Raw genomic sequence first — 53,244 nt, 5'->3', positions numbered from 1 at the left:
ACCTCCACGTCCTTGCGGACACTAGCACCTGAAGCTAGCGCGTCTACCAATTCCGCCATCTGGGCACGGATATCGTGAGAGCGGCGTATAAGCAAAGTCGCGAGGAGCGTCAAACGGATTTTTGACATTTTTGCAAAACCTCCGCTCATTACGCGCAAATCGCAGGCCTGCAGGACCGCCAGCGGCGTTTTGCGCCTTGTTTGAAAGGGCTTGGGGCGGTAAATCGGATCAACAGCTACGCGAGAGGAGCCAAGTCATGTCGAAACTGGTCACCATCTATGGCGGATCGGGGTTTGTCGGTCGCTACATCGCGCGCCGCATGGCGAAAGACGGCTGGCGCGTTCGCGTCGCCGTGCGCCGCCCCAACGAGGCGATGCATGTCAAACCCTATGGCGTTCCGGGCCAGGTTGAACCTGTCTTCTGTAACATTCGCGACGATGCCTCTGTTGCGGCCGTCATGGCCGGAGCGGATGCAGTGGTGAACTGCGTCGGTGTCCTGAGCGAGACTGGCAAGAACACATTCAGCGCCGTTCAGGCAGAGGGCGCCGGTCGGATTGCGCGAATCGCTGCTCAGAATAATGTCGAACGCCTCGTCCAGATCTCCGCCATTGGCGCAGACGCCGCAGGGGCGAGCGACTACGCACGCACCAAAGGCGAAGGCGAGGCCGCCGTACTGGCAGCCTATCCCGACGCCATGATCCTGCGTCCTTCGATCATTTTTGGCCCCGAGGACCAGTTCTTCAACCGCTTCGCCAGCATGACCCGCCTGGGCCCCGTGCTACCGATCGCAGCCGGCAGCACCCGCTTCCAGCCGGTCTATGTCGACGATGTCGCCAAGGCGGCAGTTGCCGGACTTACCGGCGAGGCCAAGCCGGGCGTCTTTGAGTTGGGCGGCCCGGAGGTGAAGAGCTTTTCCGACCTGATGACACAGATGCTCGAAGTGATTCATCGCCGCCGGCTCGTGGCGTCCTTGCCAAACTTTGTCGCGCGCATGATGGCCTTCAGCTTTGATCTGGCCCAGTCCGCGTCCTTCGGGCTCTTTCAGAACGGGCTCTTGACCCGTGACCAGCTGAAAAACCTGCAGAACGACAATGTTGTCTCTCAGGACGCAAACGGATTTGCAGACCTCGGAATTGAGCCCATCACCCTTGGCGCTGTCCTGCCCGACTACCTGTGGAAGTTCCGCCCCTCCGGCCAGTACGATGAGCTGATGAAATCGGCGCGCAACCTGCACGGCGACGTCTGATCCTTACCTCATCGGATTTGTGAAAAAAGGCGTGGCGATTGCTGCGCCTTTTTTAGCTATAGGCAATCCCGAGCAGCACGATACCAAGGATCACGCGATAGATCACATAGGGCGTAAAACTCACCGACTTGAGCAGGCGCATCATCAGAGCCAAGGCCGCCAGGGCGGCCCCCATTGCAAGCAGTGCAGCAATCCCCATGTCCCGCATCAGGGCGATGTCGGCCTCGATCGCAACCTCGGCGCCCAACAAAACGCCGGAAGCGATGATCGTCGGAATTGACATCAACATGGCAATCCGCGCGCCGTCCTCCCGGTTATACCCCAATTGACGGGCGCCGGTGATGGTGATGCCAGAGCGCGATGTGCCCGGAATCAGTGCAATCATCTGCCATAGCCCCATGATCAACGCATCGCGCAGGCCCCAATCGTCCATCGACTTGTGGGTCCTCCCCCATTGATCGGCGATATAAAGCACCAGCCCGAAACCGAGCATGGTCCAGCCAATCACGGCCACTGACCGCAACGCGTCGCTGAAACCGCTGAAATGCAGGAATGCGCCAAAGAGCACGGTCGGAATCGTCGCCACGATCAACCCCATCGCAAGCCGTGAACCGTCAGTGTCCCAGCGCCCGGTCAAGGCCCGCGGCAGCCCCATGAGCCCCACCCGCACGTCACGCCAGAAATAGATGACAACGGCGGCAAGCGTGCCGACGTGGACAGCAACGTCGATGGCCTGTCCCTGATCCTGCATTCCAGTCAAGCTTGGCAATAGGATCAGATGACCTGACGAGGAAACCGGCAAAAATTCAGTGATGCCCTGAATCAGGGCCACGAGGATGAGCTGGAACAAAGGCATAAATCAGGGACCGAAGGCTATGCTGCGCGAAGGTCGCAGCTTTGGCATCCTGTATAGCTCCCTTGATTTTATGAGAAAGTCTATTTTTAGGACCGAATCGGATCTAAAAATACTGTACAAAGCCACCGGAACGGCTATTCACAGACAGCTAGTCAAGTAATAGGTCAACATTGCTGACGTACCACTTGAGCTTCAAGACTTTGTACTGTCGCCGCCAGCTAAAAGGAGAGTGTCACCGTGGCCAAGCAACCGATGCTTAAGTTCGTGAAGATTGATCGCGATATGCCCGTGAAACGGGCGGCGGAAACGCGCAAGGAAGATTTCGACGAGATCTATGCGGAATTCGCCGCGATCAAGGCAGAAGAACAGGCAAGCCGCTGCAGCCAATGTGGCGTGCCCTATTGCCAGTCGCACTGTCCGCTGCACAATAACATCCCCGACTGGCTGAACCTGACGGCCACCGGTCGCCTGAAGGAGGCCTATGAGACATCGCAGGCCACCAACACCTTTCCGGAAATCTGCGGCCGCATCTGCCCGCAGGACCGCCTGTGCGAAGGCAACTGCGTCATCGAGCAATCCGGCCATGGCACAGTCACCATCGGCGCGGTGGAGAAATACATCACCGACACCGCTTGGGACAAAGGCTGGGTAAAACCCAACGCCCCGCGCGCCGAGCGTGAGGAATCCGTAGGCATCATCGGTGCGGGTCCCGGTGGCCTGGCGGCGGCGGACATGCTGCGCAAGGCTGGCGTGCAGGTCACCGTCTATGACCGCTATGATCGCGCAGGCGGCTTGCTGACCTATGGCATTCCCGGCTTCAAACTGGAAAAAGACGTGGTCATGCGCCGCAACCAGCTGCTGGCCGACGGCGGCGTCACCTTCGTGATGAACTGCAACATCGGCGAGGATATCTCGTTTGACGAGATCCGCGGCAAACATGACGCGGTGATCATCGCCACCGGTGTCTACAAGTCCCGCGACCTCACCATGCCCGGCTCCGGCGCCACCGGCATCGTCAAGGCGATCGACTTTCTCACCGCCTCCAACCGGGTGGCGAACTTTGGCGACAGCGTGCCGGAGTATGAAGACGGCACCTTCAACGCCGACGGCAAGAACGTGGTGGTGATCGGTGGCGGCGATACGGCCATGGACTGCCTGCGCACCTCGATCCGCCAAGGCGCCAAATCGGTGAAATGCCTCTACCGTCGCGACCGCGCAAACATGCCCGGCTCGCAGCGCGAGACTCAGAACGCCGAGGAAGAAGGCGTGGTCTTCGAATGGCTGTCCGCCCCCAAGGGCTTCACCGACGAGAGCGGCAAGGTCACGGGCGTCATGGTGCAGAAGATGCGCCTGGGTCAGCCCGATGCCTCTGGCCGGCAATCCCCCGAGGTGATCGAGGGCGCCGACTACGTTGAGGACGCCGATCTGGTGATCAAGGCGCTTGGCTTTGAACCCGAAGACCTGCCGACGCTCTGGGACCAACCCAACCTTCCGGTGACCCGCTGGGGCACCATCAAGGCGGAGTTCCGCACCGGCGCGACCAACCTCGATGGTGTCTATGCGGTGGGGGACATCGTGCGCGGTGCCTCTCTCGTGGTCTGGGCGATCAAGGACGGTCGCGATTGTGCCGAGGCAATCCTGGAACGTTTCACCACCAAGGCGGCTGTCGCAGCCGAGTAATCAACAGGTTCCCGAGCGGTCCGGCGCCCCTGACACAGGCGCGGCGCCACCGCCAGGCAGAGGAGAATACACAGATGACCAAATATGATGAGAACTGGGTCCGCGCAGAAGAAGCCAAGCGCCAGTGGATGGCCGAAAACGGTCTTTACTCCGAGGAAGAAGAGCATTCTTCCTGTGGTGTGGGGCTTGTGGTCTCCGTTGACGGCAGTAAGAGCCGCAAGGTGGTTGAGGCCGGCATCGACGCACTAAAGGCGATCTGGCATCGTGGTGCGGTGGATGCCGATGGCATGACTGGCGATGGCGCGGGCATTCACGTACAGATCCCGGTGCCTTTCTTCCACGATCAGGTCAAGCGCACCGGCCACGAGCCGCGCAAGGATGAGCTGATGGCCGTGGGTCAGGTGTTCCTGCCACGCACCGATTTTGGCGCTCAGGAAACCTGCCGGACCATCGTCGAGACCGAAGTGCTGCGCATGGGGTACTATATCTACGGCTGGCGCCATGTGCCGGTGGATGTGACCTGCCTCGGCGACAAGGCCAACGCAACCCGCCCCGAGATCGAGCAGATCCTGATCTCCAACGCCAAGGGTGTGGACGAAGAAACCTTCGAACGCGAGCTTTACGTCATCCGTCGCCGCATCGAGAAGGCCGCTGCCGCCGCGCAGGTTGGCGCGCTCTATATCGCGTCGCTGTCCTGCCGGTCGATCATCTACAAGGGCATGATGCTGGCCGAACAGGTTGCAGTCTTCTACCCCGACCTGATGAACGAACGGTTCGAAAGCGCCTTTGCGATCTATCACCAGCGCTATTCCACCAACACCTTCCCGCAGTGGTGGCTGGCACAGCCGTTCCGCATGCTGGCCCACAACGGCGAGATCAACACGCTGAAGGGCAACGTCAACTGGATGAAGAGCCATGAGATCCGCATGGCGTCTTCGACCTTTGGCGACCACGCCGAGGACATTAAGCCGATCGTGGCCAATGGGTCTTCCGACTCCGCCGCACTGGATTCGGTGTTTGAGGTTCTGGTGCGCGCGGGCCGCTCCGCACCGATGGCAAAAACCATGCTGGTGCCGGAAAGCTGGTCCAAACAGGCCGAGGAACTGCCGCAGGCCTGGCGTGACATGTATTCCTATTGCAACGCCGTGATGGAGCCCTGGGACGGGCCCGCCGCGCTGGCGATGACCGATGGCCGCTGGGTCTGTGCTGGTCTCGACCGCAACGGTCTGCGCCCGATGCGCTATGTGGTCACCGGCGACGGTCTGGTCATTGCGGGCTCCGAGGCAGGCATGGTGCCGATCGACGAAGCCTCTGTGGTGGAAAAGGGCGCGCTGGGTCCGGGTCAGATGCTGGCCGTGGACATGAAGAAGGGCGAACTCTACCACGACGTTGAAATCAAGGATAAACTTTCCCGCGCGTTGCCCTTTGGCGACTGGGTGGCGAAAGTCAACGATCTGGACGCGGTGCTGGGCAGCGTGCAGGAAACGCCCCTGTTCTCCGGCGAGGAGCTGCGCCGCCGTCAGGTTGCAGCCGGCTATACCATCGAGGAGCTGGAGCAGATCCTGTCGCCGATGGCCGAGGACGGCAAGGAGAGCCTTGCTTCCATGGGCGATGACACCCCTTCTGCGGTGCTGTCGAAGCAATATCGCCCGCTGAGCCACTTCTTCCGCCAGAACTTCTCTCAGGTGACCAACCCGCCGATCGACTCTTTGCGCGAATTCCGCGTGATGAGCCTGAAGACGCGCTTCGGCAACCTCAAGAACGTGCTCGACGAGGACAGCTCCCAGACCGAGATCGTGGTGCTGGAAAGCCCCTTTGTCGGCAACTCGCAATGGGACAAGCTGGTCGAGAACCTCGGTTCCAAACTGGCCGAGATCGATTGTTCCTTCGCCCCCGGCAAAGGGTCGCTGCACAGCGCGCTGGCCCGCATTCGCGCCGAGGTGGAAGAAGCCGTGCGCTCCGGTGCTGGCCATATCGTTCTGACCGACCAGCATTCCGGTGCGGGCAAGGTCGCGATGCCGATGATCCTGGCGACATCCGCCGTACACTCGCATCTGATCCGTCAGGGCCTGCGCACCTTCTGCTCGCTCAACGTGCGTTCGGCGGAATGTATCGACCCGCATTACTTCGCGGTGCTGATCGGCTGTGGTGCAACCGTGGTGAACGCCTATCTGGCGGAAGATTCGCTGGCCGACCGCATCGAGCGCGGATTGCTTGATGGCTCCCTGACCGAGAATGTCGCCCGCTACCGCGAGGCGATCGATCAGGGCTTGCTGAAGATCATGGCGAAGATGGGCATCTCCGTGGTGTCGTCCTACCGTGGTGGCCTCAACTTCGAGGCGGTGGGCCTCTCCCGCGCCATGGTGGCAGAGTATTTCCCCGGCATGACCTCGCGGATTTCCGGCATTGGTGTCTCGGGTATTCAGGTGAAGGCCGAGGAGATCCACGCAAAGGGCTGGGATACCGCGGAAAACGTGCTGCCGATCGGCGGCTTCTACAAGGCACGCAAATCGGGTGAGACCCACGCCTGGGAAGCCACCTCGATGCATATGATGCAGATGGCCTGCAACCGCGCGTCTTTCGAGATGTGGAAGCAGTACTCGGCCAAGATGCAGTCAAACCCGCCGATCCACCTGCGTGATCTGCTGGACATCAAGCCGCTGGGCAAGGCGATCCCGATCGAAGAGGTGGAATCGATCACCTCGATCCGTAAACGCTTTGTCACCCCGGGCATGTCGCTGGGCGCACTCAGCCCCGAGGCGCACAAGACCCTGAACGTGGCGATGAACCGTATCGGCGCCAAGTCCGACTCCGGTGAGGGCGGCGAAGATCCGGCGCATTTTGTGCCAGAAGCCAACGGCGACAACCCGTCGGCGAAGATCAAGCAGGTGGCGTCGGGCCGTTTTGGCGTGACAGCCGAATACCTGAACCAGTGCGAAGAACTGGAAATCAAGGTCGCTCAGGGCGCCAAGCCCGGCGAGGGCGGTCAGCTGCCGGGCATGAAGGTCACCGACCTGATTGCGCGCCTGCGTCACTCCACCAAGGGGGTCACGCTGATTTCGCCGCCGCCGCACCATGACATCTACTCGATCGAGGATCTGGCGCAGCTGATCTACGACCTGAAGCAGATCAACCCGCGCTGCAAGGTGACGGTGAAGCTGGTGGCCTCCTCCGGTGTTGGCACCATTGCCGCCGGTGTGGCCAAGGCGAAAGCCGACATCATCCTGATTTCGGGCCACAACGGCGGCACCGGGGCCTCGCCTGCGACCTCGATCAAATACTGCGGCCTGCCGTGGGAGATGGGTCTGACCGAAGCGCATCAGGTTCTGGCAATGAACAACCTGCGCGGCCGCGTCACCCTGCGGACCGATGGTGGCCTGCGCACCGGGCGTGATATCGTCATGGCCGCGATGATGGGCGCCGAGGAATACGGCATCGGCACCGCCGCGCTGATCGCGATGGGCTGCATCATGGTACGCCAGTGCCAGTCCAACACCTGCCCGGTGGGCGTCTGCACCCAGGACGAGGCACTGCGCGGCAAGTTCACCGGCAATGCCGACAAGGTGGTGAACCTCATCACCTTCTATGCACAGGAAGTCCGCGAGATCCTCGCCTCCATCGGGGCGCGCAGCCTTGATGAGGTGATCGGGCGGGCGGATCTGCTGGCGCAGGTGTCGCGTGGCTCGGCCCACCTCGATGACCTCGACCTGAACCCGCTGCTGATCACCGTCGATGGGTCTGCCAGCATCGTCTACAACCGCGACAAGGACCGCAACGCGGTGCCGGATACGCTGGATGCGGAAATCGTGCGCGATGCCGCGCGGTTCCTCAAGGACGGCGAAAAGATGCAGCTGTCCTATGCGGTGCAGAACACGCATCGCACCGTGGGCACACGCACCTCCAGCCACATCGTGCAGAACTTCGGCATGCGCAACACGCTGCAGCCCGATCACCTGACGGTGAAACTGCAGGGCTCTGCCGGTCAATCGCTCGGGGCATTCGCCGCGCCAGGGTTGAAACTGGAAGTCTCCGGCGACGCCAACGACTATGTTGGCAAGGGGCTTTCGGGCGGCACCGTGGTTGTGCGCCCCTCGATGGCGTCGCCGCTGACCGCGTCTGAAAACACCATTGTCGGCAATACTGTGCTCTATGGTGCAACTGCAGGCTACCTGTTCGCCGCGGGCCGTGCGGGTGAGCGTTTCGCGGTGCGCAACTCCGGCGCCAAGGTGGTGATCGAAGGCTGCGGCACCAATGGTTGCGAGTACATGACCGGCGGTGTTGCTGTCATTCTCGGCACTATTGGCGCGAACTTCGGAGCCGGCATGACCGGTGGTATGGCCTATCTTTACGATCCAGAAGGCACCGCCGAGCATCTGATGAACATGGAAAGCCTCGTCACCTGCCCGTTGACTGTGGACCATTGGGAAGCAGAGCTGAAAGCGCTTGTCGAACGTCATCTGGCGGAAACAGGCAGCCGCAAGGCCGCCGAGATCCTGCAGCACTGGGATAGCGAAAAGCAGCATTTCCTGCAGGTCTGCCCAAAGGAGATGCTGAACAAGCTGCCGCACCCCATCGCAACGGAATCTTCGGCGATCCCCGCCGAATAACTCAACGATCCCCGAGAATAAGATCCTATCTTATTCCTGAAACTGAGCCCCGCAGTGTTTCGACCTGTGGGGCGCTTTTTTGCCCCGAACACTGCAACCTGCCAAGCGGGACGTTTCCCTGTTGGAGAGCAGCGGTTCTCTGTCTTATAGAGAGCCCATGGCAAAGGCAGCACGCAAGAAGACATCCCGCAAATCGAAATCGAAGCCCGCACGGTTCAGCCCGCGCGCGCTGTATCTCCGCCTGCGTCGTTGGGCGCTGCGGGCTGCACTTGGCGGCCTGGTCTTTCTGCTGGCGATGATTCTGCTTTACTCCGTGGTGAACCCGCCACTCACCCACACGATCTGGACCGAGAAGCGTCGCCTCGGCCACGTGGAACGTGAATGGGTCCCCATCGAGGACATCGCCCCTGCCCTCGCCCGCTCCGTTGTCGCGGCAGAGGATGCGCGGTTCTGTGAACACTGGGGATTTGACGTCAATGCCATCCGCAACGCGCTGGAAGCCGGCGCCAATCGCGGGGCGTCGACGATCACGCAGCAGGTCGTGAAGAACGTCTTTCTCTGGCAGGGACGCAGCTGGGTGCGTAAAGCATTGGAAACCTTTATGACCCCCGTGGTCGAAGCCACCTGGAGCAAGCGCCGCATCGTCGAGGTCTATTTGAATGTGGCCGAGATGGGCAATGGTGTGTTTGGCGCCGATGCCGCCGCGCAGCACTATTTCGGTGTCGGTGCAGATGCGCTCAGCCCACAGCAGGCGGCACTGATCGCAGCGCTTCTGCCCAACCCGAAAGAGCGATCAGCCGCTCAACCCGGCAATTTCATGCGCAAAAGAGCGCGCCAAATCATGGATGGCGCCGCCACCATCGAGCGTGACGGGCGCTCGGCCTGTTTCGAGCATTGAAGTTTCCGCTCTGGCAAGGCATTGCTGGAGAAACCCGACCTCATCACAACCGGAGAGCACTTGACGCCCATGGCACGTCTCTATCACGTCCCCCTGTCCCCCTTCTGCCGCAAGGTCCGCCTGTCGCTGGCAGAAAAGAAGATAGAGGTGGAGCTTGTCGAGGAACGCTACTGGGAGAAGGACGCGGACTTCCTGCGTCGCAACCCTGCGGCCAAAGTCCCGGTGTTGCGTCTCGACGGCATGTTGATGGCCGAAAGCGCCGCCATCTGCGAATACATCGAAGAAACCCGCCCCGACCCGTCACTGATGCCAAAGACCGCGCCCGAGCGGCTGGAAGTGCGCCGTCTGGTCAGCTGGTTCGACGACAAGTTCCACAGCGAAGTGACCTCGAAGCTGCTCTATGAGCGGGTGAACAAGAAGATGACCGGCGAAGGCTATCCCGACAGCTCCAACGTGAAATCGGGCGCCAAAGCGATCAAGTATCACATCGACTATATGTCCTGGTTACTGGACCACCGGCGTTGGCTGGCGGGGGACAACATGACGCTGGCAGATTTCGCGGCCGCGGCGCATTTGTCGTCGCTCGATTACATCTCGGATGTGGACTGGAACCGCTCTGCCGTGGTCAAGGATTGGTACGCCAAGATCAAATCCCGCCCCGCCTTCCGCTCTATCCTGGCCGATCAGGTGTCTGGCTTCCGTCCGCCGTCGCATTACGCGGATCTTGATTTCTGAGACCGCTCTGGGGGCGCTGCCCCCTCCGGGCCTTGCGGCCCGTTCACCCCCGAGGGTATTTCTGAAAAGATGAATGACGTCGGCGATATAAAGTCACGGCTTGTGGAACAGGCACGCGCCGAGGGGTTTGTCTCCGCGCGCATCTGTCGGCCATGGGATGTGCCGGAGGTGCCAGAGCGGCTGCGCGCGTTTCTCGATGCCGGATACCATGGCCAGATGGGCTGGATGGCAGACCGGGTGAACTGGCGTGAAAATCCGGCCGCACTCTGGCCGGAGGCGCGTTCTGTCATCATGCTGGCGGAAAGCTATACGCCGGATGAAAATCCGATGTCGGTTGTGGGCTTGCCGGACCGCGCTGCGATCTCCGTCTATGCCCGAGGCAAGGACTACCATGATCTCGTCAAGAAACGGCTGAAGCGACTGGCGCGCTGGATGATTGCCGAGGCGGGTGATGAAACGCAGGTGAAGGTGTTTGTCGACACAGCTCCAGTGCCGGAAAAGGCGCTGGGACAGGCTTCCGGCTTGGGTTGGCAGGGCAAGCATACCAACCTTCTGAGCCGAGATTGGGGAAACTGGGCCTTTTTAGGCTCTGTTTTTACCACATTGGAGCTGCCCATCGACCCGGCTGAACCGGATCATTGCGGCTCCTGCAAGGCCTGCCTGACGGCCTGTCCGACGGACGCCTTTCCAGCGCCCTACCAGCTGGATGCGCGGCGTTGCATTTCCTATCTGACGATCGAACATAAGGGACCCATCGACGAGGAGCTGCGCGGCAAACTCGGCAATCGGATCTACGGCTGTGACGATTGTCTGGCGGCCTGCCCCTGGAACAAATTTGCGGTTGAAGCCTCCGACATCCGCTATGCTGCGCGGGAGGGAACGATTGCGCCGCCGCTGGCCGAGCTGGCGCAACTGGATGATGCCGATTTTCGCGCGCGTTTTTCTGGCTCGCCGATCAAACGGATCGGGCGGGATCGGTTTGTGCGCAATGTGCTTTATGCCATCGGAAATTCCGGCGACCCCGGCCTGTTGTCCGATGCCCAACGGCTGTGTGAAGATCCCGATCCCACCGTGGCCGATGCTGCGCGTTGGGCCGTGATGCGACTGCAGGAATGACGCAAACAGAGTGGACGTGACGCGAATGGTCGTGACACCCATGCAGGCGTGAACAGAATTCGAGGATAAGATGGCGTTGTTGCTTGGGGTGGACACCGGGGGCACCTACACGGATGCGGTCCTGATCCGCGACGAAACGGAAGTGATCGCTTCGGCCAAAGCGCTCACCACCCGAAAGGATCTGGCGATCGGGGTTGGTGGTGCCGTGCGGGCGGTGCTGGAACAATCCGGCGCTTCACCCACTGAGGTGTCCTTGGCGGCCCTGTCCACGACCCTGGCCACCAATGCGCTGGTTGAGGGGCAGGGCGGGCGTGTGGCGCTCATCTACATCGGCTTTTCCGAACAGGATCTGGACCGCCATGGCCTCAATGAAGCGCTGAAAGGCGACCCGGCGCTGATCCTCTCTGGCGGCCATACCCATGCGGGCAGTGAGGCGAAACCACTCGACACAGAGGCCCTAATTGCCTTTTTAGAGACTGAATCTGCAGGTGTGAGCGGCTTTGCCGTCGCCGGGGTCTTTGCCACTCGCAACCCCGCGCATGAACTGGAAGTGGCGAAGATCATCCAGGAGCGCACCGGCGCGCCGGTGACCTGCTCGCATCAGCTCTCGGCCAAGCTGAACGGACCCAAGCGGGCGCTGACGGCGGTGCTGAACGCGCGCCTCATCGGCATGATCGACCAGCTTATCAATCGCGCGGCGGACACGCTGGCGCATATCGGGATCGAAGCCCCGATGATGGTGGTGCGCGGGGACGGGGCCCTGATGTCGGCGCAGCAGGCGCGCAGCCGGCCGATCGAAACGATCCTCAGCGGGCCTGCCGCCTCGATCGTCGGTGCGCGCTGGATGACCGGGGCTGAAAACGCACTGGTCAGCGACATTGGTGGCACCACCACCGATGTGGCACTGATCGAACGTGGCCTGCCCAAGATCGACCCCGAAGGCGCGCTGGTGGGGGGCTTTCGCACCATGGTGGAGGCAGTGGCCATGCGCACCACTGGCCTTGGTGGTGACAGTCAGGTGCATCTCAACACCGATGGTCTGGATGGTGGTGTGACGCTTGGTCCGCGCCGGGTACTGCCGGTCTCCCTGATTGCCGCCGAGGCATCTGATGTCGTGCATGCCGCGCTTGAGGCGCAGCTGCGCGCGCCTGTGGTGGGGGAGTACGATGGTCGATTTGTCCGCGCCGTCGAAGGGCAGCCCGCAGTTGGTCTGTCGGAACGAGAAGCCACTGTTCTGGCACGGGTCGGCACCGGCGTCCGTGCGATGGGAGACGTGCTGCGCACCCGGATGGAGCACGGAGCGCTGAACCGCTTGGTTGACCGTGGTCTGGTGCAGATTGCGGGTATCACGCCCTCCGATGCCAGCCACGTCCTGAACCGGGTTTCCGCATGGGATCGAGACGCGGCAGAAAAGGCTCTGACGATATTTGCCCGCCGCCGGATCGGAAGCGGCGACACAGTGGCCGAAGACGCGAAAGCGCTGGCGCAGATGATCGTCGACCAACTGACGGAGCAGACGGCGCTGACGTTGCTGGAATCAGTTTTTTGCGAAGAGCAGGCGTCGTTTGGGGGCAACCCAAAGGATCTCGCCCGTCATATCCTGCTGCAGCGTGGTCTGGCGGGGCATCGGGGCGTGCTGGCACTGGATGCGCGCGTGAACGTGGATGTGATTGGTCTTGGCGCTTCTGCCCCAAGCTACTACCCGGCGGTGGGTGATCGGCTGCGCTGCAGAATGATCCTGCCGGAACACGCCGGGGTGGCCAATGCCATCGGTGCCGTCGTCGGGCGGATATCCCAACGACGGAGCGGAACCGTCACCTCCCCGTCCGAGGGCAAGTTCCGGGTGCATTTCGACACCGGTCCGCGAGATTTCACGGCCAGTGCGGAGGCCTTGGAGGCGCTGGAAAAATATCTGCGCGCGGACGCCGTCGCCGCCGCCGAAGCAGCAGGGGCCAGCGATATCCACGTACATGTCAGCCGGGACATCCGGACCGCAGAGGTCGAAGCGCGGTCGATCTTCGTCGAAGCGCTACTGACGGTGCAGGCCAGCGGCCGCCCGCGCGTTGCGCATCAGTAGCATCTGAAATGGCAAACGGCCGTCCTGTACCGGACGGCCGTTTCTGGGTTCAGGGCCTGATATCAGGCTCTAATCAGGTTTATTCCGCTGCTTGATTCCGCTTGGGCAAGACCCAGTCGGGACGAGCGAAGTGGCAAGTGTAGCCGCTTGGCAGGCGCTGCAGATAGTCCTGATGTTCGGACTCGGCCTCCCAGAAATCGCCTACGGGCTCCACTTCTGTCACCACTTTGCCGGGCCAGATGCCAGAGGCATCCACATCGGCGATCGTGTCCAGCGCCACCGCTTTCTGCGCCTCATCCACATAGTAGATGGCGGAGCGATAGCTCATGCCCAAGTCATTGCCCTGGCGATTCTCTGTGGTGGGATCGTGGATCTGAAAGAAGAACTCCAGCATCTCACGGTAGGAGGTCAGCGCGGGATCAAAGATGATCTCGATCCCCTCAGCATGAGTACCATGGTTTTGATAGGTCGCGTTCGGGACATCGCCGCCGGTATAGCCGACACGGGTGCTCAGCACGCCTGTGCGCTTCCGGATCAGCTCCTGCATGCCCCAGAAACAACCGCCAGCCAGAACGGCACGTTCGGTATTGCTCATCGGTGGTCCTCCACTTGATTGATGTAGGCGCCATAGCCTTCCGCCTCCATGTCGTCGAGGTGGATAAAGCGCAAGGACGCCGAGTTGATGCAGTAGCGCAAGCCGCCCCGATCCGCCGGTCCATCAGGAAAAACATGCCCGAGATGACTGTCGCCATGGGTGGAACGCACTTCGGTGCGGATCATGCCGAGGGTTCGATCTTCGATTTCCTGCACATGGGCGGACTCGATCGGCTTGGTAAAACTCGGCCAGCCACACCCCGACTCATATTTGTCGGCAGAAGCAAACAGCGGCTCGCCGGAGACGATGTCCACATAGATGCCGGGTTCCTTGTTGGACAGCAGCTTGCCCGTGCCTGGCCGTTCGGTTCCCGCGTTTTGCGTGACGTGGAATTCCTCTTCCGACAGCGCTGCGACGGCATCAGGGTTCTTGAAGTATTTGGTCATGGGCCCCTCCCACATGATTGATAGGGCAATATTTGGGGTCGGAGACTGCGCTTTCAAACCCCAATGCGCAAGAGGGTGACTGGCAGTCACCCCCTCCCGTGAGCAAAAGTGATCCACCCTGCGGGACGGTCCGTATACTTTCAAAAGGAGAGTTCTGATGCGCGTGTTTCTGGCAGGGATGTTGATGTTGTTTGGGATTTTCGGAATGTCGACGGTAAACAGCGCGCCGCTGCAAGGCACGTTTCAATCCATAGATGGCGAGACCCTCGATCTGGAGAGCTTTCGCGGGCAGCCGGTGCTTGTGGTCAACACGGCGTCAATGTGCGGGTTTACCGGACAGTATGATGGGCTGCAGACCCTCTACGATACCTATCGTGAACGGGGTCTGATTGTGCTGGCCGTCCCGTCGAATGACTTCAATCAGGAGCTTTCCAACGCCGAAGAGGTGAAAGAGTTCTGCGAAACCCGTTTCGATCTCACATTGCCGATGGCGGATATCACGCAGGTGACCGGTCAGGACGCCCATCCGTTCTTTCGCGAAGTGGCACAGCAGACTGGGTTTGTGCCGCGCTGGAACTTCAACAAGATCCTGCTGTCACCAGACGGAAATGTCGTGAAGACTTGGGGCTCCCTCACGCGGCCAATGTCCGGTGCGATCCGTCAGGCCGTCGAAGGGCAGCTGAACAGCTGAGTTTTTAATCCGCCCGCGCCGAGAGGCCAGGCGCCATCGGTGCGGTTCTGGTCGCGGGCTGTCGCGACAGCTGCACCGCAAGAATACCAAGCGTCACGATCCCCACGCCAACCACATCCAGCACTCCGAGGCGCTCTCCCAGCAGAATGCTGGAAATCGCGACACCGAACACCGGGTTGAGGAAGTGGAAGGTCGCCGCCCTCACCGCTCCGATCCGGTTGAGCAGCATCACCCAGATCAGCGTCGCGGCCAGCCCGGGCACCAATGTCGTATAGATGAACGCGATCGCGAGCGGCCAGCTCGGGTCGACGCGAATGGTCTCAAACGTCAGGGCCGCCGGAAACAGCACTGCGGAGCCGATCAGCATCTGCAGCCCCACCACCATCATGAAGTTGCCACCTGACGTCGCCCCGCGCAGCGCAAGTGTGGCTGCAGTCAGGGCCAACACCCCAAGCCCACAGAAGGCCACACCAACAAGGTCGACACCGGCACCAATCCGCGTTCCCATGATCAGGCCGACCCCGGCCACACCGGCCACAAGTCCCAGCAACCCGAGCGGGCGAATTTTCTCACGGAACACGATCAGCGAGGCAAGCGCCACCAGCAGCGGCATGGTCGACGCAATAATGGCGGCCAAAGACGCCTCGATCCATTGCATCGCAACGAAGTTGAGCCCGAGATAGAGCGCATTCTGACAGACGCCAAACACGATGGTCGCCTTCCACTGCCCAGACGTCAGTCGCCATGTCTGCCCAAGGGCACGCGCGATCAGGACACCAATCACGCCGGAGATCAGAAACCGCATCGCCAGCGAAAACAACGGGGACGCATCCACAACGATGATCCGCGCCGAGGTAAAGGCAGAAGACCACATCAGGGCAAATGTCAGCCCCATCGCTATTGCACGCAAATCCATCAATGGCCCCTTCGTTGTCATCGCCGGCACGCTAACCAGTTCCCGACGGGGTGAATAGGTCGTGATCGGATATTGGTACAAAACAAAAGGGCCGCCCCGAAGGGCAGCCCCGAAGCTGTCGCCAGACCAAAAGGTCTATCAGGCGTCGCCGTTCACGCTGTCTTTCAGCGCTTTGGCGATGGTCATTTTCACGACCTTGTCTGCTTCTTTCATGAACTTCTCGCCGGTGGCAGGGTTGCGCACTTCGCGCTCCGGACGCTCACGGCAATAGATCTTGCCAACGCCCGGCAGAGTCACGGCACCACCGCCGGACACTTCACGGGTGATCAGGTTGCACACGGCATCCAGCGCGGCGCCAGCGGTTTTCTTGTCGCTGTCCATTTCCTCAGCAAGCGCTGCCACAAGCTGAGTTTTGGTCATCGGTTTGGACATTCTTAGTCTCCTTGAAACTGCCCGACGTGTTGGGGCCTCATCGCGTAACATTAGCGTTATGTTGTGGGACAACACAACGCGTAGCGCATAAGATCAAGCGCCAAACTAGAGATTTTCGGTGGAAAACAGCATATTTTCGCCTTTACAGGAAGGCTGTTTCGTCGAAAGAGCGCAATTTCCGGCTATGAAGGCGCTCCAACGGCATGCTCCGGAGCATTTCCATCGCCTTGATCCCGATCAGCAAATGCTTTGAGACCTGGGTGCGGTAGAAGTCCGAGGCCATGCCCGGCAGCTTCAACTCACCATGCAGCGGCTTGTCGGACACACACAACAGCGTCCCGTAGGGCACCCGGAAGCGGTATCCGTTGGCGGCAATGGTTGCACTCTCCATATCAAGCGCGATGGCGCGGGATTGGCTGAGGTGCTGCACCGGGCCGGACTGATCCCTCAGCTCCCAATTGCGGTTGTCATGACTGGCGACGGTGCCGGTGCGCATGATCCGTTTCAGGTCATACCCTTCAAGGCCGGTTTCCTGCGCCACCGCCTCTTCCAATGCGACCTGAATTTCGGCCAGCGCCGGGATCGGCACCCAGACCGGCAGATCGTCGTCCAGCACGTGATCCTCGCGCAGATAGGCATGCGCCAGCACGAAGTCCCCCAGCGCCTGCGAATTTCGCAGACCGGCACAATGGCCAACCATCAGCCAGGCATGCGGGCGCAGCACCGCGATGTGGTCGGTGGCGGTCTTTGCATTCGACGGTCCGACCCCGATGTTGACCAGGGTGATGCCGTTCCCGTCCGGTCGCTTCAGGTGATAGGTCGGCATCTGAGGCATCTTTGGGGACCCAGGCAGCACTTCCTCGGCATCGGTAATCTCGACGTTGCCGGTGGAGACAAAGCTGGTGTAGCCGCTGTCGGTATCTGCCAGTTGAGCGCGGGCATAGGCCTCGAACTCGGTCACGTAGAACTGGTAGTTGGTGAACAACACATGGTTCTGGAAATGACCCGGGTCGGTGGCCGTGTAATGCGCCAGACGCGCCAGCGAATAATCAACCCGCTGGGCGGTAAACAGCGACAGTGGTCCGACGCCGTTTTCCGGCACATGGGTGCCATTGACGATATCGTCGTTGGTGGTTGCCAGATCCGGCACGTCAAAGACGTCACGCAGGGTGAAACGCGCGGCCCCTTCCTGCGGCACGGTCAAACCGGGGCGAGAGGCAACGGCAAAATGCACCGGCATCGGTGTTTCCGAAACGCCCACGACCACAGGCTGACCGTGGTTCTTGATCAACAGGCCAATCTGCTGCTCCAGATAATGTTCAAACAGATCCGGTCTGGTCACCGTGGTTGAATAGGTCCCCGGATCGGCCACATGGCCAAAGCTCAGGCGGCTGTCCACCTGCGCATAGGTGGTCGTCGTAAAGCGAACTTCCGGATAAAACGCGCGCATGCGGCTTCCGGGTGCGGCGCCCGCACTCATCGCCGACATGAACTCGTCGCACAGAAAGTTGGTGGCCGCATCATAAAGTTCAATCAACCGGGCCACGGCGGCCTTGGGATCGGTAAAGCTTTGGGCTTCGGGCAGGTCGGGTGTTTTTATGTCAGTCATTGAACGGCTCGATTACTGGAATTTTCTGGAATGTACGCACATCGACAAGGCCGAGATCGCTGATCCTCAGCTCAGGTATGACCACGAGGGCCAGCAACGAGTGCTGCATATAGGCGTTGTTGAGCTGGCAGCCGCAGTCCTGCATGGCCGCAACCAGCTTGTCCGCGTCCGCAGCCACCATGGAGGCAGGACGGTCCGACATCAACCCGGCGATCGGCAACTCCACCAGCGCCAGCTCCTCACCATCTCGGAAGATCGTGATGCCGCCGCCAACTTCGGCCAGACGGTTTGCCGCCAGCGCCATCTGCGCGCGGTCGGTGCCGACCACGATCATGTGGTGACTGTCATGGGCGACGGTGGAGGCCATCGCCATCCGCCCCTCATAGCCAAACCCCGAGACAAACGCGTTGGTGACGCCGCCCGTGGCCTGATGACGTTCGACCAGCGCGATCTGACACACCGGTCCCTCGCCTTCGACCAGCCCATCCTTGACCGGCAGCTCCGCCTTCAGCGCCTTGGTCGGGGCCTGGTTCTCCACCACGCCAATCACATTCGCGGTGACGGAGTTTGCACCCTCTGGCGCTGCGAGTTCAAAGTCCCGCGCGGTCAATTGATGCCCCAGATGCACGGTGCCCCGGGCGCTGTCCGGCCAGTCCAGATGCGGGCAATCCACCTTGATAGAGCCTGTTTCTGCCACGACCTGCCCGCGCGCAATGACCACTTCGATGGGCAGGGTTGTCAGATCCGAGCTCAGGATCACATCGGCCCGCCGACCGGGGGTGAGGGAGCCGATTTCGCGCTCCAGACCAAAATGTGTCGCGGTGTTGATGGTCGCCATCTGGATCGCCACCACCGGGTCACAGCCGCAGGCGATGGCGTGGCGCACCACCCGGTTCATATGGCCATCGTTGACCAGCGTGCCGGAGTGGCAATCATCGGTGCAGAGGATGAAATTGCGGGGATCGAGGCCTTTCTCGGTGATCGCGGTGATCTGCGCCTCGACGTCGTACCAGGCGGAGCCCAGACGCACCATCGCGCGCATGCCCTGCCGCATCCGCGCGATCGCGTCCGCCTCGCAAGTGCCCTCGTGATCATCTGCCGGGCCGCCGGCCACGTAGGCGGCGAAATCCGGCCCCAGATCGGGAGAGGCATAATGCCCGCCGACGGTCTTGCCCGCGCGCTGGGTGGCGGCGATCTCCGCCAGCATCTTGGCATCACCATTGGCGACACCGGGAAAGTTCATCATCTCGCCCAACCCGATGATGCCGGGCCAGTTCATTGCCTCCGACACGTCCTCGGGCGAGATCTCATAGCCCGTGGTCTCCAACCCCGGCGCCGAGGGCGCGCAGGAGGGCATCTGGGTGTAAATGTTGACCGGCTGCAAAAGCGCCTCGTCATGCATCAGCCGCACGCCTTCGAGGCCCAGCACATTGGCGATCTCATGCGGATCGGTGAACATGGTGGTGGTGCCATGCGGGATCACCGCGCGGGCAAATTCCGCCGGCGTCAGCATGCCGCTCTCGATGTGCATATGCGCATCACACAGGCCCGGCACCATATAGCGCCCCTCGGCCTCGATCACCTGCGTGTCGGCGCCAACGCAGTAAGAGGCATCCGGCCCCACATATGCGATCCGACCAGCCTTGATCGCGATGTCATGGCCATCCAGTACTTCCCGCGTGTGCACATTTACCCATTTGCCGTTACGAATCACCGTATCGGCCGGGGCACGTCCGGCTGCGGTTTCAATCAATTGGGGGGCGACGTCGGGCCAGCTTGGGAAGGTCTTGTTTGTCATGGCCTACTGTCATTGATTGCGATCCGGGGTGCAAGACCCCTAATCTGCGATCATAACAGCCTGATGAACAACGAGTGGGCCTCCGCGCATGGACGGTATCATGCCCAGGAACTGATCGCGGGAGCTTGCGCCGCCTGCCGTTGCGGATAAGTACCGCAGGCAACGACCCGACGGTCGTGACGGACCTGAAGACCGGCCCGCACCAAAGACCTCATGTGCCCTGCCCACGCCGATCCCGTATGGATTTCCCGGCCTTGTTCATTCTTCAGTTAACGTGTCACCCTGAGCAAAGACCATGACCACAAGGATCTCGATATGCATGTGATTGCCGATACCGAGGCGCTGGTCGCCGATGGCACCCTGACACCAGACCAGGCCGCGATCCTCAAGCGTCGCTCGCGCGAGGTTATGGTAACGCTCGCAGTGAACGCGATCCTGTGCTTCGGAATTCTTGCCGCCACGGTCGGGTTCATCTTTTGGCTCGCGGATCCGTTTCTGGTGGCAATAGTCGGCGGTTTGATGCTGGCCGGGGGCCTCGCAGTTCTTGCCCGGGCGGGGGCCAGCTACGCGATGTTCGGCAACTCCGCCGTATTGATCGGCGTGGGCATGTTGCTTGGCGGCGCGACGGTGGAGTTGGTTGATCGTTACGAGCAACTTGCAGGGTGGGTGCTGGCGTCGGGTGGGGTGCTGGTCGCACTGATCTGTCTCTGGCGATGGCGCACCAGCGCATGGTCCGCGCGGTTCGTCCTAGGCACGGTCCTGCTGATGGGGCTGAGCATGCATCTTGGCGGTATCGAAATTCTGGCGCAGCTGCATGACCTCGGTCCTCCGTGGCGCAACCTGCTGCTGCTCTATTATGCCGTGGCGCTGGCCGGGACAGGCTGGCAACTGGACGTGAGGCTGATCACCGCTGCTGCCCTGATCCCCTTTGCACAGATTCTGGAAACCGGCACCGCCTATTTCCACGCGGTCTATGCCTTCTATTCCCCCGAGCCGACACTGACGATCCTGCAAATGGGCCTGTTGATCGCTGCCTGCATGTGGGGCGTTGTCCGCGTATCTGAACGGAATGCACGGCATCTGCGTATTCTGGCTGTGATGGGCTTTATCATCGCCAACCTCTGCGCATTGGTCGGGTCAATCTGGGGCGATGTCGTTGGCGAACACCTCTGGGGGCCCGGGCGCTATCGGGACGGCTGGGCAGACTATGAAACCTACAGCGCCGCGCGCGATTCCTTCCGTGACGCCGCGCTGACCATACCCGAACTGACGTATTCCATACTGTGGGCCGTGACGCTCTTGGCGACCATTATATGGGCCGCCTCCCGCACCCAAAGGGGGCTGTTCAACGCGGCGCTCACTTTCGCCGCGATCCATTTCTACACCCAGATGTTCGAAAGCTTCTCAGACGAGCCGTTGGCCTATGTGGTCGGTGGGCTGGGCGCCATTCCGCTGGCCTGGGGTGTCTGGCGCCTCAACCAATGGATGGTGGCACGCAAGATCTGACAAAGTCAGGCCCCTCCCTTGCGCAGCGCCCGAGGCGTCGTCGCAAACTCATTTCTGAAGGCGCGGGTCAAGGCGCTCGGATCTTCGTATCCGCTGCGAGTGGCCACCTCCGACACCGTGATATCAGTCTCTAACAAGAGCCTTCGGGCCTGAATCAGACGCAGCCTGCGATAGACCGCCGCCGGCGTGGCACCTAGATCCGCCTTCATGCGCGCCTCCAGATCCTTTCGTGATCGCCCGATACGTCGTGCGATCTCTGGCATGGGCAGTGGATGCTCCAGATGAGCCTGCATCAGGGCAACGGCACGGGACACAGTTCGCGTGCGCGCCAATGCAGTTTCCGGCGCGGCACCGCCACTTTCAGCACTCATGAACAACGCGGCCACTTCCAGACGCAAGGCTTGACCATGCGCCGCGCCGATCCGTTCGATCATCAGGTCGAATGCGGCCAGCGCGCCGGTGCAGGTGGTGCGGTCCCCGTCGCGCAGGAAACGCGCACGGATCACCTCCACCTCTGGAAATCTCTCTTCAAGCCGCGTGATCTCATGCCAATGGATTGTTGCCTTGCGCCCATCCAGCAAGCCAGCCGCCGCCATCAACCATGGGCCGGTATCGAACCCCGCCATCTCCGCATAGCGGGCCACGGCGGCGCGCAACGCCCGGCGTGTCTCAGGCCCATCATGGCGCAGGAAATTATAGCTCGGCATGATGGCCAGCATATCACCGGAACAATCGGCAAGCCGCGCATGCGCCGTGACCTCCATACCGGAGGAGGACACCACGGTCCCGCCGTCGCGGGACAGGAACCGCCAGCGATAGAGCTCCCGTCCGGCCAATGTGTTGGCCGCCCGCATCGGCTCCACCGTGTTGGCCAGACAATGCGCAGAGAAATCATCGAACAGCAGGATATCCACCTGCTGCACCGTCGCGAGATCATTTGTCCATTTTTGCATGATTTTCGCCGTTACTGCATGGTACCCATCCTATGTCCGGCATACCCTGTCTGACAAGCACCCAGACAGCCCAGACCAGCAAGGAGACCGCCCGTGCATTTCGGCATGACAGAAGAACAGGCGATGATCGTCGAGACCACCCGCGCCTTTGTGGAGAACGAGATCTACCCGCATGAGCTGGAGATTGAGCGCAGTGGCCATCTCGATATGGATCTGGTGAAGGAGATCCAGAAAAAGGCCATCGAAGCCGGGCTTTATGCGGCCAATATGCCTGAAGAGGTCGGCGGCGCCGGGCTCGATACACTGTCGTGGCTTCTCTATGAAAAAGAACTCGGTCGCGCCAACTACGCCCTGCATTGGACCAGCGTCGCGCGCCCCTCGAACATCCTCTTGGCGGGCACGGAGGAGCAGAAAGAGAAATATCTCTTCCCCTGTATCCGCGGCGAAAAATGGGATTGTCTGGCAATGACGGAGCCGGGCGCGGGGTCCGACCTGCGCGGCATGGCCGCTTCGGCCCGCAAGGATGGTGACGACTGGATCCTGAACGGTACCAAGCATTTCATCTCCCACGCGGATGTGGCCGATTTCGCCATCGTCTTCATGGCCACGGGGGAAGAGGACACCCCACGCGGCAAGAAGAAAAAGATCACGGCGTTCTTTGTCGACAAGGGAACACCGGGCTTCTCCGTGCGCGATGGTTATCGCAACGTCTCCCACCGCGGCTACACCAACGCAGTGCTGGAGTTCGACGATTGCCGCCTGCCGTCCTCCGCCGTTCTGGGCGAGGTCGACAAGGGGTTCGACGTCGCCAACACTTGGCTGGGCGCCACCCGCCTGCAAGTGGCTGCGACCTGTCTGGGCCGCGCCGAACGGGCGCTGCAACATGCGGTCGAATACTGCGCCGAGCGCAAGCAGTTCGGTCAGCAAATCGGCAAGTTTCAGGGCGTGTCCTTCAAGCTCGCCGATATGGCCACCGAGCTGAAGGCGGCAAACCTGCTCACCTGGGAGGCCGGCTGGAAGTTCGATCAGGGCAGCGTCACCGAGAGTGACATGTCGATGGCAAAGCTGAAAGCGACCGAGATGCTGGCCATGGTTGCCGACGAGGCGATCCAGATCCACGGCGGCATGGGGCTGATGGACGAGCTTCCCCTCGAACGCATCTGGCGTGACGCGCGCGTGGAGCGTATCTGGGAGGGCACCAGTGAAATCCAGCGGCATATCATCAGCCGCGAGATGCTGAGACCGCTTGGAGGCTGACCTTGTCCGATCCCGCTGAAACCAACCAGAAACCTGTAGTGACCATCACCTATTGCATCGGCTGCAACTGGCTGTTGCGCGCCGCCTGGATGAGCCAGGAACTGCTCTCGACCTTTCAGGAACAACTGGGCGGGGTGACTCTGGTGCCGGGCGAAATTGGCGGAACCTTTGAGATCACCCTCGATGATGCGGTGATCTGGGAGCGTAAGCGGGACGGTGGATTTCCGGATGTGAAAGAGCTGAAAACCCGCGTGCGCGATCATATCAACCCGGATCAGAGCCTTGGGCATCTGGACCGTGAAACCTTGGGTGAATAACGTCAAATGCAGTCTCTAAAAAGGCTCTTCAGGCCCAAAACCATTGCCGTTGTCGGCGGTGGGGCGTGGTGCTCGGCCGTGATCGAACAATGCCGCAAGATGGGGTTTGAGGGCGAAATCTGGCCCGTGCATCCCAAGGCCGAGGAGGTCGCGGGTCTGCCTGCGTTCAAAGACGTGGCTTCCCTCCCCTCGGCGCCGGACGCCAGCTTCATCGGCGTGAACCGCTTTGTCACCATCGACATCGTCACGGCGCTGGCCGCGCGCGGCGCGGGTGGTGCGGTCTGTTTCGCCTCCGGTTTTCTGGAGGCCGAGGCCGAGGATGCCGAGGGCGCGGATCTGCAGGAGCGACTGCTGGCGGCGGCCGGGGAGATGCCGATCCTCGGGCCGAACTGCTACGGGTTCATCAACTACCTCGACGGCGCGCTGTTATGGCCCGATCAGCATGGCGGCAAGCGGGTGGACAAAGGCGTGGCCATCGTCACCCAAAGCTCCAATATCGCCATCAACCTCACCATGCAGACCCGCGCTCTGCCGGTGGCCTATGTGGTGACCTGCGGCAATCAGGCCCAGACCGGACTGGCGGCGATCGGCGAGGCGCTGCTGGAAGATGACCGTGTCACCGCGCTGGGGCTGCATATCGAGGGCTTTGGCGATCTGCGTGCATTCGAGGCGCTGGCGCTGAAGGCGCGGCAACTTGGTAAGCAGATCATCGCGCTCAAGGTCGGACGGTCCGCGCAAGCGCGTGCCGCAACAGTCTCGCACACGGCCTCGCTGGCCGGGGGCGACGCGGGTGCCGGGGCTTTGCTCTCACGTCTCGGCATCCCGCGGCTTTACGACCTGCCGTCGTTCCTCGAGACACTGAAACTGATGCATGTGGTGGGCCGCCTGCCCTCTACCCGCATTGCGACGATCAGCTGTTCCGGGGGCGAGGCGAGCCTTTCGGCGGATACCGCCTACGGACGGGATGTCAGCTTTCCGCCATTGAATGACCGCCAACGCAGCGATTTGCGCGCGGCACTGGGCCCGATGGTGGCGCTGGCGAACCCGCTCGACTACCACACCTATATATGGCGTGACACCGAGGCGATGACCCGGGCCTTCTCCGCCATGGTCGACCCGCAGCTGGCGCTGACGATTCTGGTGGTGGATTTCCCGCGTGCCGACCGCTGCGATGCCTCCGATTGGGATTGCGCCATCCAATCCGCCGTCTCGGTGCGGCAGCAAACCGATCAACCGGTGGCCATGCTTGCGACCCTGCCGGAATTGCTGCCCGAAGAGGTGGCCGAGCAGCTCATCGCCGCCGGTGTGGTGCCGATGCTGGGCCTGCCCGAGGCGATCTCTGCCATCGCGGCGGCCGGCCAACCCTTGCCAGAACTGGCGCACCCCCTGTTGCTGCCCACCAAAACCCATGCCGAGCCGGATCTGGTGCCCGAGGGCGAAGCCAAGGCCTGGCTTGCGCGCTTTGGCCTCCGGGTGCCGCGTGCCAAACCCGCCCGCACCGTCGTGGCCGCGCGCGCGGTGGCGGCGGATATCGGCTACCCCGTGGTGCTCAAGGGCGAGGGCATCGCGCATAAGACCGAGGAAGGCGCGGTAAAACTGAACCTCGGCTCCGGCCAGGAGGTCAGCGATGCCGCCGTGGCCATGCCCACCGACCGGTTCCTGGTCGAGGAGATGGTCACCGGCGCGGTGGCCGAATTGCTGGTTGGCGTGGTGAAGGATCCCGCACATGGCTTCGTGCTGACGCTGGCCGCAGGCGGGACGCTGACCGAGATCATGCAGGACAGCGCCTCGGTGCTGCTGCCCGCCTCGGACGCCGCTTTGAACGCAGCACTCGACGGGTTGAAGATCGCCCCGCTGCTGGCAGGCTATCGCGGCGCGCCTGCGGCGGATCGCAATGCGATCCTGCGCGCGATCCGATCCATCGAGGCCTATGTGGTCGCCGAGGCCGAAGGACTGGAAGAAATCGAAATCAACCCGCTGCTCTGCACCCCCACGGAGGCCGTGGCGGCGGATGCGCTGATGCGCAGAAAGGACATGTTGCGATGACTGAAACGAGCCCCGTCAAGACCCGCCGCGAAGGCGCCATCCTCGAGGTGACGCTGGACCGCCCCAAGGCCAACGCGATTGATCTGCAAACCTCGCGCCTGATGGGCGAGGCGTTTCAGGCCTTTCGCGATGACGACACGTTGCGGGTGGCGATCATCACCGGCGGTGGCGAGAAATTCTTCTGCCCCGGATGGGACCTTAAGGCAGCCGCCGACGGTGATGCGGTGGATGGCAACTATGGTGTTGGCGGCTTTGGCGGCCTGCAGGAGCTGCGCGAGCTGAACAAGCCGGTGATCGCCGCCGTCAACGGCATCGCCTGCGGCGGCGGGCTGGAACTGGCCCTGTCGGCGGACATGATCCTCGCGGCCGATCACGCCACCTTTGCGCTGCCGGAAATCCGCTCCGGCACCGTGGCCGATGCGGCGTCGATCAAACTGCCCAAACGCATCCCCTATCACATCGCGATGGAGCTGCTGCTGACCGGGCGCTGGTTCGACGCCGAAGAGGCCAACCGCTGGGGGCTGGTGAATGAGATCATTGCCGGCGATCAATTGATGGACCGTGCCTGGGAGCATGCGCGCCTCCTCGCCTCCGGCCCGCCGCTGGTCTATGCCGCGATCAAGGAAATCGTGCGTGATGCCGAGGATTCCAAGTTCCAGGACGCGATGAACCGCGTCACCGGACGGCAGCTGCGCAGTGTAGATCTGCTCTATGGCTCCGAGGACAATCTTGAAGGCGCGCGCGCCTTTGCCGAGAAGCGCGATCCGGTCTGGAAGGGGCGCTGACGCGGGCAGCTGAACGCCACTGCAGCGCGCCGCCAGGCGCGCTGCCGGGCCCAAGGCTTTGTGTGGCATCAAGGATGGCATGCAAAGGGGCGGGAGCGCTCCCGCCTGTGCCCACCGTCCTGACGGACGTCCACCCCAGTTGGGCCGGGCGCCGTGCCTGTCGGCACGGCGCGGTCGCACCAGGTTTCAGACCTTCTGAAACACCGCAATCAGCGCGGTGTCGTTGCGATGTGCGCCCTCCGCGCCCTCGCCATAAATGCGCACCTCAGGCAGCGACAGGTTGGTGATCCACTGCCCACGCAGCAATCGATCAAAGGCGATGGCAAACCCGCCCTCCTCGTAATGCGCGGCATTCACCGAGAGGGCAAACCAGGCGCCACTCCGCGCCACCCGCAGGATCGCGGGCAACACCTCCGGGCCAAGATGGCCGTGGGTGAAGGTGCCGGAGGAGACCACCCCGGCATAACTCTGTCGTGGCACGGGAATGCCCGCGTTCAGATCGGCCTCAATCACGTCGCGGTAGACATCCTTGCGCAGCGCCTGTGCCAACATATCGGGGCTGATGTCGGTGGCATCCACGGGCGTGACCCGCAGTCCAGACAGCGCCACACCACAAAGCCCGGTGCCCGCGCCAACGTCCAGCACAGGGCCGCATCCCCCTGCCTGCGCAAAGGCCCGCGCGGTCAAATCCGGCAGAATATAGCCCCGCGCGTTGGCAAAGCTATCGTCGTAGCTATTCGCCCAACGGGCATAGAGCTGACGCGCAGCCTTCGGCGTATCCAATGCATAGGCATCGCTGACGTCTGGCGTTTTCTCAGTCATGGCCAAATCAAAAGCGGTGTTTGGATTCGAAGCAAGACCTTATCGTCTTGCATCTGCCTGCAACCAAAAGCATGGTCCGGTCCATGACGAAAAAGACGCTTCTTTGCTTTGGGTTTGGATACACCGCTCGCGCGCTGGCTCAGGTGCTGGCCGGGCCCGAGTGGCGCATTCTCGGCACCACCCGGGATCGTGCGGAAATCACCCCGGTCGAGGGCGTGGAGCTGCTCACCTGGCCCGGCGAGGATGTACCGCTCGACGGAGTGACCCATATCCTGCTGTCGATCAGCCCCTCCGAGGAGGGTGACCCGGTGCTGAATGCGCTCGGCGCGCGCATCGCGGAGCTGCCGTCGCTGGAATGGGTCGGCTATCTGTCCACCACCGCGGTCTACGGCGACCATGATGGCGCCTGGGTTGATGAAGCAACTCCCATAACCCCTTCCAGCCAGCGCGGCGATTGGCGTGCCCGGGCCGAGGCCGACTGGCAGGCCCTGCCAGAGCTGCCGCTGCATATCTTCCGCCTTGCCGGGATCTACGGCCCCGGGCGCGGGCCCTTTGCCAAGCTGATGTCGGGCCGGGCGCGACGGATCGTGAAGCCGGGGCAGGTGTTCTCGCGCATCCATGTGGAGGACATCGCGCAGGTGCTCGCGGCCTCCATCGCGCAACCCAATCCGGGCGCGGTCTACAATGTCTGCGATGACAATCCGGCGCCGCCGCAGGATGTGCTTGGCTACGCGGCAGAGCTGCTGGGCCTGCCGGTGCCCGCCGAAGTGCCCTTTGACGAGGCCGGAATGAGCCCGATGGCGCGCAGCTTCTATGGCGAGAACAAGCGGGTGCGCAATGACCGGATCAAGGCAGAGCTGGGCGTGGACCTGCGCTATCCGGACTATCGCAGCGGCTTGAAGGCGGTGTTTGCAGCCGAGGACATGGAGCGTTTTGTCCCGCCAGCGGATCCGCCCGGAGTTTGAGCATCAAAACCCTACATCTCTATATGGTGCTATCGCGATATCGCTCATTGGGACGGCTCAAGGCCGCGATCAAAACGAACTTCCCCGGCGTACTCGACCAGCTATGGGAACACTACGTTCGCGACAGCATTGTCGAAAGCGTATTTGGTCCGCCCCTGTTTCGAAAGCGGGCCATGCTACTGTACTTCTCAGTCCTGCGCCCCAATTATCTTCCGGTCTATCTACTTGGAAAAGAAGATGTTTCATCGCTTGTCATTGAGCTTCACAGCAGCAGTCTCGCAGAGTTCTACAGGGCGAACTATGCATCATGGACTGAGGATAGATAGCGCGCATCCCTACGTGCCGCACACACCCATTCTTGCAGCCGCACTCACCACGACGTCAGGCGACTAAGCCCGCTTCTCGCCGATCTGCGCCACGCCCAGCACATCCAGCACCTTGGCCTCGATATGCTCTGCATTCATTGCCGCACTCGCGTACATGTCCGCGGGGCTGGACTGGTCGATGAAGGTGTCCGGCAGCACCATGGAGCGGTACTTCAGCCCGTCGTCAAACACGCCCTCGTCGGACAAGAGCTGCGCCACGTGAGAGCCAAAACCGCCCACAGCGCCTTCTTCGATGGTGATCAGCGCCTCGTGATCCGCGGCCAGCCCCAGGATCAGGTCGCGATCCAGCGGCTTGGCAAAGCGCGCATCGGCAATGGTGGGCGTGATGCCCTTGGCCGCGAGCGCTTCGGCGGCCTTTTTGACCTCGCCCAGACGGGTGCCGAAGGACAGTAGTGCGACGCGCGCGCCAGACTGGATCATCCGGCCCTTGCCGATCTCCAGCACCTGCGGCTGTTCCGGCATCTCGACGCCTTCGCCCTCGCCTCGCGGATAGCGGAAGGCGATGGGACCATCGTCATGCGCGGCGGCAGTGGCAATCATATGCTTCAGCTCGGCCTCGTCGGCGGCGGCCATCACCACCATGCCGGGCAGGTTGGACATGAAACCAATGTCGAAAGATCCCGCATGGGTGGCGCCGTCCGCCCCCACCAGACCGGCGCGGTCGATGGCAAAACGCACCGGCAAGCGCTGGATCGCCACATCATGCACCACCTGATCGTAACCACGCTGCAGGAAGGTGGAGTAGAGCGCGCAGAATGGCTTCATTCCACCTGCGGCCAGAGCGGCGGCAAAGGTGACGCCATGCTGTTCGGCGATCCCGACGTCAAAACAGCGCGACGGGTAGCGCTCCGCCATCAGATTGAGGCCGGTGCCATCGGGCATCGCGGCGGTGACGGCGCAGATCTTGCTGTCCTGCGCGGCCAGCTCCACCAGCGTGTTGCCAAAGACCGACGTGTAGGAGGGCGCGTTGGAGGGCGCCTTCTTCTGCTCGCCGGTCACCATGTCAAATTTTGCGGTGGCATGCCCCTTGTCGCGGGCGATCTCGGCGGGGCGATAGCCCTTGCCCTTCTTGGTGACCGCGTGGATCAGGATCGGCCCCGCCGCGCGCGCCTTCACGGTGCGCAGCACCGGCAGAAGCTGGTCCATGTCGTGGCCATCAATCGGCCCGATGTAGGAAAAGCCCAGCGATTCAAACAGGGTGCCGCCCATGGCCATACCCTTCAGCATGTCCTTGGCGCGTTTCGCCCCTTCGCGGAACGGTTCCGGCAAGAAGGAGACCGCGCCCTTGGCCGCGGCTTTCAGGTCATGAAACGGCGCCTCGGTATAAAGTCGGCTGAGGTAGGACGACAGCGCCCCCACCGGCGGTGCGATCGACATCTCGTTGTCGTTCAGGATCACGATCAACCGCTTGCCCAGATGGCCGGCGTTGTTCATCGCCTCGAATGCCATGCCGGCGCTCATCGCGCCATCGCCGATCACCGCGATCGCATCTCCAAGGCCCTCTTCAGTGACACCGCCAAGGTCGCGCGCCACGGAAAACCCTAGCGCGGCGGAAATCGAGGTGGAGCTATGCGCCGCGCCAAACGGATCATAGGCACTCTCGGAGCGTTTGGTGAACCCGCTCAGACCATCTTTCATCCGCAGGGTGCGGATACGATCCCGCCGCCCGGTCAGGATCTTGTGCGGATAACACTGGTGCGAGACGTCCCAGATCACCTTGTCCTTGGGGGTGTCGAACACCGCGTGCAGCGCCACGGTCAGCTCCACCACCCCAAGCCCTGCGCCCAGATGGCCGCCGGTGACGGAGACCGCAGAGATGGTTTCCTGCCGCAGCTCATGGGCAACCTGCTCCAACTGCGCGTCAGTCAGCCGTTTCAGATCCGCAGGTGATGCGATCTGGTCGAGGAGCGGGGTCTGTGGCCGGTCGGTCATATGGGTCGTGGCTCCTGTGGCGCGTCAGCTATCGCGCGAGATAACGAAGCGGGCGGCGTCCTTCAAGGTCTCGCCTGCCGCACCATAGGGTGTCAGCGCGGTGCTGGCGAGCTGTGCAAGTTCCTGTGCGCGGCTCTTTGCGCCCTCCAGTCCCAGCAGCGAGACAAAGGTCGCCTTGCCCGCGTCGGCGTCCTTGCGCACAGCCTTGCCGACCGTGGCCGCATCGCCCTCAATGTCCAAGATGTCGTCGGCGATCTGAAAAGCCAGCCCCAGGGCCTGCGCATAGTGTCGCAGCGGCTCGGGGTCCGCCCCGGCCAGACGGGCGCCAGCGCAGGCGGACCATTCAATCAGACAGCCGGTCTTGCGCGCCTGCAGAGTGGTGATCTGGTCGAGTGTCAGCGGTGTTGCCGCGCTTTCAGCAGCGATATCCAGCATCTGGCCCGAGACCATGCCGTCCTTGCCCGCCGCCTGCGCAAGAGTGCGGATCAGCGGAAGAGCATGAGGTCCAACCTCATCCCGCGCCAACAATTCAAATGAAAATGTTTGCAGGCTGTCGCCCGCCAGCACGGCGGTGGCCTCGTCCCATTTGCGGTGCAGCGTGGGCTGGCCCCGGCGCAGGTCGTCATCATCCATGCTGGGCAGATCGTCATGCACCAGTGAATAGGCATGGATGCATTCGATCGCCAGCGCCGCCTCTAGTGCCGCGGCCTCCGGCACATCATGCAGGCGCGCGCTTTCCAGCACCAGAAACCCGCGCAGCATCTTGCCGCCGCGCAGCGCATAAGCCATCGCCTCATGCAGCAAGTCCGCTTGCGGCAGACGCATGTCCATATGGGTGGAGATCTTCGCCTGCGCTTGCGAGAGCGCGGCGGCAAACCCTGCCGTCATGCGCGCTTATCCCGCGTCGAGCGGCTGGGTGCCGGTGGGCTGGCCATTTGCGTCGAGGGTGATCGCGGCGACCTTCTCCTCGGCGCGCTTCAACTCGTCCTCGCAACGTTTCTTCAGTGCCGCCCCCCGCTCATAAAGCGCGATGGAGGCATCCAGCGCCACATCGCCGCGCTCCAGCTGATCGACGACGCGTTCCAGCTCCTGCATCGCCTGTTCAAAGCTCATTTCGGTGACGGGGGTCTCGGTAGTCATGTCGCGGCCTTTATCAGTTCTTCCACATGCGCCTTGGAGGCGTCGGTCAGCGCGTTCAGATCATATCCGCCCTCCAAAGTCGAGACGATACGACCCTGGCACAGCTCTTGCGCAAGGCTGCAAAGCTGCGCCGTCAACCAGCGGAAATCCTCGGTTTCCCACTGCAATTGCGCCAGCGGGTCGTCGGTGTGGGCGTCAAAACCAGCCGACAGAATGATCAGCTCCGGCTTGAAGGCGCGCAAGCGGGGAAACACCTGCTCGGTGTAGAGGTCCCGCATATCCGTGCCGGTGCTTTCCGGCGGCAGGGGCAGGTTCATCACATTGCCATGCGCGCCGTCTTCCTCCGGGTGGCCGGTACCGGGCCAGAGCGGCAATTGTTGCGAGGTGATGACCAACGCGCGTTTCTCGTCCCACAGCAGATCCTGGGTGCCATTGCCGTGGTGGACATCGAAATCAACCACTGCGACGCGGCTCAGCCCGTGGTGGTCCAGCGCATGTTTCGCCGCCAGGGCTGCATTGCCAAACAAGCAGAAGCCCATCGGCGTGTCGGTTTCCGCATGATGCCCCGGCGGGCGGGTAGCGCAGAAGGCATTACCGACCTCACCGCCCAGCACCAGGTCCACCGCACGCACCACGGCGCCCGCGGCACGAAAGGCGGCATCCAGCGACCCCGGCGACATCCACGTATCCGCATCAAGCTGCTTGCGCCCTTCGGCGGGCAGCTCCCGGCGCAGCTCGGCCAGATAGGATGCGGGATGCACGCGCAGGATGTCATCCTCCGCCGCCATGGGTGCGGTCACACGCTGCAGGTCGAGCCCCGCCAGCGCATGCAGCACATGTTCCAGCCGCGCCACCTGCTCCGGGTGGCCTTCGGGCGTTTCGTGAGACAGGCAATCCGCGTGGGTCAGCAATGCAGTGGTCATAGGCGTCCTCAAATGATTTGCAGCACGATCCCCGTTTGACCGGCGCAATTCAAGGGGGCCACCGTCAGTTCAGCGTCAGTCCGTATGAGGCCTGTTTTCCACCGCCCCGCACAGAAGCCCGCACAGAAAACAGTGGCCTGCGCGCATGAGCAGGCCGGGCGCTGCGGTGCCCCAACAGCGGGGAGGACTGCCTCGATGTCGCGGACCCTCAGTCCGGGGCCAACATGTAGCCCGCGCCGCGCACGGTTTGCAGGTACTGCGGCTGTTTTGGATTGGGCTCGATCTTGCGGCGCAGGCGGGTAATCTGCACGTCAACCGCGCGCTCCTGTGCCTGACCACGGTCGCGGCCCAGATCCTCCACCAGCTTGGCCCTACTGACAGGCTCTCCCGGCTGGGCGGAAAAGATCTTCATCAGCTGTATCTCGGTCGAGGTCAGGCGGATCAGATCCTCGCCCTGCCACATTTCACCCCGGTCGATGTCATAGCGAATGGCTCCCAGTTGCAGGAATTTCGGCGTCACCTCTTCCGGCTGGTTCTCCGGCATCCGCCGCAGGATCGCATTGATCCGCAACAACAGCTCCTTGGGCTCGAACGGCTTTGGCAGGTAGTCATCCGCTCCGGCCTCCAGCCCCTTGATGCGGTCGTCTGTCTCGCCCCGCGCGGTCAGCAACAGGATCGGCGTCACCATGGTTTCGCGCAGCGATGCGGTCAGCGACAGGCCATCCTCCCCCGGCATCATCACGTCAAGCACGATGAGGTCGAAATCCAGCCCCGACAGAACCCGTCGCGCATGGGCGGCATCGCGTGCGGCGGTGACCAGGAACCCGGCCCGCATCAGGAACTTCTTCAACAGGTCGCGGATGCGTTCGTCATCGTCGACGATCAGCAGATGCGCATCAGGGGTGCTCATTGCGGTTTCTCGCGCATTTCAACATAGGCCCGGCGCATATCGGCATCCATCATGGCTTCCAGTACTTTCTTGAATCCCTGCACCGCCTCTGGCCCGGCCTGCTTGTAGGCGGAACGCATGCGGATGCGCTGGGCATCGGACAGACGCTGCTCCAGCTCCTGCCCCTGCTCGGTGAGGTAGAGATTGCGCTCGCGCTTGTCGAGCGTGCCGACCCGACTGTCCACCAGCCCATCCTCGACCAGGGCCCGCAGCACGCGGTTCAACGATTGCTTGGTCACACCGAGAATGCTCAACAGGTTGTTGACCGTGGTACCAGGAGAGCGGCTGATGAAGTGCAACGCTCGATGGTGTGCCCGTCCATAGGCCAGCTCAGCAAGAATACGATCAGGGTCGGCCGTAAAGCCCCGATAGGCAAAGAACATCGCCTCAATCCCTTGGCGCAGCTGCTCATCGGTCAGAAACAGCAGGCTCTCGCCACCAAATCCCGACCCGGACCGCCCGTCAGACATCTTTGCCTCTCCTTCATTTTGCAGGCCAGTTTATGTCAGCATTGTTGACATTCCAAGACCCGAGATGTATCGAGTTGCCGGTTTGGCGCAATTATGTGAACGCGTTCACGGTAACTTGCGCAAGAAGTGAAAATGCTACGGCGCTGAAAAGGAATGTGGAATGGCTGGATATGATGACCGCGATGGTCTGATCTGGATGGATGGCGAACTGGTGAACTGGCGCGACGCCAAGGTCCATGTGCTGACCCATGCAATGCATTATGCCTCTTCCGTGTTCGAGGGGGAGCGCGCCTACAATGGCAAGATCTTCAAAAGCCGCGAACATTCCGCACGCCTGATCGCCTCGGCCGAGGCGCTGGACATGCCGATGCCCTATTCGGTGGATGACATCGAAAAGGCCAAGGAAGAGACGCTGAAAGCTTCCGGCCTGACGGACGCCTATGTGCGCGCCGTTGTCTGGCGTGGCTCAGGCGAAGACATGGGCGTGGCGTCCGCAAAGAACCCCGTACGCATGGCGGTCGCGGTTTGGGGCTGGGGCGCCTACTATGGTGACGCCAAGATGCAGGGCGCAAAGCTCGACATCGCCGAATTCAAACGCCCTTCGCCGGAGACCATTCCCGTGCATGCCAAGGCGGCGGGTCTCTACATGATCTGCACCATCTCCAAGCACAAGGCGGAGGCCAAAGGCTGTTCCGACGCTCTGTTCATGGATTATCGTGGCTATGTGGCCGAGGCGACCGGCGCCAATATCTTCTTCGTCAAGGATGGCGAAGTGCACACGCCGAAACCCGATTGCTTCCTCAATGGCATCACCCGCCAGACCGTGATCCAGATGCTGAAGGAGCGCGGGATCACCGTGCATGAACGCCACATCATGCCAGAGGAAATGGACGGGTTCGAACAGTGCTGGCTCACCGGGACTGCTGCCGAGGTGACTCCTGTGGGCGAAATTGGTCCCTATACCTTCGAGGTGGGCGCAATGACCCGGGAAATTTCCGAAGCCTACGAGGCGCTGGTCCGCAGCTGATCCGCCGTCTGTAGTAAAGCGGCAAAAGCGCGGAGCTCACGCCCCGCGCTTTTTCTGTTTGAGCACCTGCGGTGCCGCCGGGCGCGTGCTGCACCTTCATCTTTTCACAAATATCTCGGAGCGCGAGGCAGAGCCTCGCCCCCCTTAAATTGATCCTGTGCGCCGCAGGCGCTCCGCGGGATCAGGCGATTTCGGTGGTGACGTCGACGTTGCCGCGCACCGAGTTGGAATAGGGGCAGATCTTGTGACCGGCCTCGGTGAGGCGCTCCGCCGCGTCCTTGTCCATCCCCGGCAGGGTCACCTTCAGATGTACGGTCAGGCCAAAGCCGCCCGCCTCGCGTGGGCCGATGCCAACAGCGGTCTCCACCGCAACGTCATCGGGTACCTTCGCCAGACTATCATCCTGCGTGGTCGCAAATTTCATCGCGCCGATGTAGCAGGCGGAATAGCCGGCCGCAAAGAGCTGCTCGGGGTTGTAGCCCTTCCCGTCGCCGCCCATTTCGGTCGGCGGGGCGAGATCGAGAACAAGGTCGGTTCCGGCCACTTTGGCCTGGCCATCACGGCCTCCGGTGGCGGATCCATGGGCGGTGTAGACGGGGGATACGGACATTTCCAACTCCTTTTATCGTGGACGATTATATCGCGTACGATCAATATGGATATTGTCGACGCGAATTCAACCGCTTGCGATCAGATCGCGCGAGATCTAAATTCTCCCCATGGATCGACCTCTGCAAATCGACGAGCTTCTGTGCTTCTCCGTCTATTCGGTGAACCATGCGATCTCGCGCCTCTATCGCCCGCTGCTGGCCCCGCTAGGGCTGACCTATCCGCAATACCTAGTGCTGGTGGCGCTCTGGGACAGGGACAAGCGACGGGTGAATGATCTGGGGACCGAGCTGCAGTTGGACACAAACACCCTGACCCCGCTCCTGAAGCGGATGGAGGCGGCCGAACTGCTGACCCGCAAAAGGAACCCCGAGGATGAGCGCAGCCTGATCGTCGCGCTCACAGACAAAGGTCGCAAACTGCAGGACAAGGCAGGTGAGGTGACCTCCTGCGTGCTGGAGGCGATGGGCGGCGATATCGAGGAACTGTCCGCCCTGCGTGACAGGCTGAATGCCCTGAGGCACAAGCTGGAACAGCAATAAACCTGCTCAGCCCCCCTTGGGGTCGGTCAGCGGCTTAGCCTTGCCGCGATCCAGCCCGAGACGGCTTTCGCGCCAGATCACAATGCCATTGGCGGTAACAACCAGCGCTGCCCCGGCCAGCACGACCAGTGAGGGCCACTCGGCAAACCAAACGTAGCCGATCACCAATGCAAACAGCATCGAGACATAGTCGTAAGGTGCCAACAGCGATGCCGGCGCAAAGCGGTAGGACGAAGTGATCAGGATCTGCGCGATCGCCCCGATGAAGCCGGTGCTGATCAGCAGCAACAGTAGCGGCGTATCTGGAACCACCCAGCCAAACGGCAAAGTCAGCAATGATAGAAACGATGCGGTAATCGAAAAGTAGAATACGATCGCCGCTGTTTCCTCACTCTGCACCATTTTGCGAATATGGATCTGCACGAACCCGCGCAAGGCCGCAGCAGCCAGCACCAGGATCGCGCCAACAAATGCCGTGTCCTGTATCACCTCGGAACTGCCCAGGCGCGGCGACAACATGATGACAACGCCAACCAACCCTATGGCCACCGCGCTGATACGGATGACGCGAATACGCTCTCCCAAGAAAAGGGCCGCCAGAATGAGCGTGAAAATCGGCGTCACATAGCCAAGGGCCGTCACTTCGGGGAGCGGCAGCAGCGACAAGGCCGCAAAATTTAACCCCATCGCTGACGTACCAACAACGCCGCGCCAGAAATGCAGCATCGGGCTTTTTGTGCGTAGGCCCTTGGGCAGATCCCCCCGCAGCGCCAGCCAGACCAGAATCACGGGCAGGACAAAGAACGACCGAAAGAACACCGCCTGCCCCGTTGGCACCGTTTGGGTGATTTCCTTGATCAGGCCGGACATGATCGTGAAGAGGCCGATGGCCGTCACTTTAAGAATGATCGCCAGCAAAGGTCGATGCGATGTTAAGCTTTTTGCCATGCGCGGACCCTGCGCGCTTGGCCTGTGATTGGCAAGCACGCAGGGCTGGATTGGTACATTATAGTGTGCGCCTGGCAAACCTTAGTGCGCGTGGGTATGCCCATCCTCCGCGGCCTGCCCCTGATCGTGGGTATGCCCGCCGGACGGTGTCTTACAACCACGCCATTCAGCCAGCGCCTGACGCAGGATCTGCACCGCAGAGGAGAGGAACAAACCCGCCATAATGCCCGCAACCATCAGGTCCGGCCAACCGGTTGCGGTCCCCCAAACGCCCAGCGCGGCAATCATAACCGCCACGTTGCCCACGGCGTCATTGCGTGAACACAGCCAGACCGAGCGCACATTCGCATCGCCATCTTTGTAGGCAGCCAGGAGCGCCACCGACAACAGGTTGGCGGCCAGTGCCATGAAGCCGATGTAGCCCATCACCTGTGCTTCGGGCACACCAACCACAAAGACCTTCCAGACAGTCGACCCCAAAACCCAACTGCCCATCAACAGAAGGCTCACACCTTTGCCGATCGCAGCCATAGATCGCGTGCGCAGGCTGGCACCGATCACTGCCAGAGAAATCCCGTAGGTCAGCGCATCCCCAAGAAAGTCCAGCGCGTCGGCCTTCAGCGCCTGACTGTTGGCAGCCTGACCCGCTGCCATTTCGACGAAGAACATCGCCGCATTGATCGCGATCACCGCCCAGAGGCGGCGTTTGTATTCCCTCGACACACCGTCAAACTGGGCGTCATGATTGCAGCATCCTGCCATGGGTCAGGTCCTTTATGCTTGTCCTTGAACTCGATTCGGGATCAACCTAGGTGCTCTAGTCACTAGAGGTTCAAGAGGGAATTGAGATGTTTTCCATCGGCGCATTGTCAAAGGCCACCGGCGTGAAAGTCCCCACCATCCGCTATTACGAGGAAATCGGCCTGATCGACCCCGCCACGCGCAACGCGGGCAACCAGCGTCGCTACGATCAGGCCGGGCTGGAGCGGTTGGGGTTCATCAAACACGCCCGCGATCTTGGCTTTGGCCTTGAGGAGATCAAAGAGCTGATGGGCCTCAATGGCGAACTGGGACAGGATTGCCACGCCGCCGATCAGATCGCCAAGGCGCAGCTGGAGAAAGTCCGGTCCCGCATCCTGCGCTTGCGACAGCTGGAGACGGAACTGGAGCGGATCACCCACCTCTGCGAAGGCGGCACCGGCGGCACGTGTCAGGTGCTGACCGCGCTGGGCGATCACAGCCAGTGCCTTGGCGAGCACGGCTGAAGCGCGACCTCAGGTCAGCAGCCACAGCAACCCGTTCAGGGTGAAAAACGCCAGCACCGTCGCCGCCAGGGAGGCCAGACTGGCCGCGCCCTCATGCCCGCGGGCCTGGGCAAAGATGGTGTAGGTCGCAAAGATCGGCATCGCGGCGGAGAGGATCAGCGCGGCGCGGATCTGCGGCGAGATGTCCAGCAGCCCCGTCAGGACAAAGACACCAGCCACCAGCGCCACGATCATGGGATGCAGCACCAGCTTGCCCAACGTGGTCTGCAGCGCGAGGCTCTTGTTGCCACGCAGGGGAAGCCCGGCCAGAGAGCCGCCGATCACGATCAGCGACACCGCCCCGGCAGAAGCCGCCAGCATGTCGGTAAAGCGGAACACCGGCGCCGGGATCGACAGCGGTAGCACTGAAACCACCAGCCCGGCCATCAGCGCCATCATCGTCGGCATTTTCACCACGTTCCAGACGATCTTCCGCAGGCGCGGGCCAAGAGGCTGCGCCGTATCGCTGGCAGCGGCCTCCATCAGCATCAGGCAGATCGGGATCAGGATCAGCGTTTCGATCACCAAGTTGAGCGTCAGCACCACGCCGGCGATGTCAGGAAACGCCAGCAGCATCACCGGATAGCCGACAAAGCCGTTGTTGGGGCAGGTTGACCCCATCACGCCCACGGCGCGGCGCATCGGGTCAAAACCCCGCGCGCTCAGCAGCGCATAGGCCACGGCAATATTGATCACCCCGCCAAGCAGATAGGGCAGCACATAGGCCGCCTGGAAGACCTCGACCGGGTCCCGCTGCGCCAGGGTGGTAAAAATCAGCCCGGGCAGCGCCAGGTTGAAGACAAAGGCGCCGAGGCTCTTGATGTCGGACTGACTGAAAATGCCCTTCCAGACAAAGAGATACCCAAGCCCCAGGGCCGCGTAGATCGGAAAGGTGATCCCGAGGATGGCGGCCATCGGCGGAGTTTACCCGATGTGGCCCTGATTCTCGCCGATCTGACCGCGATGCAGCAGCAGGTGGTCGAGAATGACGCAGGCCATCATCGCCTCGGCGACAGGCACCGCGCGGATGCCAACGCAAGGATCATGGCGGCCCTTGGTGATCACCTCGGCGGCAGAGCCATCCTTGCGGATCGATTGGCGCGGCGTCAGGATCGAGGAGGTCGGCTTGACCGCAAAGCGCACCACAACGTCCTGACCGGTGGAAATGCCGCCAAGGATGCCGCCAGCGTGGTTGGAGGAATAGACCGGCTGGCCATCGTTGCCCATGAAGATCTCATCGGCATTCTGGGAGCCTTTCAGCTGAGCCGCCTGCATGCCCTCGCCGATTTCCACGCCCTTCACGGCGTTGATCGACATCATCGCGGCCGCCAGATCGGTGTCGAGCTTGCCATAGACCGGCGCGCCAATGCCTGCGGGGACGCCGCGCGCCACCACTTCGACCACAGCGCCAACCGAATCGTGATCCTTGCGCAGGGCCTGTAGATAGTCTTCCCAGTCCTGCACGGCGTCGGCGTCGGGAATCCAGAAATCATTCTGCGGGATCGCATCCCAGTCAAAGCGGCTGCGGTCGATCTCCATCTCGCCCATGCGGGTCATGTAACCGGTGATCTCCAGCCCCGGCACCAGCGCCTTGATCGCCGCGCGTGCCACGCCGCCAGCGGCCACCCGCGCGGCGGTTTCGCGGGCGGATGAACGTCCGCCGCCGCGATAATCGCGGTTGCCGTATTTCTGGAAATAGGTGATGTCCGCGTGGCCGGGGCGGAAGGTCTGGGCGATGTCGCCATAGTCCTTCGAACGCTGATCCGTGTTCTCGATCATCAGCTGGATCGGAGTGCCGGTGGAATGACCCTCGAACACACCGGACAGGATCTTCACCGCATCCGGCTCGTTGCGCTGGGTGGTGTTCTTGTTCTGGCCGGGACGGCGCCGGTCCAACCACTGCTGCAGCATATCCGCATCCAGCGGCACATTCGGCGGGCAGCCATCCACAGTTGCACCGAGGGCAGGCCCGTGGCTTTCGCCCCAGGTGGTGACACGGAAGAGGTGGCCGAAAGAGTTCATGGACATGCGCGCGGGTCTCCTTATGTCCTGCCCCTTTAACGGCAAAGGCGGCGCGGGAAAAGAGAGTGGCGCATTAACCCCGCAGAAAGGACAGAATGTCTCCCCCAATGTTTCGCGCGCGAAACATTAGGTCAGGAGGGGTGTCTTAAATCCTCCAAGGCAAAAGCCCTCCCCCTCCGCCCCATCCAGGCCCTGCATGCGCGACCTTGCCAAGCTTTGATGTCAGCCCTAGTGTCCTCCTCACCTCGGGGTGCGCAGATCAATGCGCTGAGATGTCGATTGACGAACCCGCTGAACCTGAACCGGATTATACCGGCGGAGGGAAGGTTTCGGATCTTCCGGCACGCGATGCCCGGATCCCCCTCGCCTCACGCCGCACTGGAGACTGACATGAAAACCCTCGTTCTTGCGAGCAGTGTTGCGGGCGCGATCGCCCTGTCCACAGCAGCCACGGCCGAGACCCCGGAATTGGTGGTCTATACCTATGACAGCTTTGTCTCTGAATGGGGGCCCGGCCCCGCGGTAGAAACCGCCTTTGAGGCGACCTGCGGTTGCGATCTGAAATTTGTCGGTGCGGGCGATGGCGCCGCGCTGCTGGCACGGATCAAGCTGGAAGGGGCGCGCTCTGACGCCGATGTTGTGCTGGGGCTCGACACCAACCTGACGGCGGCGGCAAAGGACACCGGTCTGTTTGCGCCGATTTCAGTGACAGCGGAATATGCTCTGCCAGTGGAGTGGCAGGACGAGATGTTCGCCCCCTATGACTGGGGCTATTTCGCCTTTGTGCATAATGCCGATGCCGACGCACCCACGAACTTCAAGGCGCTGGCCGAGAGTGATGCAAAGATCGTGATCCAGGATCCGCGCTCTTCCACCCCCGGCCTTGGCCTGCTGATGTGGGTGAAGGCCGCCTATGGCGACGAAGCCCCCGCGATCTGGGAGGGTCTGAGCGACAATATCGTCACCGTGACCAAAGGCTGGTCCGAGGCCTATGGCCTGTTCCTCGAAGGTGAGGCGGACATGGTCCTGTCCTACACCACCTCGCCCGCCTATCACCTGATTGCCGAGGAAGATGACACCAAGGCGGCGGCGGTGTTTGACGAAGGCCACTACATGCAGGTGGAGGTCGCGGGCAAGCTGGCGTCCAGCGATCAGCCAGAGCTGGCGGATCAGTTCCTGCAATTCATGGTCTCTGACGCGTTTCAGTCGATCATCCCGACCACCAACTGGATGTATCCGGCGGTGATCCCGTCCGAAGGGCTGCCACAGGGGTTCGAAACCCTCGTCAGCCCGGAGAAATCCCTGTTGTTGCCGGAAGAGGATGCAGCCTCCGTCCGCGATGAAGCATTGGCCGAATGGCTCTCCGCGCTCAGCCAGTAACCCTGCGCCCGGTTGCGACCTGGCCCGGAACATGCGCCGCCCTTGGGGTGGCGCTTCTGGTTCTGGGCACATTGACTGCCGTGGCCCTGCGCGCCGAAGGGCCTGCGGGCCTTGGCCCGGCGGATTGGTCCGCGCTGCGCTTCACGCTGCTGCAGGCAAGCCTGTCGGCTCTGTTCAGCATCGGGCTTGCGGTACCCGTAGCGCGGGCGATGGCGCGGCGGCGGTTCTTCGGACGGCGGGTGCTGATCACCCTTCTGGGCGCGCCGTTCATCCTGCCGGTGATTGTTGCCATCCTCGGATTGCTCGCCGTGTTTGGCCGCTCCGGCTGGGTCAGTGACCTGCTGGCGCTGTTTGGCTTTGCCCCCGTGCAGATCTACGGCTTGCATGGTGTGGTGATCGCGCATGTGTTCTTCAACCTTCCGCTGGCAACACGGCTGATCCTGCAAGGCTGGCAGGAAATCCCCGCCGAGCGGTTTCGCCTTGCGGCCCAGTTGAACGCCGGACCCCGTGCAATGTGGCGTCTTCTGGAGGCCCCGATGTTGCGACAGGTCCTGCCGGGCGCCACTGCGGTGGTTTTTGCCATCTGCCTGTCGAGCTTTGCGGTCGCCCTGACACTCGGCGGCGGACCCAAATCGACCACGCTAGAATTGGCGATCTATCAGGCCTTTCACTTTGATTTCGACCTTGGCCGAGCGGCCATGCTGTCCGGTGTGCAGCTGGGTCTGACAGTCATCGCGGCCCTGCTGGCGCTGCGTGTGCCCCCCGGTGACGGATTTGGCGGCGGTCTTGATCGGGCGGTGTCCAGATGGGACGGACGCGGCATCGGCTCACGCCTGCTCGACAGTCTCTGGATCAGCCTGGCCGCACTGTTTCTGATCCTGCCACTTCTGGCGGTGCTCGTTGCCGGAGTTCCAGGCCTCATGTCGCTGCCAAGCTCGGTCTGGAGCGCCGCCTGGGTCTCATTGCAAGTGGCTGCGCTGAGCACGACACTGCTGTTGCTCATTGCTCTTCCGCTGTCGGCCAGCATCGCATTGGGGCGCAAGGCATTGGGAGAGGTGGCCGGCATACTGGGGCTCGCGGCTTCGCCATTGGTGATCGGAACCGGACTGTTTGTACTGGTCTACCCAATTGCCGACCCGTTTGCGCTGGCCTTGCCGGTCACGGCGGTGGTGAACATGATGATGGCGTTGCCCTTCGCCCTGCGCATTCTGGTCCCGCGCGTGCGACAGGTGATGCAGCAGAACAGTCGGCTGGCGCTGGCGCTCGACATGCGTGGCACAGCGTTCTGGTGGCAGGTTCTGCTCCCGCGGTGTCGGGCCCAAATCGGGTTTGCCGCAGGCCTGACTGCGGCGCTCTCACTAGGCGATCTCGGCGTCATCGCACTTTTTGCCGATCCGGAGGTGGCCACATTGCCGCTTCAGGTCTATCGGCTGATGGGAGCCTATCGAATGGAGGCGGCACAGGGCGCAGCGCTCTTGTTGTTCATTCTGTCGATGGCAGCGTTCTGGCTGCTGGATCGCGGAGGACGCTTTCATGCTGAAGCTTGACACCATGCAGGTACAAAAGGGCGATTTTCACCTGTCCGGCAGCCTTCAGATTGCCGCTGGCACCCGGGTTGCTGTGATCGGCCCATCGGGCGCTGGCAAGTCGACGCTGCTGGAAGCCATCGCCGGGTTCCAGCCTTTGCAGAGCGGACGCATCCTGTGGAATGGAGACGATCTGGCAGGCAAACCACCCGGCGCGCGTCCCGTGGCTATGCTGTTTCAGGACGGCAACCTGTTTCCGCATCTGACGGTGCGACAGAACGTGCGACTGGGTATCGACGCCAACAGACGTCTGTCTGCGCAAGAGGACGCACAGGTATCGCAGGCGCTGAAACGCGTTGGTCTCGGTGATATGGCAGACCGCAAACCTGCCGCTCTGTCCGGTGGACAACAGAGCAGAGCCGCGCTTGCACGGGTCCTGGTTCAGGGGTGCGCGTTGCTTTTGCTGGATGAACCTTTTGCCGCCCTCGGACCGGCTTTGAAGGCGGAGATGCTGGACCTTGTCGCCGACATTGCGACCGAATGCGGAGCCACACTCCTGATGGTCAGCCATGACCCACAGGATGCCCGCCGGATCGCCGAGCAGGTCATACTGGTGGCCGAGGCAGTGGTTTCCCCCCCTGCCCCAACGGCGATGCTGCTGGACAATCCACCTCCGGCGTTGCGGGCATATCTCGGATCAGACGCCGGCGACTGACACAGGTTTGACTATTTCAGAGATAGACTATTTTCATAATCTCCAGTCACCCGCTAGAGTTGCGCCAACCAGGGAGACCCAGCGACATGAAACTCTTTTACTCCGCGTCATCGCCATTCGTGCGCAAGGTGGTGCTCGTATTGCATGAAACCGGACAGGTCGAGGACGTCGAGCTGCTGCACGTCAGCACCTCTGTGACCGGACCTGACGCGGCCCTCGCGGCCAGCAATCCGCTGGCAAAGATCCCGGCACTGACACGCGACGGCGGGCCGACGCTCTATGACAGCCGGGTGATCTGCGAATTCCTCGATGACCGGGCCGGCGGAGCGCTCTACCGGGGCGGCTGGGACATGAAGGTGCTGGAGGCCACGGCAGATGGCATCATGGATGCCGGTGTTTCCATGGCATATGAAAAGCGCCTTCGCCCGGCCGACAAGCAATGGGATGCCTGGCTGGAAGGTCAGCGCAAGAAGATTATCGGAGCCTGCGCCGCGGTCGAGGCGCGCTGGATGCCGAGTTTGACCGGGCCAGTGAATATCGGCCAGTTGGCTATGGCGGCGGCACTGGCCTATGTGGATTTCAGGCACCCCGACGCAGGCTGGCGCGATGGCCACCCGCAGTTGGCGGATTGGCTGATGAATTTCGAATCGCGGCCGTCGATGAAAGCGACCCGGCCAGACACGGCCTAAGTCCCGCTTTCACCTCGTCTTAAGGGAGGAGAAGGCACATAAGTCCGGAAGAGGCGCAGCAATGCAACGGTTCTGTGAAAGAATACCACATTCAGGACAACCTGCGCTGCTTTGACCGCTAGACGAACCGGGTTTGCATCGCTAGACACGCGGCTGAGTCACCGCGTCCAGTTGCGGTGTAAGCGCATGTTTGCCCTAAACGGGCGCTGAAATTGGAGAAAACCTCGTGTCCCACGCAGAAGACCACGAAGGAACCCGGAGAGATTTCCTCTACTACGCCACTGCCGGCGCAGGGGCGGTTACCGCGGGTGCCGCCGTTTGGCCATTGGTCAATCAGATGAACCCCTCGGCTGACGTTCAGGCCCTGTCCTCCATCATTGTGGATGTCTCCGGCGTTGACGTTGGCACGCAGATCTCCGTGATGTTCCTCGGCAAACCGGTATTTATCCGTCGCCGTACCCAGGAAGAAATTGACGAAGCGCGCGCTGTCGAGATGCAAGAGCTGATCGACTCGTCCTCGGAAAACCCGAACAAACCGGGCACCGACGCCGCTGACGAAAACCGTACCCTCGACGAAAATGGCGAATGGCTGGTGATGATGGGTGTCTGCACCCACCTCGGCTGTGTGCCGCTCGGTGATGGCGCGGGTGAGTTCAACGGCTGGTTCTGCCCCTGTCACGGGTCGCACTACGACACTGCAGGCCGTATCCGTAAAGGTCCGGCGCCTCAGAACCTGCATATCCCGGTGGCTGAGTTCACCGACGAAACCACCATCAAGCTGGGATAAGGAGACGCGCGAATGGCTGGTATTCCACACGACCATTACGAGCCGAAGACGGGCGGAGAAAAGTGGCTTAACAGCCGCCTGCCCATCGTTGGCCTGATTTACGACACCATCATGATTCCCACCCCCAAGAACCTGAACTGGTGGTGGATCTGGGGCATCGTCCTCGCCTTCTGCCTGGTGCTGCAGATCGTCACCGGCATCGTGCTGGTGATGCACTACACGCCACATGTGGATCTCGCCTTTGCCTCCGTTGAGCACATCATGCGCAACGTGAATGGTGGCTACATGATCCGCTACATGCACGCGAACGGCGCCTCGCTGTTCTTTGTTGCCGTCTATATCCACATCTTCCGCGGCCTTTTCTACGGTTCCTACAAGGCACCGCGCGAGATCACGTGGATCATCGGCATGCTGATTTACCTCGCAATGATGGGCACCGCCTTCATGGGCTATGTTCTGCCCTGGGGTCAGATGTCCTTCTGGGGTGCGACCGTGATTACCGGCCTGTTTGGTGCGATCCCGTTCATCGGTGAGCCGATCCAGACCTGGCTTCTGGGCGGACCCGCAGTGGATAACGCCACGCTGAACCGCTTCTTCTCGCTGCACTATCTGCTGCCTTTCGTGATTGCGGGTCTTGTGATCCTGCATATCTGGGCCTTCCACACCACGGGCAACAACAACCCGACCGGTGTTGAGGTGCGTCGCGGCTCCAAGGAAGAAGCCAAGAAAGATACGCTGCCGTTCTGGCCCTACTTTGTGATCAAGGATTTCCTCGGTCTCGCCGTGGTGCTGCTGGTGTTCTGGGCGATTGTCGGCTTCATGCCGAACTACCTCGGCCACCCGGACAACTACATCGAAGCCAACCCGCTGCAGACCCCTGCGCACATTGTGCCCGAATGGTACTTCCTGCCCTTCTACGCGATCCTGCGGGCCTTCACCTCTGAGGTCTGGGTTGTGCAGATCGCGTCCTTCGTGACCGGCGGTATCATCGATGCGAAGTTCTTCGGTGTTCTGGCGATGTTTGGTGCGATTGCCGTCATGGCGCTGGCGCCGTGGCTGGACACCTCTCGCGTGCGCTCGGGCAGATACCGTCCGCAGTTCAAGTGGTGGTTCCTGTTGCTGGTCATCGACTTCTTTGCGCTGATGTGGCTGGGGGCGATGCCCGCGGAAGAACCCTATGCGTCCTTCTCGCTGATCGCATCCGCCTATTGGTTTGGCTACTTCCTGGTGATCCTGCCGCTGCTTGGTGTGATCGAAAAGCCCGAAGCCATTCCTGCCACAATCGAAGAAGATTTCGACGCCCACTACGGCAAGAAATCCGAAGCTACTCCTGCTGAGTAAGAAGAAGGACAGCTACCCATGTTCAAGAAACTTGTAACCGGTGCTGCCTTTGCCCTGGCACTCGTCCCGGCCGCGTCCTTCGCGGCTGGTGGCGAGGGGCATATCGAAGACTTCGCCTTCTCCTTCGAAGGCCCCTTCGGCACCTATGACCAGAACCAGCTGCAGCGCGGCCTTCAGGTCTTTACCGAGGTCTGCTCCGCATGCCACGGCCTGAAGCAGGTTCCAATCCGCACCCTGGCTGACAAAAGCGGCCCCGGCCTGCCGGAAGACCAGGTGCGCGCCTATGCTGCGGACAACTTCGAAGTGTTCGACGAAGCACTGGATGATTTTCGTCCGGCAACCCCGGTCGATCACTTTCCGGCCAACACCGCGCTTGGTGCACCGGACCTCAGCCTGATGGCAAAGTCCCGCGCCGGCTTTCACGGCCCCTATGGCTTGGGTCTGAACCAGCTGTTCAAGGGCATGGGCGGTGCGGAATACATCGCCTCGCTGCTCACCGGCTACACTGGTGAGACCAAAGTTGAGGCTGGGACCACATTCTATGAGAACACCGCATTCTCTGGCGGCTGGATCTCCATGGCCCCTCCGATGTCGGACGAACAGGTGGAATTCATAGACGGTCACGAGAACGATCTGCACAGCTTGTCCAAGGACGTCTCTGCTTTCCTGATGTGGACCGCAGAACCCAAGATGATGGCGCGCAAGCAAGCCGGCTTTGTCGGTGTGCTCTTCCTCACCGTCCTCTCGGTGCTGCTCTACCTGACCAACAAGCGCCTCTGGGCGCCGCACAAGGGCAAAAAGACCTCCTGATCTGTTGATCTACAAAAATGCAAAAGCCCCCGCATCATCTGGTGCGGGGGCTTTTTCTTTTGTGAAGACACCCATCAGCCGATCAATTTTCGCAGCATAAACACCACCGGTGAGTCTGGGTCGAGGGACACTCGATGTCAGGCAAAGAACCCAGAACGTGGCAGTGGGTCCTTGAGCGCCGCCAGGACGCGACGCGCGCTGTCTGAGACCGAAGCCGTGCCATCGAGCGTGATATCGTAGGCGAGGCCTGCATGCACGCTGTGGAAGTCCTGCGCGGCGCTGCCTATGAAACGATCCCCCCGCGCGGCTTCGCGTTGTTGCAGCGCGGGCAGCGGCGTGTGCAGGCCGACAAACAACACATCGTGCGAGGCAAGCAGTCCTTGCAGCTCTGCCTGCCAGCCCGGGGTATCGAGGATATGTTCCAGGATCAGGTCATTGCCCGCCGCGGCAAAGCCCGCCACAGCGGCGTGGAAGCCCGAGAAGAAGCCGGGTCGTGCGCCGCGCCAGTCTGGGTAGCTGGCGGGGTCCCAAGCACCGCTGTCGCGCAAATGGTCGATGGAAAGATGCAGGAACGGACGCACTGCCCGCCGACGCAGTTCTGCGGCGAGCGTGGATTTGCCACTGCTGGAAGGGCCGTGAAGGAAGACGACCAGAGCCATTGCGTCCTCCTTGCTCGGGTCAGGCGATAAGTTGCGTGCCGTTGCAGCCCGAAATCTGTGTCTGCACCAATGCGCCCTCAGTCTGCGGGGTGGCAAAGCTCACCTCGGTGAACTGCTCGGTGCGACCCATGTGGGCGTTCTCCATCAGCACGCTATGACGACGCCCGATCTGTGCCGCGAGATGCTTTTCCACCTGCGCGTCCCCAGCAGCGCGCAGCCGGGCCGCACGGTCCTTGATGACATTGCCATTGACCTGCGACGGGATCTTCGCCGCCGGTGTGCCTTCGCGCTTGGAATAGGGGAAGACGTGCAGCCAGGTGAGATCGCAGTCGGTGACCAGTTTCAGAGAGTTCTCGAAATGCGCCTCGGTCTCCGTCGGGAAGCCCGCAATGATATCGGCGCCAAATGTCATCTCGGGGCGCAGCTTGCGCGCGTCCTCGGCAAAGCGGATGGCGTCGTCGCGCAGATGGCGGCGTTTCATCCGTTTCAGGATCATGTCGTCACCATGTTGCAGGGAGAGATGCAGGTGCGGCATCAGGCGTGGCTCCGTGGCGATGGCCTGCATCAGGTTCTCGTCGACCTCGATCGAGTCGATGGAGGAAATGCGCAGGCGCGGCAGGTCCGGCACCAGCTTCAGGATGCGCATCACCAGATCACCGAGTTTCGGCGTCGCAGGCAGATCGGCACCCCAGCTTGTGAGGTCGACACCCGTCAGCACCACCTCGTTGTAGCCTTTGTCCACCAGCCGCTTGATCTGATCCACGACAACGCCCGCCGGCACCGACCGGGAATTGCCGCGGCCATAGGGAATGATGCAGAAGGTGCAGCGGTGATCGCAGCCATTCTGCACCTGCACATAGGCGCGGCTGCGGGTGCCGAACCCGTCGATCAGATGGCTGGCGGTCTCTGTCACCGACATGATGTCGTCGACCAGAACCTTTTCAGTGGCGCCGATGAAATCCGGCCCCTTGGCCATGCGTTGCCAGGTCTCGGGCTGCATCTTTTCAGTATTGCCAATCACCTGGGTGACCTCGCTCATGGCGGCAAAGGTCTCAGGCTCGGTCTGAGCAGCGCAGCCGGTGACAATGATCGGCGCATCCGGGTAGTCGCGGCGCAGCTTGCGGATCTCCTGGCGCGCCTTGCGCACCGCCTCGGCCGTGACGGCGCAGGTGTTCACCACCACGGCATTCTCCAGCCCGGCCTGACGGCTGAGCTCCTTCATGGCTTCGGTCTCATAGGCGTTGAGACGGCAACCAAGGGTGGTGAATTTGGGCGCGGCGGTCACGAGGCAAGGCTTTCGAGGAACTGGCGGGTAAACGCGCCATCAGCCACATGCATGGTCGGGCCGGTCATCCAGACGCCATCGGCGCGCCAATCGATCCAAAGCGTGCCGCCATCAAGGTCGATCCGTACCTTGCGGCCCGTGAGGCCCCGGCGCGCAGCCGCCACGGCGGTGGCACAGGAGGAGGAGCCAGAGGCCAGGGTCACGCCCACCCCGCGCTCCCAGACGCGCATGCGGATGTGATCAGGACCCGCCACATGGGCCACCTGCACATTGGTGCGTTGTGGGTAAAGCGGGTGGTATTCGTAACGCGGCCCGAAGTCCTCAAGCGGGATCAACTCCGCATTCTCGACAAAGAAGGTGCAATGAGGGTTGCCCATGCCAGTGGCCGTGGGCGCGCCTTCGATTGGCAGCTCCAGCGTGTCCATCGCCTCGGCCAGCGGGATCTCGTCCCACTCCAGTTGCGGCGGCCCCATATTGACCGAAGTCAGCCCCTCGCCCACATCCTGTGCCATCAGATCACCGCGATCGGTGGTCAGATGCAGCGCGTCCTTTTGACTCTCATCCATCAAGAAGCGCGCGATACATCGGGTGGCATTGCCGCAGGCCGCCGAGGTGGAGCCATCTGCGTTGTAGAAAGTGAGATGCGCATCGGACGCATTGCCCGCCTCCCCCGCGGAGATCACGGCAAGCTGGTCGAAGCCGAGGCCGAACTGGCGATGGGCGATTCCCTTGGCCAAGGCGGGTGTCACTTCGAATTTATTGGCGCGGGCGTCGACAACAACAAAGTCGTTTCCGAGCCCATGCATTTTCATGAACGGCAACATATGATCGGGTCCTGGGGAGGTCATGAACCGCATATAGACCCCATGGGAAAATGAATCCAGAGATAGCGCGGAAAACTTTGAAATTGGGGGTTGACCATCTGCTGGCTTGACCGTAGAAGCCCCCCCTATCGGAACGGTATGATCAACAAGGTCAGACAGTTTCAGCTCAAAATAAGTTCTTGATCTTCCGAGATTAATCAGCTTTAAGGGCGTTCCGCGGAGGCCGGATACTTGCCTCCCCAGAGAGTGGGCCGTTAGCTCAGTTGGTAGAGCAACTGACTTTTAATCAGTGGGTCGCAGGTTCGAATCCTGCACGGCTCACCACTCTTTTCAAATAGGGTAGCGAAATCGCAGCTTCTCATTTTTTGCTAGCAACCACCTAGCTATCGCCTTGCATGAAAAAATGTAGGGCCCTGTGGCACTCCGTGTTTTGAGCAGCGGATGAAATAGGCGGCGTTGTCATGGACGTGTCAGGTTCTGATGGGCGTGGAGACAGCGCACGGCGAGTCGCCTCCTCCTGATCATCAAACGACAGTACCAAGGTGCCGACGCCATATCGAAACGCCCTCATTCAGTCGAGGCGTGTTCGTTTGCGAATTGGCCACCAGTTGATTAAAGCCATAGGCTCATGACTGCAGCCAGCCCAAATGCGACATTTGTTCTGCGCGCCCATCCACTGGGCGTTGTTGCAGATTTGCGAAGAGGCCATCCGGCGCATCGCGCTTCTCTACAAAGTGGAAAAGGCCACGCGCGGGAAATCCCCTGCAGACCGCGGGCTCTACGTCAACGCAATGCCAAACCGGGCTTTGAAGGCGGAGGTAAAGCAGCGGCCCGAAGCTGCCACGTTCAATAAATTCGATCCACAAGCCTAGCTCACTTGGGTCCTTGCCCAAATCGCCGACCATAAAATCACACGCATCGACGAACTCCTTCCTTGGCGTTACGTTGCAGACGCCAATCACTAGTGATTTCGCGCAACCCGTCGGCAAAGTATCTCTCACCCTAGCGGCGCAGGCGCGTGATCCCATGGGGCGGAAGATCTTCCAGAATTCCAAGCGGCACTGCCAATGCCTGCAGCAATCCAGCCTGTCCAGGAGCCGGGATGCGCCTGCAGAGTTCCCGCCCGACTCAAGCTGACGCAGCCAGACGAACCGGCTGATCTTGCCATCCACCATCTCGGTCAGCGGCGACAAGGGCGTTGGCGCAAAGCCGCTCAATGACTGTGATACGGGGCAGCACCGCCTGAGCCCGGCAGCATTCCTCGGTAGAACGGCGCGCCAGGTCTTCATTGGAGCGGACCGTTTCAGCTTCGCGCTCAAGCCGCACCTTGAGACGGCGCGCGCCTTGGCCAGCAAACATTTTGAAGCAGTAAATCTGATGAAGGGCGTGCAAATGCTGTTGGCGGGTTTGGCGGCGCGGCGTAGGGCAAAATATCGTCGCCAGTCAGCCCCAGCTGAGCCGCGATGAAGCGCAGGACCTCCTCAGGGATAATCTCTTCCGACGAAAGAAGGCGGCCAGGAAATCGCACCGCACAGAACTGCAAAGCAAAACCGATCCGGTTTTTCGACCGTCTTCGAGCGTTGATATGCTCTAGGTCATCGTCGGTGAGCGTGTAGTGGCGCAGCATCGATGCGTCGTGGCTGGGCAAGTCGAAGAGCCCCGAACGCTGGCCCATAAATCGCCTCAAGATGTCCATTGCCGAAAATCGACATTCTCACTCCCGCTCAAAAGCTCTCAGAGCGGTCAGGCCCGACGGCTACCGAATGGCTGGACTTATACATTTTCGAAAGCATCGAAGAGGTCCAGAAGATTGCCACCGAGTCGCTTTGGTCCTACAATCATGAATGCCCAAACATGGGAAACGGCGGGATAGCACATGCACAGAAACTGAAGATGGCAGCATAAATTCCACGACCAAGCCCACGCAAAAATGGGAGTTTACCTGATGTGCCCCCATCGAGTGGTCCAATTTGAATGTTAATGCATCGTCGGTCTTTGGTCTATCGGGACGATGCTTTTGGGCGCTGGGGGCCGGTATCCTAAGGCGCTGTGGGGCCTCACCGTGTTGTAGTGGCGACGCCAGCGTTCGATGAGGATCTGTGCTTCACGCAGCGTGGTGAAGACCTCGCCGTTTAGTAACTCATCCCGGAAGCGGGCGTTGAAGCTCTCGCAGTAGCCGTTCTCCCAAGGTGATCCCGGGGCAATGAATGCGGTCTTCGCGCCCACGGCACCGATCCAGGCGCGCACCTTCTTGGCAATGAACTCGGCTCCATTGTCCGATCTGATGTATTCCGGCGGGCCGCGCAGGATAAACAGGTCGGTCAGGGCATCGACCACGTCAACTGAGTTGAGCTTGCGTTTGACTTTGATCACCAGCGCCTCCTTCGTGAACTCATCTATGATGTTCAGGGTGCGGAAGACCCGTCCGTCGTGCGTGCGATCCTGAACGAAGTCATAGGACCAAACGTGGTTCGGGCGTTCTGGCCGCAGCCTCACGCACGAACCGTCGTTCAGCCAGAGCCGGCCCTTCTTGGGCTGTTTCTGCGGGACTTTCAGCCCTTCCTGCCGCCAGATCCGTTCGACACGCTTGTGATTTACGTGCCTGCCGCTGTTGTTCAGCATT

General features: G+C 61.6%; 50 protein-coding genes, 1 tRNA gene, 2 pseudogenes and 1 riboswitch. Of the genes and pseudogenes, 28 read left to right on the top strand and 25 right to left on the bottom strand.

What is annotated here, in order from left to right; translation table 11 throughout:
• Positions 1-256 precede the first annotated feature (256 nt).
• A complete protein-coding gene (locus R0J92_RS19265; RefSeq protein ID WP_411052788.1) occupies positions 257-1,246 on the top strand; it encodes a complex I NDUFA9 subunit family protein in 990 nt (329 codons plus the stop codon).
• Between the two features lie 52 nt (positions 1,247-1,298).
• On the opposite strand, the gene R0J92_RS19260 is transcribed toward R0J92_RS19265, so the two are convergent.
• Positions 1,299-2,102 (bottom strand): undecaprenyl-diphosphate phosphatase, encoded by an 804-nt coding sequence (locus tag R0J92_RS19260; protein ID WP_411052787.1) that lies wholly within the window; start codon positions 2,100-2,102, stop codon positions 1,299-1,301.
• A gap of 237 nt (positions 2,103-2,339) precedes the next feature.
• On the opposite strand from R0J92_RS19260, the gene R0J92_RS19255 reads away from it, so the two are divergent.
• From R0J92_RS19255 to R0J92_RS19230, 6 genes are all read left to right on the top strand, one after another.
• Positions 2,340-3,782 (top strand): NAD(P)-dependent oxidoreductase, encoded by a 1,443-nt coding sequence (locus R0J92_RS19255; protein ID WP_411052786.1) that lies wholly within the window; start codon positions 2,340-2,342, stop codon positions 3,780-3,782.
• 74 nt (positions 3,783-3,856) lie between these two features.
• Positions 3,857-8,389 (top strand): glutamate synthase large subunit, encoded by a 4,533-nt coding sequence (gene gltB / locus R0J92_RS19250; protein WP_317384961.1) that lies wholly within the window; start codon positions 3,857-3,859, stop codon positions 8,387-8,389.
• Positions 8,390-8,546: 157 nt separating this feature from the next.
• Positions 8,547-9,287: a monofunctional biosynthetic peptidoglycan transglycosylase gene (mtgA, locus tag R0J92_RS19245; RefSeq protein WP_106164409.1), complete on the top strand. Its 741-nt coding sequence runs from the start codon at positions 8,547-8,549 to the stop codon at positions 9,285-9,287.
• A 69-nt stretch (positions 9,288-9,356) separates the two neighbouring features.
• Positions 9,357-10,022 (top strand): glutathione S-transferase family protein, encoded by a 666-nt coding sequence (locus tag R0J92_RS19240; RefSeq protein WP_106164410.1) that lies wholly within the window; start codon positions 9,357-9,359, stop codon positions 10,020-10,022.
• A 69-nt stretch (positions 10,023-10,091) separates the two neighbouring features.
• A complete protein-coding gene (gene queG / locus R0J92_RS19235) occupies positions 10,092-11,138 on the top strand; it encodes a tRNA epoxyqueuosine(34) reductase QueG (protein WP_411052785.1) in 1,047 nt (348 codons plus the stop codon).
• Between the two features lie 70 nt (positions 11,139-11,208).
• Positions 11,209-13,215, top strand: coding sequence for a hydantoinase/oxoprolinase N-terminal domain-containing protein (locus R0J92_RS19230; RefSeq protein ID WP_411052784.1), 2,007 nt, complete (start codon positions 11,209-11,211; stop codon positions 13,213-13,215).
• Between the two features lie 79 nt (positions 13,216-13,294).
• Here the strand turns inward: R0J92_RS19230 and msrA are convergent, their stop codons facing one another.
• Positions 13,295-13,810 carry a peptide-methionine (S)-S-oxide reductase MsrA gene (gene msrA, locus R0J92_RS19225; protein ID WP_411052783.1) on the bottom strand — a complete coding sequence of 172 codons (516 nt, stop codon included), beginning with the start codon at positions 13,808-13,810 and terminating at the stop codon, positions 13,295-13,297.
• The gene (gene msrB, locus R0J92_RS19220; RefSeq protein ID WP_106164414.1) at positions 13,807-14,256 is read right to left on the bottom strand and encodes a peptide-methionine (R)-S-oxide reductase MsrB; all 450 of its coding nucleotides are present in this window, start codon (positions 14,254-14,256) and stop codon (positions 13,807-13,809) included. Before msrB ends, msrA begins: the two co-directional genes overlap by 4 nt.
• A gap of 157 nt (positions 14,257-14,413) precedes the next feature.
• On the opposite strand from msrB, the gene R0J92_RS19215 reads away from it, so the two are divergent.
• A complete protein-coding gene (locus tag R0J92_RS19215; RefSeq protein ID WP_394804999.1) occupies positions 14,414-14,947 on the top strand; it encodes a glutathione peroxidase in 534 nt (177 codons plus the stop codon).
• 4 nt (positions 14,948-14,951) lie between these two features.
• On the opposite strand, the gene R0J92_RS19210 is transcribed toward R0J92_RS19215, so the two are convergent.
• The 4 genes from R0J92_RS19210 to ade form a co-directional block, all read right to left on the bottom strand.
• On the bottom strand, positions 14,952-15,863 hold the full coding sequence (locus tag R0J92_RS19210; RefSeq protein WP_411052782.1) for a DMT family transporter: 912 nt from the start codon (positions 15,861-15,863) through the stop codon (positions 14,952-14,954).
• 138 nt (positions 15,864-16,001) lie between these two features.
• Complete coding sequence (locus R0J92_RS19205; protein ID WP_005618395.1) at positions 16,002-16,295, bottom strand: HU family DNA-binding protein; 294 nt, start codon at positions 16,293-16,295, stop codon at positions 16,002-16,004.
• A 142-nt stretch (positions 16,296-16,437) separates the two neighbouring features.
• A complete protein-coding gene (locus R0J92_RS19200; protein ID WP_411052781.1) occupies positions 16,438-17,904 on the bottom strand; it encodes an AMP nucleosidase in 1,467 nt (488 codons plus the stop codon).
• Positions 17,897-19,702: an adenine deaminase gene (gene ade / locus R0J92_RS19195; RefSeq protein ID WP_106164417.1), complete on the bottom strand. Its 1,806-nt coding sequence runs from the start codon at positions 19,700-19,702 to the stop codon at positions 17,897-17,899. Before ade ends, R0J92_RS19200 begins: the two co-directional genes overlap by 8 nt.
• 315 nt (positions 19,703-20,017) lie before the next feature.
• Between ade and R0J92_RS19190 the strand changes: the two genes are divergently transcribed.
• The gene (locus R0J92_RS19190; RefSeq protein ID WP_411052780.1) at positions 20,018-21,208 is read left to right on the top strand and encodes a hypothetical protein; all 1,191 of its coding nucleotides are present in this window, start codon (positions 20,018-20,020) and stop codon (positions 21,206-21,208) included.
• A gap of 5 nt (positions 21,209-21,213) precedes the next feature.
• On the opposite strand, the gene R0J92_RS19185 is transcribed toward R0J92_RS19190, so the two are convergent.
• Positions 21,214-22,161, bottom strand: coding sequence for a GlxA family transcriptional regulator (locus R0J92_RS19185; RefSeq protein ID WP_411052779.1), 948 nt, complete (start codon positions 22,159-22,161; stop codon positions 21,214-21,216).
• 93 nt (positions 22,162-22,254) lie between these two features.
• On the opposite strand from R0J92_RS19185, the gene R0J92_RS19180 reads away from it, so the two are divergent.
• Genes R0J92_RS19180 through R0J92_RS19165 form a run of 4 tightly spaced genes read left to right on the top strand, consistent with a single transcriptional unit; the run spans position 22,255 to position 26,566 of the window.
• Positions 22,255-23,418, top strand: a complete 1,164-nt coding sequence (locus R0J92_RS19180; protein ID WP_411052778.1) for an acyl-CoA dehydrogenase family protein — start codon at positions 22,255-22,257, stop codon at positions 23,416-23,418.
• A 2-nt stretch (positions 23,419-23,420) separates the two neighbouring features.
• On the top strand, positions 23,421-23,735 hold the full coding sequence (locus R0J92_RS19175) for a SelT/SelW/SelH family protein (protein WP_106164420.1): 315 nt from the start codon (positions 23,421-23,423) through the stop codon (positions 23,733-23,735).
• 6 nt (positions 23,736-23,741) lie between these two features.
• The gene (locus tag R0J92_RS19170; RefSeq protein ID WP_411052777.1) at positions 23,742-25,781 is read left to right on the top strand and encodes an acetate--CoA ligase family protein; all 2,040 of its coding nucleotides are present in this window, start codon (positions 23,742-23,744) and stop codon (positions 25,779-25,781) included.
• Positions 25,778-26,566: a carnitinyl-CoA dehydratase gene (locus R0J92_RS19165; protein ID WP_411052776.1), complete on the top strand. Its 789-nt coding sequence runs from the start codon at positions 25,778-25,780 to the stop codon at positions 26,564-26,566. The genes R0J92_RS19170 and R0J92_RS19165 overlap by 4 nt, the downstream gene beginning before the upstream one ends.
• Before the next feature lie 186 nt (positions 26,567-26,752).
• On the opposite strand, the gene R0J92_RS19160 is transcribed toward R0J92_RS19165, so the two are convergent.
• Positions 26,753-27,388, bottom strand: a complete 636-nt coding sequence (locus R0J92_RS19160) for a class I SAM-dependent DNA methyltransferase (RefSeq protein WP_411052775.1) — start codon at positions 27,386-27,388, stop codon at positions 26,753-26,755.
• A gap of 83 nt (positions 27,389-27,471) precedes the next feature.
• On the opposite strand from R0J92_RS19160, the gene R0J92_RS19155 reads away from it, so the two are divergent.
• A complete protein-coding gene (locus tag R0J92_RS19155) occupies positions 27,472-28,353 on the top strand; it encodes an SDR family oxidoreductase (protein WP_411052774.1) in 882 nt (293 codons plus the stop codon).
• A gap of 389 nt (positions 28,354-28,742) precedes the next feature.
• Here the strand turns inward: R0J92_RS19155 and dxs are convergent, their stop codons facing one another.
• The 6 genes from dxs to R0J92_RS19125 all read right to left on the bottom strand — a co-directional run bounded on the left by dxs (position 28,743) and on the right by R0J92_RS19125 (position 34,153).
• Positions 28,743-30,671 (bottom strand): 1-deoxy-D-xylulose-5-phosphate synthase, encoded by a 1,929-nt coding sequence (gene dxs, locus R0J92_RS19150; protein ID WP_317384947.1) that lies wholly within the window; start codon positions 30,669-30,671, stop codon positions 28,743-28,745.
• A gap of 24 nt (positions 30,672-30,695) precedes the next feature.
• Positions 30,696-31,559 carry a polyprenyl synthetase family protein gene (locus R0J92_RS19145; protein WP_411052773.1) on the bottom strand — a complete coding sequence of 288 codons (864 nt, stop codon included), beginning with the start codon at positions 31,557-31,559 and terminating at the stop codon, positions 30,696-30,698.
• 6 nt (positions 31,560-31,565) lie between these two features.
• The gene (locus tag R0J92_RS19140; protein ID WP_106164426.1) at positions 31,566-31,811 is read right to left on the bottom strand and encodes an exodeoxyribonuclease VII small subunit; all 246 of its coding nucleotides are present in this window, start codon (positions 31,809-31,811) and stop codon (positions 31,566-31,568) included.
• Positions 31,808-32,734: a histone deacetylase family protein gene (locus R0J92_RS19135; RefSeq protein ID WP_411052772.1), complete on the bottom strand. Its 927-nt coding sequence runs from the start codon at positions 32,732-32,734 to the stop codon at positions 31,808-31,810. Before R0J92_RS19135 ends, R0J92_RS19140 begins: the two co-directional genes overlap by 4 nt.
• A 208-nt stretch (positions 32,735-32,942) precedes the next feature.
• On the bottom strand, positions 32,943-33,644 hold the full coding sequence (locus R0J92_RS19130) for a response regulator (protein WP_317384944.1): 702 nt from the start codon (positions 33,642-33,644) through the stop codon (positions 32,943-32,945).
• Positions 33,641-34,153, bottom strand: a complete 513-nt coding sequence (locus R0J92_RS19125) for a MarR family winged helix-turn-helix transcriptional regulator (protein WP_106164429.1) — start codon at positions 34,151-34,153, stop codon at positions 33,641-33,643. The genes R0J92_RS19130 and R0J92_RS19125 overlap by 4 nt, the downstream gene beginning before the upstream one ends.
• Positions 34,154-34,313: 160 nt before the next feature.
• Here R0J92_RS19125 and R0J92_RS19120 point away from each other — a divergent pair, with 160 nt between their 5' ends.
• On the top strand, positions 34,314-35,180 hold the full coding sequence (locus tag R0J92_RS19120) for a branched-chain amino acid aminotransferase (protein WP_411052771.1): 867 nt from the start codon (positions 34,314-34,316) through the stop codon (positions 35,178-35,180).
• A gap of 181 nt (positions 35,181-35,361) precedes the next feature.
• On the opposite strand, the gene R0J92_RS19115 is transcribed toward R0J92_RS19120, so the two are convergent.
• On the bottom strand, positions 35,362-35,790 hold the full coding sequence (locus R0J92_RS19115) for an organic hydroperoxide resistance protein (protein WP_106164431.1): 429 nt from the start codon (positions 35,788-35,790) through the stop codon (positions 35,362-35,364).
• Between the two features lie 109 nt (positions 35,791-35,899).
• Here R0J92_RS19115 and R0J92_RS19110 point away from each other — a divergent pair, with 109 nt between their 5' ends.
• Positions 35,900-36,331 carry a MarR family winged helix-turn-helix transcriptional regulator gene (locus R0J92_RS19110; protein WP_411052770.1) on the top strand — a complete coding sequence of 144 codons (432 nt, stop codon included), beginning with the start codon at positions 35,900-35,902 and terminating at the stop codon, positions 36,329-36,331.
• Between the two features lie 6 nt (positions 36,332-36,337).
• On the opposite strand, the gene R0J92_RS19105 is transcribed toward R0J92_RS19110, so the two are convergent.
• Both R0J92_RS19105 and R0J92_RS19100 read right to left on the bottom strand, forming a co-directional pair.
• Positions 36,338-37,279, bottom strand: coding sequence for a DMT family transporter (locus R0J92_RS19105; protein ID WP_106164433.1), 942 nt, complete (start codon positions 37,277-37,279; stop codon positions 36,338-36,340).
• Positions 37,280-37,360: 81 nt separating this feature from the next.
• Positions 37,361-38,041 carry a cation transporter gene (locus tag R0J92_RS19100; protein ID WP_411052769.1) on the bottom strand — a complete coding sequence of 227 codons (681 nt, stop codon included), beginning with the start codon at positions 38,039-38,041 and terminating at the stop codon, positions 37,361-37,363.
• An 86-nt stretch (positions 38,042-38,127) separates the two neighbouring features.
• Between R0J92_RS19100 and R0J92_RS19095 the strand changes: the two genes are divergently transcribed.
• Positions 38,128-38,544: a helix-turn-helix domain-containing protein gene (locus R0J92_RS19095; RefSeq protein ID WP_317384940.1), complete on the top strand. Its 417-nt coding sequence runs from the start codon at positions 38,128-38,130 to the stop codon at positions 38,542-38,544.
• A 9-nt stretch (positions 38,545-38,553) separates the two neighbouring features.
• Here the strand turns inward: R0J92_RS19095 and R0J92_RS19090 are convergent, their stop codons facing one another.
• Positions 38,554-39,498, bottom strand: coding sequence for an AEC family transporter (locus tag R0J92_RS19090; RefSeq protein ID WP_411052768.1), 945 nt, complete (start codon positions 39,496-39,498; stop codon positions 38,554-38,556).
• A 9-nt stretch (positions 39,499-39,507) separates the two neighbouring features.
• Complete coding sequence (gene aroC / locus R0J92_RS19085) at positions 39,508-40,611, bottom strand: chorismate synthase (RefSeq protein ID WP_411052767.1); 1,104 nt, start codon at positions 40,609-40,611, stop codon at positions 39,508-39,510.
• 230 nt (positions 40,612-40,841) lie between these two features.
• Positions 40,842-40,946, top strand: a riboswitch (TPP riboswitch).
• A gap of 49 nt (positions 40,947-40,995) precedes the next feature.
• Between aroC and thiB the strand changes: the two genes are divergently transcribed.
• The 7 genes from thiB to R0J92_RS19050 all read left to right on the top strand — a co-directional run bounded on the left by thiB (position 40,996) and on the right by R0J92_RS19050 (position 47,853).
• Entirely contained in the window at positions 40,996-41,985 is a 990-nt protein-coding gene (gene thiB / locus R0J92_RS19080; RefSeq protein ID WP_411052766.1) for a thiamine ABC transporter substrate binding subunit, read from the top strand.
• On the top strand, positions 41,961-43,532 hold the full coding sequence (locus tag R0J92_RS19075; protein WP_411052765.1) for a thiamine/thiamine pyrophosphate ABC transporter permease ThiP: 1,572 nt from the start codon (positions 41,961-41,963) through the stop codon (positions 43,530-43,532). Before thiB ends, R0J92_RS19075 begins: the two co-directional genes overlap by 25 nt.
• Positions 43,519-44,226: an ATP-binding cassette domain-containing protein gene (locus tag R0J92_RS19070; RefSeq protein WP_411052764.1), complete on the top strand. Its 708-nt coding sequence runs from the start codon at positions 43,519-43,521 to the stop codon at positions 44,224-44,226. Before R0J92_RS19075 ends, R0J92_RS19070 begins: the two co-directional genes overlap by 14 nt.
• 86 nt (positions 44,227-44,312) lie before the next feature.
• Positions 44,313-44,915 (top strand): glutathione S-transferase, encoded by a 603-nt coding sequence (locus tag R0J92_RS19065; protein ID WP_106164440.1) that lies wholly within the window; start codon positions 44,313-44,315, stop codon positions 44,913-44,915.
• Between the two features lie 226 nt (positions 44,916-45,141).
• Entirely contained in the window at positions 45,142-45,702 is a 561-nt protein-coding gene (petA, locus tag R0J92_RS19060; RefSeq protein WP_106164441.1) for a ubiquinol-cytochrome c reductase iron-sulfur subunit, read from the top strand.
• Between the two features lie 12 nt (positions 45,703-45,714).
• The gene (gene petB / locus R0J92_RS19055) at positions 45,715-47,043 is read left to right on the top strand and encodes a cytochrome b (protein ID WP_106164442.1); all 1,329 of its coding nucleotides are present in this window, start codon (positions 45,715-45,717) and stop codon (positions 47,041-47,043) included.
• Positions 47,044-47,061: 18 nt separating this feature from the next.
• Positions 47,062-47,853 (top strand): cytochrome c1, encoded by a 792-nt coding sequence (locus R0J92_RS19050; protein WP_106164443.1) that lies wholly within the window; start codon positions 47,062-47,064, stop codon positions 47,851-47,853.
• Between the two features lie 137 nt (positions 47,854-47,990).
• On the opposite strand, the gene R0J92_RS19045 is transcribed toward R0J92_RS19050, so the two are convergent.
• Genes R0J92_RS19045 through dapF form a run of 3 tightly spaced genes read right to left on the bottom strand, consistent with a single transcriptional unit; the run spans position 47,991 to position 50,621 of the window.
• On the bottom strand, positions 47,991-48,512 hold the full coding sequence (locus R0J92_RS19045; protein ID WP_411052763.1) for a chloramphenicol phosphotransferase CPT family protein: 522 nt from the start codon (positions 48,510-48,512) through the stop codon (positions 47,991-47,993).
• Between the two features lie 19 nt (positions 48,513-48,531).
• Positions 48,532-49,797: a tRNA (N(6)-L-threonylcarbamoyladenosine(37)-C(2))-methylthiotransferase MtaB gene (gene mtaB, locus R0J92_RS19040; protein ID WP_411052762.1), complete on the bottom strand. Its 1,266-nt coding sequence runs from the start codon at positions 49,795-49,797 to the stop codon at positions 48,532-48,534.
• Positions 49,794-50,621, bottom strand: a complete 828-nt coding sequence (dapF, locus tag R0J92_RS19035; RefSeq protein WP_411052761.1) for a diaminopimelate epimerase — start codon at positions 50,619-50,621, stop codon at positions 49,794-49,796. The genes mtaB and dapF overlap by 4 nt, the downstream gene beginning before the upstream one ends.
• Positions 50,622-50,869: 248 nt before the next feature.
• Here dapF and R0J92_RS19030 point away from each other — a divergent pair.
• The 3 genes from R0J92_RS19030 (at position 50,870) to R0J92_RS19020 (ending at position 51,586) form a co-directional block, all read left to right on the top strand.
• A tRNA-Lys gene (locus tag R0J92_RS19030) sits at positions 50,870-50,945 on the top strand.
• A gap of 323 nt (positions 50,946-51,268) precedes the next feature.
• On the top strand, positions 51,269-51,493 hold the full coding sequence (locus R0J92_RS19025) for a hypothetical protein (protein ID WP_411052760.1): 225 nt from the start codon (positions 51,269-51,271) through the stop codon (positions 51,491-51,493).
• A gap of 21 nt (positions 51,494-51,514) precedes the next feature.
• Positions 51,515-51,586, top strand: a complete 72-nt coding sequence (locus R0J92_RS19020; protein ID WP_411052789.1) for a hypothetical protein — start codon at positions 51,515-51,517, stop codon at positions 51,584-51,586.
• 40 nt (positions 51,587-51,626) lie between these two features.
• Here R0J92_RS19020 and R0J92_RS19015 read toward each other — a convergent pair.
• Positions 51,627-52,317: pseudogene (locus R0J92_RS19015) on the bottom strand (DUF4158 domain-containing protein); the annotation flags it as partial.
• Positions 52,318-52,382: 65 nt separating this feature from the next.
• On the opposite strand from R0J92_RS19015, the pseudogene R0J92_RS19010 reads away from it, so the two are divergent.
• Positions 52,383-52,526 (top strand): annotated as a pseudogene (locus R0J92_RS19010) (IS3 family transposase); the annotation flags it as partial.
• 72 nt (positions 52,527-52,598) lie between these two features.
• Here R0J92_RS19010 and R0J92_RS19005 read toward each other — a convergent pair.
• On the bottom strand, positions 52,599-53,244 hold a 646-nt coding region (locus R0J92_RS19005; RefSeq protein ID WP_411052759.1), incomplete at its 5' end, for an IS3 family transposase.

This window comes from Tritonibacter sp. SIMBA_163 (assembly GCF_046535935.1).
GTDB lineage: Bacteria > Pseudomonadota > Alphaproteobacteria > Rhodobacterales > Rhodobacteraceae > Epibacterium > Epibacterium scottomollicae.
Note: the sequence above shows the minus strand (reverse complement) of the source record. Positions and strands in the feature narration are given on the sequence as shown.

Coding starts and splice junctions, on each gene's coding strand:
- R0J92_RS19265 (WP_411052788.1), top strand. CDS start 257: ATGTCGAAACTGGTCACCATCTATGGCGGATCGGGGTTTGTCGGTCGC.
- R0J92_RS19260 (WP_411052787.1), bottom strand. CDS start 2,102: ATGCCTTTGTTCCAGCTCATCCTCGTGGCCCTGATTCAGGGCATCACT.
- gltB (WP_317384961.1), top strand. CDS start 3,857: ATGACCAAATATGATGAGAACTGGGTCCGCGCAGAAGAAGCCAAGCGC.
- mtgA (WP_106164409.1), top strand. CDS start 8,547: ATGGCAAAGGCAGCACGCAAGAAGACATCCCGCAAATCGAAATCGAAG.
- R0J92_RS19240 (WP_106164410.1), top strand. CDS start 9,357: ATGGCACGTCTCTATCACGTCCCCCTGTCCCCCTTCTGCCGCAAGGTC.
- queG (WP_411052785.1), top strand. CDS start 10,092: ATGAATGACGTCGGCGATATAAAGTCACGGCTTGTGGAACAGGCACGC.
- R0J92_RS19230 (WP_411052784.1), top strand. CDS start 11,209: ATGGCGTTGTTGCTTGGGGTGGACACCGGGGGCACCTACACGGATGCG.
- msrA (WP_411052783.1), bottom strand. CDS start 13,810: ATGAGCAATACCGAACGTGCCGTTCTGGCTGGCGGTTGTTTCTGGGGC.
- msrB (WP_106164414.1), bottom strand. CDS start 14,256: ATGACCAAATACTTCAAGAACCCTGATGCCGTCGCAGCGCTGTCGGAA.
- R0J92_RS19215 (WP_394804999.1), top strand. CDS start 14,414: ATGCGCGTGTTTCTGGCAGGGATGTTGATGTTGTTTGGGATTTTCGGA.
- R0J92_RS19210 (WP_411052782.1), bottom strand. CDS start 15,863: ATGGATTTGCGTGCAATAGCGATGGGGCTGACATTTGCCCTGATGTGG.
- R0J92_RS19205 (WP_005618395.1), bottom strand. CDS start 16,295: ATGTCCAAACCGATGACCAAAACTCAGCTTGTGGCAGCGCTTGCTGAG.
- R0J92_RS19200 (WP_411052781.1), bottom strand. CDS start 17,904: ATGACTGACATAAAAACACCCGACCTGCCCGAAGCCCAAAGCTTTACC.
- ade (WP_106164417.1), bottom strand. CDS start 19,702: ATGACAAACAAGACCTTCCCAAGCTGGCCCGACGTCGCCCCCCAATTG.
- R0J92_RS19190 (WP_411052780.1), top strand. CDS start 20,018: ATGCATGTGATTGCCGATACCGAGGCGCTGGTCGCCGATGGCACCCTG.
- R0J92_RS19185 (WP_411052779.1), bottom strand. CDS start 22,161: ATGCAAAAATGGACAAATGATCTCGCGACGGTGCAGCAGGTGGATATC.
- R0J92_RS19170 (WP_411052777.1), top strand. CDS start 23,742: ATGCAGTCTCTAAAAAGGCTCTTCAGGCCCAAAACCATTGCCGTTGTC.
- R0J92_RS19165 (WP_411052776.1), top strand. CDS start 25,778: ATGACTGAAACGAGCCCCGTCAAGACCCGCCGCGAAGGCGCCATCCTC.
- R0J92_RS19160 (WP_411052775.1), bottom strand. CDS start 27,388: ATGACTGAGAAAACGCCAGACGTCAGCGATGCCTATGCATTGGATACG.
- R0J92_RS19155 (WP_411052774.1), top strand. CDS start 27,472: ATGACGAAAAAGACGCTTCTTTGCTTTGGGTTTGGATACACCGCTCGC.
- dxs (WP_317384947.1), bottom strand. CDS start 30,671: ATGACCGACCGGCCACAGACCCCGCTCCTCGACCAGATCGCATCACCT.
- R0J92_RS19145 (WP_411052773.1), bottom strand. CDS start 31,559: ATGACGGCAGGGTTTGCCGCCGCGCTCTCGCAAGCGCAGGCGAAGATC.
- R0J92_RS19140 (WP_106164426.1), bottom strand. CDS start 31,811: ATGACTACCGAGACCCCCGTCACCGAAATGAGCTTTGAACAGGCGATG.
- R0J92_RS19135 (WP_411052772.1), bottom strand. CDS start 32,734: ATGACCACTGCATTGCTGACCCACGCGGATTGCCTGTCTCACGAAACG.
- R0J92_RS19130 (WP_317384944.1), bottom strand. CDS start 33,644: ATGAGCACCCCTGATGCGCATCTGCTGATCGTCGACGATGACGAACGC.
- R0J92_RS19125 (WP_106164429.1), bottom strand. CDS start 34,153: ATGTCTGACGGGCGGTCCGGGTCGGGATTTGGTGGCGAGAGCCTGCTG.
- R0J92_RS19120 (WP_411052771.1), top strand. CDS start 34,314: ATGGCTGGATATGATGACCGCGATGGTCTGATCTGGATGGATGGCGAA.
- R0J92_RS19115 (WP_106164431.1), bottom strand. CDS start 35,790: ATGTCCGTATCCCCCGTCTACACCGCCCATGGATCCGCCACCGGAGGC.
- R0J92_RS19110 (WP_411052770.1), top strand. CDS start 35,900: ATGGATCGACCTCTGCAAATCGACGAGCTTCTGTGCTTCTCCGTCTAT.
- R0J92_RS19105 (WP_106164433.1), bottom strand. CDS start 37,279: ATGGCAAAAAGCTTAACATCGCATCGACCTTTGCTGGCGATCATTCTT.
- R0J92_RS19100 (WP_411052769.1), bottom strand. CDS start 38,041: ATGGCAGGATGCTGCAATCATGACGCCCAGTTTGACGGTGTGTCGAGG.
- R0J92_RS19095 (WP_317384940.1), top strand. CDS start 38,128: ATGTTTTCCATCGGCGCATTGTCAAAGGCCACCGGCGTGAAAGTCCCC.
- R0J92_RS19090 (WP_411052768.1), bottom strand. CDS start 39,498: ATGGCCGCCATCCTCGGGATCACCTTTCCGATCTACGCGGCCCTGGGG.
- aroC (WP_411052767.1), bottom strand. CDS start 40,611: ATGTCCATGAACTCTTTCGGCCACCTCTTCCGTGTCACCACCTGGGGC.
- thiB (WP_411052766.1), top strand. CDS start 40,996: ATGAAAACCCTCGTTCTTGCGAGCAGTGTTGCGGGCGCGATCGCCCTG.
- R0J92_RS19075 (WP_411052765.1), top strand. CDS start 41,961: ATGGCTCTCCGCGCTCAGCCAGTAACCCTGCGCCCGGTTGCGACCTGG.
- R0J92_RS19070 (WP_411052764.1), top strand. CDS start 43,519: ATGCTGAAGCTTGACACCATGCAGGTACAAAAGGGCGATTTTCACCTG.
- R0J92_RS19065 (WP_106164440.1), top strand. CDS start 44,313: ATGAAACTCTTTTACTCCGCGTCATCGCCATTCGTGCGCAAGGTGGTG.
- petB (WP_106164442.1), top strand. CDS start 45,715: ATGGCTGGTATTCCACACGACCATTACGAGCCGAAGACGGGCGGAGAA.
- R0J92_RS19050 (WP_106164443.1), top strand. CDS start 47,062: ATGTTCAAGAAACTTGTAACCGGTGCTGCCTTTGCCCTGGCACTCGTC.
- R0J92_RS19045 (WP_411052763.1), bottom strand. CDS start 48,512: ATGGCTCTGGTCGTCTTCCTTCACGGCCCTTCCAGCAGTGGCAAATCC.
- dapF (WP_411052761.1), bottom strand. CDS start 50,621: ATGTTGCCGTTCATGAAAATGCATGGGCTCGGAAACGACTTTGTTGTT.
- R0J92_RS19025 (WP_411052760.1), top strand. CDS start 51,269: ATGCGACATTTGTTCTGCGCGCCCATCCACTGGGCGTTGTTGCAGATT.